Origin of the sequence: Leisingera sp. SS27, from assembly GCF_028368855.1 — a bacterium.
Lineage (GTDB): Bacteria > Pseudomonadota > Alphaproteobacteria > Rhodobacterales > Rhodobacteraceae > Leisingera.
Window position 1 is genome coordinate 57,534 of the sequence record NZ_JAQNCY010000011.1, and the last position, 55,215, is coordinate 112,748.

At 64.3% G+C, this 55,215-nt stretch carries 55 protein-coding genes (2 of these 55 running past the window's edge); 22 read left to right on the forward strand and 33 right to left on the reverse strand.

Going from position 1 to position 55,215, the window contains the following annotated elements:
• Positions 1–502: the 5' portion of a hypothetical protein gene (locus N6L27_RS18665; protein WP_271908871.1), read on the reverse strand. 191 nt of this gene lie to the left of the window's left edge; 502 of the gene's 693 nt are visible here — the first part of the coding sequence; it begins with the start codon at positions 500–502; its stop codon lies off the left edge, out of view.
• Between the two features lie 297 nt (positions 503–799).
• Here N6L27_RS18665 and N6L27_RS18670 point away from each other — a divergent pair, with 297 nt between their 5' ends.
• From N6L27_RS18670 to N6L27_RS18680, 3 genes are all read left to right on the forward strand, one after another.
• Positions 800–1,690, forward strand: coding sequence for a CPBP family intramembrane glutamic endopeptidase (locus N6L27_RS18670; protein WP_271908872.1), 891 nt, complete (start codon positions 800–802; stop codon positions 1,688–1,690).
• Positions 1,691–1,753: 63 nt separating this feature from the next.
• Complete coding sequence (gene accD / locus N6L27_RS18675; protein WP_271908873.1) at positions 1,754–2,704, forward strand: acetyl-CoA carboxylase, carboxyltransferase subunit beta; 951 nt, start codon at positions 1,754–1,756, stop codon at positions 2,702–2,704.
• Positions 2,705–2,857: 153 nt separating this feature from the next.
• Positions 2,858–4,126, forward strand: a complete 1,269-nt coding sequence (locus N6L27_RS18680; RefSeq protein ID WP_271908874.1) for a bifunctional folylpolyglutamate synthase/dihydrofolate synthase — start codon at positions 2,858–2,860, stop codon at positions 4,124–4,126.
• Between the two features lie 166 nt (positions 4,127–4,292).
• Here N6L27_RS18680 and N6L27_RS18685 read toward each other — a convergent pair whose 3' ends face one another.
• The 4 genes from N6L27_RS18685 to N6L27_RS18700 all read right to left on the reverse strand — a co-directional run bounded on the left by N6L27_RS18685 (position 4,293) and on the right by N6L27_RS18700 (position 7,734).
• Positions 4,293–5,198, reverse strand: a complete 906-nt coding sequence (locus N6L27_RS18685; RefSeq protein ID WP_271908875.1) for a bestrophin family protein — start codon at positions 5,196–5,198, stop codon at positions 4,293–4,295.
• Positions 5,195–6,271 (reverse strand): cell division protein ZapE, encoded by a 1,077-nt coding sequence (gene zapE / locus N6L27_RS18690; protein ID WP_271908877.1) that lies wholly within the window; start codon positions 6,269–6,271, stop codon positions 5,195–5,197. Before zapE ends, N6L27_RS18685 begins: the two co-directional genes overlap by 4 nt.
• 66 nt (positions 6,272–6,337) lie before the next feature.
• Complete coding sequence (locus tag N6L27_RS18695) at positions 6,338–6,931, reverse strand: hypothetical protein (RefSeq protein WP_271908879.1); 594 nt, start codon at positions 6,929–6,931, stop codon at positions 6,338–6,340.
• A gap of 239 nt (positions 6,932–7,170) precedes the next feature.
• Entirely contained in the window at positions 7,171–7,734 is a 564-nt protein-coding gene (locus N6L27_RS18700; protein ID WP_271908880.1) for a carboxymuconolactone decarboxylase family protein, read from the reverse strand.
• A gap of 158 nt (positions 7,735–7,892) precedes the next feature.
• Here N6L27_RS18700 and N6L27_RS18705 point away from each other — a divergent pair, with 158 nt between their 5' ends.
• Together N6L27_RS18705 and N6L27_RS18710 are read left to right on the forward strand one after the other, a co-directional pair.
• A complete protein-coding gene (locus N6L27_RS18705; protein WP_271908881.1) occupies positions 7,893–8,495 on the forward strand; it encodes a TetR/AcrR family transcriptional regulator in 603 nt (200 codons plus the stop codon).
• Between the two features lie 129 nt (positions 8,496–8,624).
• On the forward strand, positions 8,625–9,875 hold the full coding sequence (locus N6L27_RS18710) for an MFS transporter (RefSeq protein WP_271908883.1): 1,251 nt from the start codon (positions 8,625–8,627) through the stop codon (positions 9,873–9,875).
• An 84-nt stretch (positions 9,876–9,959) separates the two neighbouring features.
• Here the strand turns inward: N6L27_RS18710 and N6L27_RS18715 are convergent, their stop codons facing one another.
• The 4 genes from N6L27_RS18715 to N6L27_RS18730 are packed head-to-tail and all read right to left on the reverse strand — an operon-like array spanning position 9,960 to position 13,422.
• Positions 9,960–10,889 carry an alpha/beta fold hydrolase gene (locus N6L27_RS18715; protein WP_271908884.1) on the reverse strand — a complete coding sequence of 310 codons (930 nt, stop codon included), beginning with the start codon at positions 10,887–10,889 and terminating at the stop codon, positions 9,960–9,962.
• Positions 10,886–11,803: an ornithine cyclodeaminase family protein gene (locus N6L27_RS18720; RefSeq protein ID WP_271908886.1), complete on the reverse strand. Its 918-nt coding sequence runs from the start codon at positions 11,801–11,803 to the stop codon at positions 10,886–10,888. Before N6L27_RS18720 ends, N6L27_RS18715 begins: the two co-directional genes overlap by 4 nt.
• 30 nt (positions 11,804–11,833) lie before the next feature.
• On the reverse strand, positions 11,834–12,454 hold the full coding sequence (locus tag N6L27_RS18725; protein ID WP_271908887.1) for an HAD family hydrolase: 621 nt from the start codon (positions 12,452–12,454) through the stop codon (positions 11,834–11,836).
• 5 nt (positions 12,455–12,459) lie between these two features.
• Entirely contained in the window at positions 12,460–13,422 is a 963-nt protein-coding gene (locus N6L27_RS18730) for a DMT family transporter (RefSeq protein ID WP_271908888.1), read from the reverse strand.
• Between the two features lie 351 nt (positions 13,423–13,773).
• Between N6L27_RS18730 and N6L27_RS18735 the strand changes: the two genes are divergently transcribed.
• The gene (locus N6L27_RS18735) at positions 13,774–14,112 is read left to right on the forward strand and encodes an NIPSNAP family protein (RefSeq protein WP_271908889.1); all 339 of its coding nucleotides are present in this window, start codon (positions 13,774–13,776) and stop codon (positions 14,110–14,112) included.
• Here the strand turns inward: N6L27_RS18735 and N6L27_RS18740 are convergent.
• From N6L27_RS18740 to fghA, 3 genes are read right to left on the reverse strand one after another with little or no spacing between them, the layout of a single operon-like run.
• The gene (locus tag N6L27_RS18740; protein WP_271908890.1) at positions 14,109–14,567 is read right to left on the reverse strand and encodes a YaiI/YqxD family protein; all 459 of its coding nucleotides are present in this window, start codon (positions 14,565–14,567) and stop codon (positions 14,109–14,111) included. The genes N6L27_RS18735 and N6L27_RS18740 overlap by 4 nt on opposite strands.
• Entirely contained in the window at positions 14,564–16,060 is a 1,497-nt protein-coding gene (gene sthA, locus N6L27_RS18745) for a Si-specific NAD(P)(+) transhydrogenase (RefSeq protein WP_271908891.1), read from the reverse strand. Before sthA ends, N6L27_RS18740 begins: the two co-directional genes overlap by 4 nt.
• Before the next feature lie 17 nt (positions 16,061–16,077).
• A complete protein-coding gene (gene fghA / locus N6L27_RS18750) occupies positions 16,078–16,911 on the reverse strand; it encodes an S-formylglutathione hydrolase (RefSeq protein WP_271908892.1) in 834 nt (277 codons plus the stop codon).
• Positions 16,912–17,139: 228 nt separating this feature from the next.
• On the opposite strand from fghA, the gene N6L27_RS18755 reads away from it, so the two are divergent.
• A complete protein-coding gene (locus N6L27_RS18755) occupies positions 17,140–17,487 on the forward strand; it encodes a cupin domain-containing protein (RefSeq protein WP_271908894.1) in 348 nt (115 codons plus the stop codon).
• A gap of 9 nt (positions 17,488–17,496) precedes the next feature.
• Here N6L27_RS18755 and N6L27_RS18760 read toward each other — a convergent pair whose 3' ends face one another.
• Together N6L27_RS18760 and mbfA are read right to left on the reverse strand one after the other, a co-directional pair.
• Positions 17,497–18,432 (reverse strand): AEC family transporter, encoded by a 936-nt coding sequence (locus N6L27_RS18760; protein WP_271908896.1) that lies wholly within the window; start codon positions 18,430–18,432, stop codon positions 17,497–17,499.
• A gap of 274 nt (positions 18,433–18,706) precedes the next feature.
• A complete protein-coding gene (gene mbfA / locus N6L27_RS18765; RefSeq protein WP_271908897.1) occupies positions 18,707–19,681 on the reverse strand; it encodes an iron exporter MbfA in 975 nt (324 codons plus the stop codon).
• A gap of 137 nt (positions 19,682–19,818) precedes the next feature.
• On the opposite strand from mbfA, the gene N6L27_RS18770 reads away from it, so the two are divergent.
• The gene (locus tag N6L27_RS18770; protein ID WP_271908898.1) at positions 19,819–20,436 is read left to right on the forward strand and encodes a TetR/AcrR family transcriptional regulator; all 618 of its coding nucleotides are present in this window, start codon (positions 19,819–19,821) and stop codon (positions 20,434–20,436) included.
• A gap of 15 nt (positions 20,437–20,451) precedes the next feature.
• Here N6L27_RS18770 and N6L27_RS18775 read toward each other — a convergent pair whose 3' ends face one another.
• Positions 20,452–20,928, reverse strand: a complete 477-nt coding sequence (locus N6L27_RS18775; RefSeq protein WP_271908899.1) for a c-type cytochrome — start codon at positions 20,926–20,928, stop codon at positions 20,452–20,454.
• 112 nt (positions 20,929–21,040) lie between these two features.
• Here N6L27_RS18775 and N6L27_RS18780 point away from each other — a divergent pair, with 112 nt between their 5' ends.
• From N6L27_RS18780 to N6L27_RS18790, 3 genes are all read left to right on the forward strand, one after another.
• Positions 21,041–22,714 (forward strand): Y-family DNA polymerase, encoded by a 1,674-nt coding sequence (locus tag N6L27_RS18780; protein ID WP_271908900.1) that lies wholly within the window; start codon positions 21,041–21,043, stop codon positions 22,712–22,714.
• 77 nt (positions 22,715–22,791) lie between these two features.
• Positions 22,792–23,481, forward strand: coding sequence for an ArsR/SmtB family transcription factor (locus N6L27_RS18785; protein WP_271908901.1), 690 nt, complete (start codon positions 22,792–22,794; stop codon positions 23,479–23,481).
• Positions 23,482–23,596: 115 nt separating this feature from the next.
• Positions 23,597–23,941, forward strand: a complete 345-nt coding sequence (locus N6L27_RS18790; protein WP_039185371.1) for a DUF2794 domain-containing protein — start codon at positions 23,597–23,599, stop codon at positions 23,939–23,941.
• A gap of 95 nt (positions 23,942–24,036) precedes the next feature.
• Here N6L27_RS18790 and N6L27_RS18795 read toward each other — a convergent pair whose 3' ends face one another.
• The 3 genes from N6L27_RS18795 to N6L27_RS18805 all read right to left on the reverse strand — a co-directional run bounded on the left by N6L27_RS18795 (position 24,037) and on the right by N6L27_RS18805 (position 26,692).
• Positions 24,037–24,861 carry a C40 family peptidase gene (locus tag N6L27_RS18795; protein ID WP_271908902.1) on the reverse strand — a complete coding sequence of 275 codons (825 nt, stop codon included), beginning with the start codon at positions 24,859–24,861 and terminating at the stop codon, positions 24,037–24,039.
• Positions 24,862–24,865: 4 nt separating this feature from the next.
• A complete protein-coding gene (locus N6L27_RS18800) occupies positions 24,866–26,248 on the reverse strand; it encodes a leucyl aminopeptidase family protein (RefSeq protein ID WP_271908903.1) in 1,383 nt (460 codons plus the stop codon).
• Positions 26,249–26,332: 84 nt separating this feature from the next.
• Positions 26,333–26,692 carry a hypothetical protein gene (locus N6L27_RS18805; protein WP_271908958.1) on the reverse strand — a complete coding sequence of 120 codons (360 nt, stop codon included), beginning with the start codon at positions 26,690–26,692 and terminating at the stop codon, positions 26,333–26,335.
• Between the two features lie 176 nt (positions 26,693–26,868).
• Between N6L27_RS18805 and N6L27_RS18810 the strand changes: the two genes are divergently transcribed.
• Positions 26,869–27,519, forward strand: coding sequence for a carbonic anhydrase (locus N6L27_RS18810; protein WP_271908905.1), 651 nt, complete (start codon positions 26,869–26,871; stop codon positions 27,517–27,519).
• 2 nt (positions 27,520–27,521) lie between these two features.
• Here the strand turns inward: N6L27_RS18810 and N6L27_RS18815 are convergent, their stop codons facing one another.
• Positions 27,522–28,685, reverse strand: coding sequence for a DUF3095 domain-containing protein (locus N6L27_RS18815; RefSeq protein ID WP_271908906.1), 1,164 nt, complete (start codon positions 28,683–28,685; stop codon positions 27,522–27,524).
• A gap of 114 nt (positions 28,686–28,799) precedes the next feature.
• Between N6L27_RS18815 and N6L27_RS18820 the strand changes: the two genes are divergently transcribed.
• The 3 genes from N6L27_RS18820 to N6L27_RS18830 all read left to right on the forward strand — a co-directional run bounded on the left by N6L27_RS18820 (position 28,800) and on the right by N6L27_RS18830 (position 32,869).
• Positions 28,800–29,972, forward strand: a complete 1,173-nt coding sequence (locus N6L27_RS18820; RefSeq protein ID WP_271908907.1) for an MFS transporter — start codon at positions 28,800–28,802, stop codon at positions 29,970–29,972.
• Positions 29,973–30,054: 82 nt separating this feature from the next.
• A complete protein-coding gene (locus N6L27_RS18825) occupies positions 30,055–31,077 on the forward strand; it encodes an aspartate-semialdehyde dehydrogenase (protein ID WP_271908908.1) in 1,023 nt (340 codons plus the stop codon).
• 139 nt (positions 31,078–31,216) lie between these two features.
• Positions 31,217–32,869: a DUF4139 domain-containing protein gene (locus N6L27_RS18830; protein ID WP_271908909.1), complete on the forward strand. Its 1,653-nt coding sequence runs from the start codon at positions 31,217–31,219 to the stop codon at positions 32,867–32,869.
• Positions 32,870–33,065: 196 nt separating this feature from the next.
• Here N6L27_RS18830 and N6L27_RS18835 read toward each other — a convergent pair whose 3' ends face one another.
• From N6L27_RS18835 to N6L27_RS18870, 8 genes are read right to left on the reverse strand one after another with little or no spacing between them, the layout of a single operon-like run.
• Positions 33,066–33,836: an HpcH/HpaI aldolase/citrate lyase family protein gene (locus N6L27_RS18835; protein WP_271908910.1), complete on the reverse strand. Its 771-nt coding sequence runs from the start codon at positions 33,834–33,836 to the stop codon at positions 33,066–33,068.
• Between the two features lie 15 nt (positions 33,837–33,851).
• Entirely contained in the window at positions 33,852–34,652 is an 801-nt protein-coding gene (hpaH, locus tag N6L27_RS18840; RefSeq protein ID WP_271908912.1) for a 2-oxo-hept-4-ene-1,7-dioate hydratase, read from the reverse strand.
• Complete coding sequence (locus N6L27_RS18845; RefSeq protein WP_271908913.1) at positions 34,649–35,518, reverse strand: fumarylacetoacetate hydrolase family protein; 870 nt, start codon at positions 35,516–35,518, stop codon at positions 34,649–34,651. The genes hpaH and N6L27_RS18845 overlap by 4 nt, the downstream gene beginning before the upstream one ends.
• Positions 35,515–36,927, reverse strand: coding sequence for a pyridoxal phosphate-dependent decarboxylase family protein (locus N6L27_RS18850; protein ID WP_271908914.1), 1,413 nt, complete (start codon positions 36,925–36,927; stop codon positions 35,515–35,517). Before N6L27_RS18850 ends, N6L27_RS18845 begins: the two co-directional genes overlap by 4 nt.
• A gap of 60 nt (positions 36,928–36,987) precedes the next feature.
• Complete coding sequence (gene hpaD / locus N6L27_RS18855; RefSeq protein ID WP_271908915.1) at positions 36,988–37,968, reverse strand: 3,4-dihydroxyphenylacetate 2,3-dioxygenase; 981 nt, start codon at positions 37,966–37,968, stop codon at positions 36,988–36,990.
• 38 nt (positions 37,969–38,006) lie between these two features.
• Complete coding sequence (gene hpaD, locus N6L27_RS18860; protein WP_271908916.1) at positions 38,007–38,861, reverse strand: 3,4-dihydroxyphenylacetate 2,3-dioxygenase; 855 nt, start codon at positions 38,859–38,861, stop codon at positions 38,007–38,009.
• A gap of 39 nt (positions 38,862–38,900) precedes the next feature.
• Positions 38,901–40,412, reverse strand: a complete 1,512-nt coding sequence (gene hpaE, locus N6L27_RS18865; RefSeq protein WP_271908917.1) for a 5-carboxymethyl-2-hydroxymuconate semialdehyde dehydrogenase — start codon at positions 40,410–40,412, stop codon at positions 38,901–38,903.
• The gene (locus tag N6L27_RS18870) at positions 40,409–40,804 is read right to left on the reverse strand and encodes a 5-carboxymethyl-2-hydroxymuconate isomerase (RefSeq protein ID WP_271908918.1); all 396 of its coding nucleotides are present in this window, start codon (positions 40,802–40,804) and stop codon (positions 40,409–40,411) included. Before N6L27_RS18870 ends, hpaE begins: the two co-directional genes overlap by 4 nt.
• Before the next feature lie 114 nt (positions 40,805–40,918).
• On the opposite strand from N6L27_RS18870, the gene hpaR reads away from it, so the two are divergent.
• From hpaR to N6L27_RS18895, 5 genes are all read left to right on the forward strand, one after another.
• A complete protein-coding gene (gene hpaR / locus N6L27_RS18875; protein ID WP_271908919.1) occupies positions 40,919–41,359 on the forward strand; it encodes a homoprotocatechuate degradation operon regulator HpaR in 441 nt (146 codons plus the stop codon).
• Between the two features lie 273 nt (positions 41,360–41,632).
• A complete protein-coding gene (locus tag N6L27_RS18880; RefSeq protein ID WP_271908960.1) occupies positions 41,633–42,883 on the forward strand; it encodes a sarcosine oxidase subunit beta family protein in 1,251 nt (416 codons plus the stop codon).
• Positions 42,884–42,898: 15 nt separating this feature from the next.
• Positions 42,899–43,186, forward strand: coding sequence for a sarcosine oxidase subunit delta (locus N6L27_RS18885; RefSeq protein WP_271908920.1), 288 nt, complete (start codon positions 42,899–42,901; stop codon positions 43,184–43,186).
• Positions 43,183–46,209, forward strand: coding sequence for a sarcosine oxidase subunit alpha family protein (locus N6L27_RS18890; protein ID WP_271908921.1), 3,027 nt, complete (start codon positions 43,183–43,185; stop codon positions 46,207–46,209). Before N6L27_RS18885 ends, N6L27_RS18890 begins: the two co-directional genes overlap by 4 nt.
• A complete protein-coding gene (locus N6L27_RS18895) occupies positions 46,202–46,783 on the forward strand; it encodes a sarcosine oxidase subunit gamma (RefSeq protein ID WP_271908922.1) in 582 nt (193 codons plus the stop codon). Before N6L27_RS18890 ends, N6L27_RS18895 begins: the two co-directional genes overlap by 8 nt.
• A 48-nt stretch (positions 46,784–46,831) precedes the next feature.
• On the opposite strand, the gene N6L27_RS18900 is transcribed toward N6L27_RS18895, so the two are convergent.
• From N6L27_RS18900 to N6L27_RS18910, 3 genes are all read right to left on the reverse strand, one after another.
• On the reverse strand, positions 46,832–47,362 hold the full coding sequence (locus N6L27_RS18900; protein WP_271908923.1) for a hypothetical protein: 531 nt from the start codon (positions 47,360–47,362) through the stop codon (positions 46,832–46,834).
• Positions 47,363–47,460: 98 nt separating this feature from the next.
• Positions 47,461–48,465: a GlxA family transcriptional regulator gene (locus tag N6L27_RS18905; protein ID WP_271908924.1), complete on the reverse strand. Its 1,005-nt coding sequence runs from the start codon at positions 48,463–48,465 to the stop codon at positions 47,461–47,463.
• Between the two features lie 93 nt (positions 48,466–48,558).
• Entirely contained in the window at positions 48,559–49,905 is a 1,347-nt protein-coding gene (locus N6L27_RS18910) for an NAD(P)-binding domain-containing protein (RefSeq protein ID WP_271908926.1), read from the reverse strand.
• Between the two features lie 162 nt (positions 49,906–50,067).
• Here N6L27_RS18910 and N6L27_RS18915 point away from each other — a divergent pair, with 162 nt between their 5' ends.
• Positions 50,068–51,369 carry an ABC transporter substrate-binding protein gene (locus N6L27_RS18915; RefSeq protein ID WP_271908927.1) on the forward strand — a complete coding sequence of 434 codons (1,302 nt, stop codon included), beginning with the start codon at positions 50,068–50,070 and terminating at the stop codon, positions 51,367–51,369.
• A gap of 6 nt (positions 51,370–51,375) precedes the next feature.
• On the opposite strand, the gene N6L27_RS18920 is transcribed toward N6L27_RS18915, so the two are convergent.
• Complete coding sequence (locus N6L27_RS18920) at positions 51,376–52,104, reverse strand: FadR/GntR family transcriptional regulator (RefSeq protein ID WP_271908928.1); 729 nt, start codon at positions 52,102–52,104, stop codon at positions 51,376–51,378.
• A 587-nt stretch (positions 52,105–52,691) separates the two neighbouring features.
• On the opposite strand from N6L27_RS18920, the gene N6L27_RS18925 reads away from it, so the two are divergent.
• Positions 52,692–53,348, forward strand: coding sequence for a helix-turn-helix domain-containing protein (locus N6L27_RS18925; protein ID WP_271908929.1), 657 nt, complete (start codon positions 52,692–52,694; stop codon positions 53,346–53,348).
• Between the two features lie 308 nt (positions 53,349–53,656).
• On the opposite strand, the gene N6L27_RS18930 is transcribed toward N6L27_RS18925, so the two are convergent.
• Together N6L27_RS18930 and N6L27_RS18935 are read right to left on the reverse strand one after the other, a co-directional pair.
• Complete coding sequence (locus N6L27_RS18930; RefSeq protein WP_271908930.1) at positions 53,657–54,703, reverse strand: heme-dependent oxidative N-demethylase family protein; 1,047 nt, start codon at positions 54,701–54,703, stop codon at positions 53,657–53,659.
• 11 nt (positions 54,704–54,714) lie between these two features.
• Positions 54,715–55,215, reverse strand: the 3' portion of a protein-coding gene (locus N6L27_RS18935; RefSeq protein ID WP_271908931.1) for a PDR/VanB family oxidoreductase. 465 nt of this gene lie beyond the right edge of the window; the window shows 501 of its 966 coding nt (coding positions 466–966); its start codon lies beyond the right edge, outside the window — the gene reads right to left on this strand; it ends in the stop codon at positions 54,715–54,717.

Sequence of the window (55,215 nt, forward strand, 5' to 3'; positions counted from 1 at the left end):
TGCGGTGGGTCATCTCGTTCAGAAGGGCGGCACCGTGGCTGCCAAGCGCCCGGCTGCCCTCGGGCGCGTAAAGCGCCAGCGCAATCAGGTGGCGGTCGAGCACAAAGGCGCCGCGCCAGTGGACCGGGCTGGCGCTGTCGGCAACGGCGCCGGGGAACTCCAGCTTGACCAGCGGCAGCAGCTGGTCCTCGCGGGTTTCAAGCACCTTGGCGCCCGGGAACATGGCTGCGATGTCGGTGGCCTGCGGTGCGGCAACCGCGGTCTTTGCGGGACCGATCGAGGCGGTGAGCACCGCAGACTTGCGGGCGCCGAACCAGTTCTGGCGCCCCATGCGGCTGCAATGAGCCAGAAGCGCAAAGCCGCCGTTCTTGTCGGGCTGGCTGCTGCGCCGGTCAAAACAATAGGCGCCAGGTGCCGCCAGCAGCACATCGCCGCCGCCAAAGGACATCACCTGGACCCCGCTCTGCGGCGCCTGGCTGGCGGTGCGGGAGGCAAAGGGCATCCCTTGGGGCGCGGGGCTGCATCCCGCCGCTGCGAGGGCTGCGAGCACAATCGCCGCCGCCGCGCCGCGCCGCGTGGGCGTCTTTCCGCCGGGCGCGGCAAAAGGCACGGGTTTCCCGTTGCTTGTTCTGATCACTGCTGGTCCTGCCGGTCTTGTTTTTTACGGGAATCATTACGGAGCCGGGGGCGGGGCGGCAAGGCTGAACCGCCACCAGGCGTGCCTGGCTTGCCTTGGCGTTGCAGCAATGCATAACGTGGGCCGGATTGCAGCCGGATCGCGGAGCGGCGCGGAGGACCTATGCACGACAGGTACAGCTACAGGGCGCATGAGGCGCTGGTGCGCTACGCCCGGCACCAACCGGCGCTGTGGCGGCTGATGCTGGGGCTGGTGCTGGTGGCCTCGGTCAGCTTTGCCCTGACGGCGGCGCTGCAGGTGGTGGTGGCGGGGATGTTCCCGGGCGACTGGCTCTTGGGGCTGGCCGATGGCAGCACACCGGGTGCGATGCTGGTGCTCTTGGGCAGTTTTGCCTTTCTGTCGCTGGGGGTGGCGATGGCGGCGCGGCTGTTCCACCAGCGCGGCTTTGCCACCGTGACCGGCCATCTGCGCCCGCTGCTGCATCAGTTCGGGCGGGTCAGCCTGTATCTCTTGGGTCTCAGCCTGCTGCTGATGGCCTTGCCGCCCTATGACATGGGGCCGCCGATGACCCGGAACCTGCCGTTCTGGACCTGGTTCGGACTGCTGCCGCTGTCTATCGCCGCGGTGCTGGTGCAGACCGGATCGGAGGAGATCCTGTTCCGCGGTTATATCCAGCAGGCGCTGGCGGCGCGGTTCCGCCACCCTGCGGTCTGGCTGCTGGCGCCCTCGGCGCTGTTTGCACTGGGCCATTACCTGCCGACCGAGGCCGGGGACAACGCGCTGGTGATCACCGCCTGGGCCGGGCTGTTCGGGGTGCTGATGGCGGACCTGACGGCGCGGGCCGGCACGCTGGGGCCTGCGATGGCGGTGCATTTCTTCAACAACGTCACTGCTCTGTTGCTGTTCGGCTCCCCCACCAGCCTCAATGGGCTGGCGCTCTATCTGATCCCCTTTGATCTGGCCGACGTGCAGGCGCTGCGGCCGTGGATGGCGGTGGATTTTCTTCTGATGGGTGTCAGCTGGCTTTGCGCGCGGCTTGCCATACGCCGCTGATTGCAATTGCGGCAAATGCGCCTTATCTGGGGGGCAAACCGCGCCCCCGGAGAGGCAAGCAATATGAACTGGATCACCAACTACGTCCGGCCCAAGATCAACTCGATCTTTTCGCGCCGCGAAGTGCCCGAGAACCTTTGGCAGAAATGCGATGAATGCGGCACCATGCTGTTTCACCGCGAGCTGAGCGACAATCAGAACGTCTGCACCAGCTGCGGCCATCACATGAACATCACCCCGCGCGACCGGTTCACCGCGCTGTTCGACGGCGGTGTCTTCACCGAGATCGCGGTGCCGGAGCCGCTGACCGATCCCTTGAAGTTCAAGGATCAGAAGAAATACCCCGAGCGGATCAAGGCGGCGCAGAAGAAGACCGGCGAGAAAGACGCGATGCTTGTGGCTGCCGGTGAGATCGGCCGCACCCCGATTATCGCTGCTGCGCAGGACTTCACCTATATGGGCGGGTCCATGGGCATGTATGTGGGCAACGCCATCATCGCCGCGGCTGAGGAAGCGGTGAAGCTGGGCCGTCCGCTGGTCTTGTTCTCGGCGGCTGGCGGCGCCCGGATGCAGGAAGGCATCCTGTCGCTGATGCAGATGCCGCGCACCACCGTTGCGGTGGAGATGCTGAAAGAGGCGGGGCTGCCCTATATCGTGGTGCTGACCCATCCGACCACCGGCGGGGTGACAGCGTCTTATGCGATGCTGGGCGATGTGCATATCGCGGAGCCGAACGCGCTCATTTGCTTTGCCGGTCCCCGGGTGATCGAGCAGACCATCCGCGAGAAGCTGCCCGAGGGGTTCCAGCGCGCTGAATACCTCTTGGACCACGGCATGCTGGACCGGGTGACCCCGCGCACCGAGATGCGCGAAGAGCTGATCACCATCATCCGGATGCTGATGGGGCTGCCGCCGCAGGTGGCGGGCGATCTGCCCGCGCCGGAACAGGAAGAGGCCGCCAAGGCCGCAAATGCGCTGGCGGATGGCGCAGTCAGCGAAGAAGCTGCCGAGTAACTTCGATTATATACCATTGCCTGGCCGAAGGCCGGGCAGCGCCCGTCCCGCCCCCCACGGGGCGGGCGCTTCGCTTCCCACCCCGCCGGGACGGGCGCTGCCCTTTGCGTACAAGCAGCTCTTAGGATTGTCCGGCTGAACAGGACCAGGCTGATGACCCAGACCTCCGACGCGATCCTCGCCCGCATGATGGCGCTGCACCCCAAGATCATCGACCTGACGCTGGACCGGGTCTGGCGGCTCTTGGCGGCGCTGGATAATCCGCAGGAAAACCTGCCGCCGGTGATCCACCTGGCAGGCACCAATGGCAAGGGCTCGACCCAGGCGATGATCCGGGCGGGGCTTGAGGGGATGGGCAAGAGCGTGCACGCCTATACCTCGCCGCATCTGGCGCGCTTCCATGAGCGGATCCGGCTGGCGGGTGAGCTGATCTCGGAGGCACATCTGACGGAGGTGCTGGACGAGTGCTATGCCGCGAACAACGGCGATAACATCACCTATTTCGAGATTACCACGGTGGCGGGGCTGCTGGCGTTTTCGCGCACGCCTGCGGATTACACGCTGCTGGAGGTGGGACTGGGCGGGCGTCTGGACGCCACCAACGTGATCACGCCGGAGGTGTCGGTGATCACCCCCATTTCCATCGACCACGAGCAGTTCCTGGGCAACACGCTGGCCAAGATCGCGGGCGAAAAGGCGGGTATCATCAAGCGCGGCGTGCCGGTATTGGTTGGCCCGCAGCCTGAGGAGGCGATGGAGGTGATCGAAGCCACCGCCGCCCGCCTGGGTGCGCCGCTGATTGCCTATGGCCAGCACTGGCATGTCTGGGAAGAGCGCGGCCGGCTGGTGTTTCAGGATGAAAACGGCCTGCTGGATCTGCCGCTGCCCGCATTGCTGGGCGCGCATCAGATCCAGAACGCGGGCGCTGCGCTGGCAGCGCTGCGCCACTTGGGCGCCGGTGAGGCGGCCTGCGAGGCTGCCATGGCAAACGCCGAGTGGCCCGCGCGGATGCAGAAGCTGAAGGCCGGCCCGCTGATCGAGGCCGCGCCGGAGGCCGAACTGTGGCTGGACGGCGGCCACAACGCAGCTGCAGGCATTGCGCTGGCGGATGTGCTGGCGAAACTGCCGGCGCGTCCGACGCATCTGATCTGCGGCATGCTGAACACCAAGGACGTGAGCGGCTATATGGCCCCGCTGGCGCCGCATGCGGCCAGCCTGACCGCGATTTCGATCCCGGATGAGGTGAACACGCTGAGCGCCGAAGAGACCGAAGCCGCGGCCCGATCGGTGGGCATCGAGGCAGGCACGGCGGAGAGCACGATGGCGGCGCTGCAGGCGATCACCGCCAAGGACCCGCAGGCGCGGGTGCTGATCTGCGGCTCGCTCTACCTGGCGGGCCATATCCTGCGCGAAAACGGCTGAATTGCGTCGGGGCGGGGGAGGCTCTCCCGCCCGGCTTCGACCTGCCGGTCTCACCCCGTTGGGCCGGGCGCCGCTGACGCGGCGCCTCTCCTGTTCATCTGGCCGGAAATATCCCGGGGGTGAGGCCAAAGGCCGAGGGGGCAGCGCCCCCTGACCCGTTCAGCCGCTAGTCCAGAACGTGGTTCACCGGCTCCAGCCGGGGCGGCACCTCGCGTCCCAGCGCGTTGCAGACAGAGATTTCCATCACCCGGCACAGGGCGCTGAGCGGCACCGAGTTGGCCTGTTTGCGGAACGGGTGTTCCAGCTCATGGGTTACCCGGGCGAGGCCGAAGAAGACATAGGCTGCCACTGCCGCCACCAGCGGTTCGAACCAGCCGGCGCTTTCCAGCAGGGCAAAGGGCAGGAGCAGGCAGTAGAGGTAGGTCGTGCGCCAGACCAGCAGGGAATAGACGAAGGGCAGGGGGGTGGTCAGCAGCCGCTCGTTCCCGGCCTGGGCTGCGGGGAAGGCGGCCAGCCGTTCAGCCAGGGCGCGCTGGCCGAAGCCGTCGATGCGGCCGTCCTCTGCCATTTCTCGCAGCCGGGCAGCGATGTCGCGCAAGGCGGCGTTGGGGCTGTTTTCTGTTTGCATCAGCGCCTCTGCCGCCTCTGCCCCGACCCAGTGCTCCACCGTCTCCCGCACCTCATCGCCGCGCAGCTGGGCGCGGTGCAGGTGGTGAAAGGCAAGGATGCGGGTCAGGATGAAGTCCTCGTCCGGGCCGTGGCCCGCAAAGATCCTGAGTTCCTGCGCCAGGCTGCGCACGTCAGAGACCATGCGCCCCCAGATCTTGCGCGCCTCCCACCAGCGTTCATAGGCGGCATTGTTGCGGAAGCTGAGGAACAGCGACAGCGACAGGCCGAAGACGCCCATGGCGCCGATGGAAATCTGCGGCATCGCGATGACATAGCGGTCCAGCAGCAGCAAGAGCAGCGCCCAAAGCGCGGTGGCTGCAATGTCGGGCAGGATGCGCGGCACCACCGATCCGTTCAGGATCAGGAAGGTCTCCCACCGGCTGGGCGTATCACGGACAATCATGGCGTTTCGCTGCCCCAGTCCTTGTCCTGCATTTCGCGCAGGCGCGAGGCGGTGCGTTCGAATTCAAACGTGCCCTCGCCCTCGACATAGAGCATTTCGGGCTGCGCCGCGGCGGAGCAGATCAGCCGCACCCTGGCCTCGTACAAAGCGTCGATCAGGGTGACGAAGCGCTTGGCCTCGTTGAAGTTGTTGCGGCTGAGGCGGGGGATGTCCTCCAGCACCAGCACCTTCACCTCTTCGGCGATGGCGAGGTAGTCGCCCGGCCCCAGCATCTTGCCGCACAGGTCATAGAAAGTGGCGCGCGCCACCCCGTTGCGGAAGGCGGGCAGGGTGACCTCGCGGCCCTTCACCTCCAGCGTCAGCGGTTGCGCCGCGCCGCCGCCCGACAGATCCTGCCAGATCGCGCGGATCTGCGCGCGGGCCTCGCCGTCCACGGGGGCGAAATAGACCTGCGCGCCGGTCAGCCGGTGCTGGCGGTAGTCGGTTTTGCTGACCATTTCATGCACCGCCATATGCTCCTTGATCAGGCCGATGAAGGGCAGGAACAGCTGGCGGTTGAGGCCGTTTTTGTAGAGATCATCCGGCACCCGGTTGGAAGTGGTGATCACGGTGACACCTGCGGCAAAGAGCGCCTCGAACAGGCGGCCCACGATCATCGCATCGGTGATGTCGGTGATCTGCATCTCGTCAAAGGCCAAGAGCCGCACCGACTCCGCCACCTCGGCCGCCGCCGGGGCCAGCGCGTCCTCGACGCCGTCCTGGCGGGCCTGATGCATCCTGGTGTGGATTTCCTGCATGAAGGCGTGGAAATGCACCCGGCGCGAGGGGATGCCGTCCAGGCTGTCTACAAAGAGGTCCATCAGCATCGACTTGCCGCGCCCGACCCCGCCCCAGAGGTAGAGGCCCTGCACCGGTTCAAATTCCGCCTTGCGGAAGAAGCCGCGCTTCACCGGCGGTGCCATCAGCCCTGCGGCAATGCGGTCGAAATGGGGAAGCACGGCCTCCTGGGCCGGATCAGGCTTCAATTCGCCTGCGTCGATCTTCTGCCGGTACAGCGTGGTCAGATGGGTCATGGGGACAGGGATAGCGCGGGGCGCGGGGGATGGGAAGCACAGGATTGGGAGCGGCAGCCCGGCGGGTCAGCGGAACCTGTCCTGCGTCAAGGCGATGAAATTTTCGACCGTCTTCAGCCCGCGGTCTTCCTGCTCCTGCAGCAGCCCGTTGACCAAATGGCGGGTGGCTGCTGCGTGCTCCAGCTCAGCTGCGCTGGTGCCATAGGCAATGCCGTAGCGCCCCAGTTCGTGGTTTCGGGTCCATTCCGCGCGGCTGGCGTAGACCCCGGGGATCACCACGCTCTGGCAGCCGCAGATGGCGGCATACTGGGAATAGAAGGTGGCCTCGTCATAGGAATAGAAAGTGTCGCAGCGGTTGAAGATCTCCGCGATCTCCTCATGCGGAAGGCCGTCAACCGGAATGGCGTTTTCCGTCTCGGGGATGCGGTCCTTGTGCGCGCCCTTGCGGACGATGCAGCAGGCCCCGCTGCGGCCGGCACGGTTCTGGTTCCGGTAGGCCGGGTTGCGGCGCCACAGGAACAGTTCCGGCGCGCCGCCGGTGATATCCGGGATGTCGGACATTTTGCCTGCGCAGAAGAACATCTCCCCTTCGGTGAACTCAAAGGGGTCCTTGATGCCGGGCGTGTAAAGCAGCCAGCGGGAGGAAATGCCGTTGGTCACTGGCAAGTCATCCGCGCTGCGTCAGTAACGCAGGCCCGCGGGCGCCGAATACAGCGGCACATAGTGGAACGGGGTGATGATGCTTGCCTCGCTTTGGCAGGCGATGCGTGATCAGGCGAGGCGTTGAGGACGGACAGCCAAGGCGATGAATAAGGCCGGGCAGCAGAGGCCCGGCCAGGAGTTTTCGCATTGCTTCGGCGATTGGCGGCGCTGGCAGAAAGCCCGAACCGCCGCGCCGGTTATTCGGCGGCCTGGGCGGGTTGCCATGCAAAGGGCTGGAACATCTTGTCCACCGGAGTGTGGGCCAGGTGATTGGTGTAGTTCGACATCACTTTCTGGGCATAGCCAAGAATGACCCCCAGCATGTTGCGGGTGCTGAAGCCGGCCGCGAGAAAGGCCTGCATATCCTGTTCAGAGACATGGCCGCGCTCCCGCACCAGTGTCAGGGTAAAATCGCGCAGAGCCTCAAGACGTGCGGTAGGCAGCGGGGTCTGATCGCGCAGGGCTTTGCTGATGGCATCATCGACTTTCATGCTTTTGGCGAAGGCAGTGTGGGCCGGCACGCAGTAGCCGCAGCCGTTTTCAACGTTGATTGCCTGCCAGACAACGGTGAGCTCCTCGGCGGTAAAGCCTGAGTCCACGAATTGGGCATGAACCGCATGGTAGGATTTCAGAAGTTCCGGGGCCTCGGCCATGACGGCATAAAGGCCGGGAATGGCGCCATAGGCCTTCTTGGCATTTTCCAGAAGGTCCCGGCTGGCTTCGGGGGCGGTGGTTTCGTCGTGCATTGTGAAATTGGTCATCGTGGATCCTGTGGTTGGCAATGTTGCGTCTTGTCCGGGCAATATGGCGAGTTTGAGTGATTGCTCAATGGGGGAAGTTGAGCAATCACTCAAATGTGATGCTCAGGGCATTCATTAGCGGCAAGACAAAACGGGAAATCTGGCGTATTCATCGGGCTATGCCACGCGCGCAGCCATATGACCGTGATGCCGCATTGGACGCGGCGCTGACCCTTTTCTGGCGAAAAGGGTATTACGCGACGTCGTTGAAAGACATCGAAGCAGCGCTGAACATGAAGCCGGGCAGCATCTATGCTGCTTTCAACAACAAGGAAACGCTGTTTGGCCTGACGCTGGAGCGGTACTTCCGCAAACAGCATGCGGATTTTGTATCGACGCTCAAGGCGGCGGCGTCACCGCTGCAGGGGCTGGCGGACTATCTGCGCCGCTTTGCCCGGCTGCCGCTGGATGATCCGCAGCGCAGCAGCTGCATGCTGGTCAAGACGCTTCTTGGCGCAACCGAGCAGGACGCCAAGCTGGGGGAGCTTGCAGGGCAGTACATCGATCAGATGATTGCCGAAATGGCTGCAGCGTTTGAGCTGGCAAAGCAGCTTGGGGAGTTGCCCGGGGAGGCTGATGCAGCTCATTTGGCGCGCCGCTATCAGGCTGATCTGACTGCTTTGGGGTTTGAGGCCTCCCGGCGGATCAGCCGCGAGGAGCTGGCGGTCTCAGCCGAGGAGCTGGCGCAGAAAATCGAGGCTATGCGCGTGAGGCAGACCTAGGCTTCGTGGTATCGTGCAGGCCGTTCGCGGCGCCTCACATCAAATATTCTTAATGATGCGCTCAAAATTCCTGATTTGACCGTTTGGCAGATTTCCCTGACAGTTCACCGGCTTATCAGGAGAAAGCCGATGGACCGTTCCGCGCCACTGTTTACCCCCGTTCTGATCGTCGGCTGCATCATCATCATGGTGAGTTTTGCGGTGCGCGCCTCCTTTGGGGTCTTTCAGATCCCGATCGCCGAGGAGTTCGGCTGGCTGCGCTCGGAGTTCTCCTTGGCGATTGCCATCCAGAACCTGGCCTGGGGTATCGGGCAGCCAATCTTCGGCGCCATTGCCGAGAAGATCGGCGATCGCAAGGCGATCATCATGGGTGCCATCGTTTATGCCGCTGGTCTGGTGCTGAGCGCCTGGTCAACGACGCCGTTTGAGATGCAATCCTATGAATGGCTGGTGGGATTTGGCATTGCGGGCACCGGGTTCGGCGTGGTGCTGGCGGTGGTCGGGCGGGCCAGTTCCGACGAGAACCGGTCCATGTCGCTGGCGATTGTGACCGCTGCGGGGTCTGCCGGGCAGATCTTCGGCGCGCCGACGGCGGAGTGGCTGCTGGGTTTCCTGCCCTGGCAGACGATTTTCCTGCTGTTTGCCGGCGTGGTGCTGGCGCTGGTTGCGCTGCTGCCGCTGATGCGCGCGCCGGAGGCGGCCAGCAAGATGGAACTGGAAGAGAGCATGGGCGCGATCCTGAAGAAGGCGTTCAAGGATCCGTCTTACACCCTGATCTTTCTCGGCTTCTTCAGCTGCGGCTATCAGCTGGCCTTTGTCACCGCGCATTTCCCGGCCTTTGTCACTGAGATGTGCGGGCCGATCCTGCCGGGCGGGGCGCTGCATTCCATTGGCATCACCACCACCTCGGCGCTGGGCGCGGCGGCGATTTCGCTGATCGGCGCGGCCAATGTGGGCGGCACGCTGCTGGCGGGCTATCTGGGCAAGCGCTATTCCAAGAAATACCTGCTGGCGGCGATCTATACCGGGCGGACCATTGCGGCTGCGGCCTTCATCCTGTTCCCGATCACGCCGCTGAGCGTCATCATCTTCTCCGTTGCGATGGGGTCGCTGTGGCTGGCGACGGTGCCGCTGACCTCTGGGCTGGTCGCGCATATCTACGGCCTGCGTTATATGGGGACGCTCTATGGCATCGTGTTCTTCAGCCACCAGCTGGGCAGCTTCCTGGGCGTTTGGCTGGGCGGGCGGATGTATGATGCCTATGGCGACTACACCCTGGTCTGGTGGATCGGGGTCGGCGTCGGGGCGTTCAGCGCAATTGTGCACCTGCCGGTGAAGGAGCGGCCGCTGGCGCAGACGGCAGTCCCGGCGGCGGCGTAACGCGGCTGGCCCGCCGGGAGGCGGGCTGTGCGTTGCAGGTCGTATCGACCTGAAAGGCGCTGTCGCCGCGCCCTGCCACAGCTGTCAGAGCAACCCGCGGCGGTGGTTTGCCGCGATGATCTCCAGCACGTCCTCGGTGTGGGTATAGGGCAGGCCGTGGCCGGCGCCGGGGACCTCCTCCTGGCGGACAGAGCGGGCGCGCTCGGCCAGGCGGCCGGCGGCGGTCTGCGGGATCACCGCGTCGTCCTGCCCCCAGATCGCCAGTGCGGGCACGCCTTTCTGGTGCAGGCCGCGCAGTTCCGCGGTGAAATCCTCGTTCAGGATGCCGCGCAGCGAGGCGAGCACGGCAGGGATGAAGCCGCGGTACCGCAATTCCTGCTGCTGCAGGTCGACGATGCCGGGCACCGAGGAAGGGAGATTGCGCTCAGCCTCGGTGCCGCGGAGATGCAGGGACGGGTAGATCGCGTGGATCAGCCAGTCCCCGATCAGCGGAACATGGCGGATGATCTGCGTCACTCGGTCCGGGCTGCGCCCGAAACCGGCAGGTGCCAGCAGGATCAGCTCGCGCAGGCGTTCGGGATGGGCCGCGGCAAAGGCGGTGGCGATGGCGCCGCCCATGGAATAGCCGATCAGGGTAATATCATCGCCGGCCTCCTGATCCTCCAGCAGCTCCTCCAGCTGGCTGAGGAAGAAGGCGCGGTCCTGCAGGCCGGAGGGCCGGTCAGAGTAGCCGCGCCCGTAGAGGTCGTAGGTCAGCACCCGATAGCCCATGGCGCCCAGTCCCTTGGCGATGCCGTTCCAGGCAAAGGACGGCGTGGTAAGCCCGTGCACGCAAACTGCGACGGGACCGCGATGCGGGCCGGTCCAGCGGTAGTGGGTGCAGCCGCCGGGCAGCTGCGCCAGCGCGCCGGGGGCGGTCTGCCGGGCCTGGGCAGTCATCGGCTTACGCAGGTGCTCGCGCAGGAAGGGGGCCAGGGCGATGGCAAGGACGGCAAGGAGCAGCAGCCAGATCATGTGCGGGCCTTCCACTTTTGCAGGATGTGGTGGCTGGTCATCAGGTCGAGATGGGCGCCGCCGCCGTTCTTGAACAAGGTGATTTGCCCGGGGTCATAGGCGGGGAACCGGCTGAGGCTGTAGAAATCCGCCAGCACATCGCTGCGCTGGATGGTGCCTTCGGCCAGCGGGATCTTGAATTCGCCGATGTGGTCCAGCGTGGTGCCGAAGCTGTCGCAGTAGATCTGCGCGCGCTTCAGGGCAACGTCGTCGGCTTCGCGCATGTCGGGGCGGTAGGCGCCGATCAGGTTGAGGTGCTGGCCGGCGCGGAGCCATTCGCCCTTGATCACCGGATCCGAGGACATGGTGCAGGTGACGATGATGCCAGCGGCACGCACCGCCGGTTCCAGATCGGGGGCGTGCTTGGTGCCGGGGTACTGGGCACAGAGTTCCTGCGCCTTGGACGCGGTGCGGTTCCAGACCCGGATCTGCGCCTGCGGGAAACCGGCGGAGAAGGCCTCGATCAAGGAGCCGCCAACGGTGCCGGCGCCGACGATCAGCACTTCGCGGGCGTCCGGGTCGGCCAGCCGCAGCGCGCCCAGCAGGCTGTCGCCCGCGGTTTTCCACTTGGTCACCAGGTGGAAATCCACCAGCGCCTCCAGCGTGCCGTCGGCGTCGGAATAGAGGCACACCGAGCCGTTGATCATCGGCTTGTCGGCCTCCGGATTGCCGGGGAAGACATTGGCGGTTTTCACTGCCAGCCCCATGCCGTCGATCCAGGCGGATCGGCTGAGCAGCGTGTCGGATCCGCGGTAGAGGAAGGTGTCGCCGATCTCTGCCTCGGGCAGATCGTGGCTGGCGGCCAGCGCCTGTGTGAAGCTTTTCCAGCCGAGCAGTGCCTCGCCCTCGTCAAAGCCTATGATCGGGAAGGTCATGGGCGCCTTGTCCTCCTGTTGCGGGCCGTCTCAGGCGGCGTCTTGTCCGGATAGCAGGCCCGCCTGCACCAGCCGCGCCGCGAAAGGCGCGGGGGCGGTGAACAGATGGGTCTGCCAGCCGCGCGCATCGGCGGCGGCGATGTTTTCCGGGCGGTCGTCGGTGAACAGCAGCCGGTCCGGCGCCACCCCGGTTTCGCGTTCGAGAATGGCATAGATTTCCGGGTCCGGCTTGATGCATTTCAGATGCGCAGAGACAAATGTGCGGTCAAAGCTGCACAGGAACGGGTAAGCGGCGCAGGCGGTTTCGAAGGTTTCCGCGCCGAAGTTGCTGAGGGCGAAAACCGGCGTGCCCTTGGCCTGCAGTGCCTGCATCAGGCGGACGGAATGGGGGATCTCTCGAGGGACCATCTGCAGCCAGGAATCGTGCCACCAGCGGATTTCCTCAGTCCACTCCGGGTGCTGGTCCGCCAGGGCGTAGACGCTGCCGCGGAAGGGGTGGCCGCGGTCGACGTTCAGGTTCATCTCGTGCAACGGCACCTGGTCGAACAGCTGCTGGCGGCGGGCGGCGCCGATGCGGCTGTCGTAAAAGCGTTCCGGCTCCCACTCGATCAGCACACGGCCAATGTCGAAGACGACGGCGTCAATAGGCATCGCGTTCAGCCTTCTGCGCGCGGGCGGGGCCGCGGGGCGGGGCGGTTACGGCGGGTCTCGCGCCAGACGGAGACCAGGCCGGAGGCAATGATCAGGGCGCTGCCGGACCAGACCTGCAGGTCGGGCCATTCGTTGAAGATCAGCACGCCCCAGAGGACCGACATCGGCATCGCGATGTATTCAAAGGGTGCCGCAAGCGCCGCCTCGTTCATGCGGTAGGCCTGGCTGACCAGATAGCCGCCGGCGGAGCCTGCGATGCCGACGCCGATCAGATAGGGCCAGTCCTGTGGCGCGGGCCAGATCCAGGCGCGCAGGATGAAATCGAAGGCGGGGCTGTCGCCGGTGGCAAAACGCCCGTCGCCAAAGATCAGCCCGGCCAGCGCGCTGAGAAGCAGAAAGCCCAGCATCGGGTAGAAGGCGAGCGTCGCCCCGGCCTCGGACCCGCCTGCGCGGCGGGTCAGCACATGCAGGGTGGCATAGCCGCAGGCGCCAAGGAGCGGCAGGATCGCGGCAGGCTGGAAGGTGTCCGCGCCCGGGCGCATGATGATCAGCACGCCCAGGAACCCGGCCACCACCGCGCCCCAGCGCCAGGGGCCGGGGCGCTCGCCCAGAAACAGGGCTGACAGGGTGGTGACGATGAGGGGCGTGGCAAAGGCGATGGCCACCGCCTCGGCCAGCGGCAGCAGGGTGAGGCCGGTGAAGAAGCAGATGTTGGCAAAGAACACCACCAGGCAGCGCAACAGGTGCAGTTTCGGCTGGTGGGTGCGCAAGAGGTGATAGCCGCCCTCCAGCGGCATGATGATGGCGAGCATTACGGCGACGGCGATTACAGAGCGGAACAGCACCATTTCATAGAGCGGATAGTCGCCCGACAGGAACTTGAAGATCATGTCGATGATGGAGAAAGCGATGCCAGCACCGGCGGCGGCAAACAGGCCGGGGACGCTGACCTTCATCTCTGCGCTCATGCCGTTGCCCTCCCGTCTCCTGCCCTTGATCAGTGGCGGATTTGATCTGACCGGGCAATGGGCCGGGGCGGAAAAATGCAATTTTTCCGGGCAAAATTCCGGGCCGGAATTTTGGGCCGCGGAACGCTGGGGTTAGGTGATTGGGGAGGGGATGGATTTCCTGCTGAGAAGCGGTTCAGGTGCAGGCCTTCCCCTGAACGCGCCTGATCGAGTGTGGGGCGGCGCCTTGACCCGGGCGCAGGCCTGTGGGGGTGCACATTTGCGTTTGCGAACTGGGGGATCACGCAATGTCATTGGGCAAGGCGGGCGCGTGGCCCTAGGTTTGGCCGCGAACCAGCACATGAGGCGGCCATGATCACCTGTTACATCACTTATGAAATTCACCCGGACAAGGTTGAGGCCTTTGAAATCTACTCCAAGGCCTGGATCCCGCTGGTGGAGCGGTTCGGGGGCACCCATCACGGCTATTTCCTGCCGCATGAAAGCGCCAATGATCTGGCGGTGGCGCTGTTTTCCTTCCCGTCTCTGGCGGCCTATGAGGAGTATCGCGCCAAGAGCTTTGAGGATGCGGATTGCCTGGCGGCGTTCCAGTTCGCCCGGGAGAACGGCATTGTCCGGCGCTATGACCGGACCTTCCTGCGGCCTGTTCTGGAGGGCGATCTGGCGCCGCTGAAGGCTGCGATGGCTTAGCGGCCTGCCTTGGCCGCGCGCAGTTCGCGCTCCAGCGCATCCAGGAAGCGGGAGCGGTCGGCCTTGGTGAAGCCCTTGCCGCCGCCCTGCATGCCCAGCGGGTTGGCGGCGCGCAGGTCGGCCATCAGGTCGCGCATCGCCAGCTGCTGGCCGATGTTTCCTTCCGTAAACCGCTCGCCGTTGTGGCGCAGGACGCGGGCGCCGGCCTCGATGCATTTTGCAGCGAGCGGGATGTCGCCCGTCACCACCACATCGCCCGGCCCGCAGCGCTCTGCGATCCACATGTCGGCCACATCGGCGCCCTCGGCCACGATCACGGTTTCCACCAGCGGGTTCTGCGAGGGCCGCAGCCCGCCATTGGAGACCACGAACATGCGCAACCCGTGGCGGGTGGCGACCCGCTCGGCCTCCTGCTTCACAGGGCAGGCGTCGGCGTCGATGTAAAGCGCGGTCACTCTGCCGCCTTCTTCTCTGGGGAAGGGGCTTTCTCTGCCTTGGTCTCGGGTTTGGCCTTGGCCTTGCGGGCGGGTTTCTTCACCTTGAACTCTTCCGGGATCGGCATCCGGTTGAAGGCGTCGAGACCGGCGATCTTGTAGGCCTCGGCCAGGGTCGGGTAGTTGAAGGTGTTCTGCACGAAGTAGTCCACCGTGCCCTTGAGGTTCAGCACCGCCTGGGCAATGTGGATCAGTTCCGTCGCGCCTTCGCCGACGATCTGCACGCCCAGCACCCGGCGGGTTTTCAGCGAGAACAGCATTTTCAGCATGCCGTGCTCCAGCCCCATGATGTGGCCGCGGGAGGTTTCGCGGAAGCGGGCGACGCCGACCTCATAGGGAATACCGCGCTCTTTCAGCTCTTCCTCGGACATGCCGCAGGTGGACATTTCCGGTACCGAGTAGATGCCATAGGGGTACCAGGGGCTTTCCGGCAGGGTCGGGGTTTCCAGCGCGTGGCAGGCGGCAACGCGGCCCTGCTGCAGCGAGGTGGAGGCGAGCGACGGGTGGCCGATCACATCGCCGGCGGCATAGATATGCGGCACCGCGGTCTGGTAGGTCTTGCGGTCCACGCTGAGGCGGCCGCGGTGGTCGGTCTGGAGGCCGACGGCCTCGAGGTTCAGGGCGGAGGTGGCGCCCATCCGGCCGGCCGCAAACAGCAGCATTTCAGAACGCACATGGCGGCCGTTTTCGAGGGTGACTTCGACATGCTCGCCTGCGTCCTCGATGCTTTCGACCGCGGAGCCGAGCCGCAGGTCTACGCCGTTTTCGCGGATCTGGTGGGTGAAGTCCTGGATCAGGGTCTTGTCGATGAAGTCGAGGAAGGTCTCGCGCGGCTCGATCAGGGTGACGCGCACGTCCAGGGCGGAGAACATAGTGGCGTATTCCACCCCGATCACACCGGCGCCGATCACGGTGAGGGAGCGCGGGATCTCGGCCATCTCCAGGAACTCGTCGCCGTCCACAACGGTCCTGCCGTTGAAGGGCACATATTCCGGGCGGTAGGTCTTGGTGCCGGTGGAGATCAGGAATTTCTCTGCCGTCAGCCGGGTGGTCTCGCCTGCTTCGGTGGCGACCTCGACCTCATTCGAGCCGATGAATTTCGCCAGCCCCAGCAGGGTGTCCACATGGTTGCGGTTGAACTGGTGCTCCAGCACGTCGACCTCGTAATCGAGGGTCATGTGCAGGCGTGCCTTCAGGTCGTTGGCCTCGATCTGGTCCTTCACCCGGTAGGAGCGGCCGTAGAACGAGCGCTCGCGCCAGCCGGAGAGGTTCAGCACGGTTTCGCGCAGGGTCTTTGACGGGATGGTGCCGGTGTGCACCGACACGCCGCCCAGCCGGTCCTTGCGGTCGATCACCAGCACCCGGCGGTGCAGTTTGCCCGCCTGGATGGCGGCGGCGCGGCCCGAGGGGCCGGAGCCGATGATGATCAGGTCATAATCAAAGTCTTCACTCATGGCCGCGTCCTTTGGTCTTAGTTCTGGTACAGCGCGTCGGCGTGGAAGGAGACATGCTCCTCCATGAAGGTCGACACGAAGAAATAGCTGTGGTCATAGCCCGGCTGCATCCGCAGGGTGGCCTGCTGGCGGCGCTCGGCCACCGCATGGGCCAGCGCCTCGGGCTTCAGGAGGTCGATGAACTGGTCGGCGGTGCCGGTGTCGATCAGGACCGGGCCGTCGAAGCCCTTTTCGCGCATCATCAGGGTGGCGTCATGCTTGGCCCAGGCGGCTTCATCGTCGCCCAGATAGGCGCTCAGCTGCTTGCGGCCCCAGTCCGATGCGGTCGGGTTGGAGATCGGCGCAAAGGCGGAAACCGACTTGTAGCGGCCCGGCAGGTTCATCGCCAGCGTCAGCGCGCCGTGGCCGCCCATGGAATGGCCGGTGATCGCCTGGCGGTCCAGGTCGATGGCGAATTTCTCGCCCAAGAGCGCGGGCAGTTCCTCGGCGACATAGTCCCACATGCGGAAATGCGGCGCCCAGGGGTTTTGCGTGGCGTTCACGTAGAAGCCTGCGCCCTGGCCCAGGTCATAGGCGTCATCATCCGCCACGCCTTCGCCGCGGGGGCTGGTGTCGGGGAAGACGATGGCGATGCCCTGTTCGGCGCACCACGCCTGGGCACCCGCTTTGGTCATCGCGTTTTCATGGGTGCAGGTGAGGCCCGAGAGGTACCACAGCACCGGCACCGGGCCGTCCTTGGCTTCCTCCGGCAGGAACAGGCCAAAGGTCATGTCGCCGCCGGTGGCGGTGCTGGCGTGTTTGTAGACGCCCTGGGTGCCGCCAAAGGCGCGGTTCTCGGAAACGGTTTCCATGGGTGAGGCTCCTCAAAATCTGTTAGCCCTACCGCTACCTGCTGATGGCCTCAGGGTCCAGCGGATGGGCGGCAGCTATGCCGGTTTTTGCGGCACAAGGATTGCGAATTCGCAAACATCCGGGGCTTTGGCCGCCGGGCGGGTGCCGCATTTGCGCAAGGGAGTGCTGGACAGCCAGTGCGAAACCCGGGACAGTCCGCAGCCAAGGCAAGAGGGAGGCACAGGGCCATGAGCGATTTTCTGAGACTGACACCGGAGGCCGCGGACGCGGACGCGGAGGTGGAACGCCCGGCGGCGGAGAAGGTGCTGGCAGGGGATCCGGTCTTCACCACCTGGAACGCAGAGGAGCGGGACGGGCTTTACTGCGGCATCTGGCAGTCGACGCCGGGCAAGTGGCGGATTTCCTATGACGAGTGGGAATACTGCCGGATCCTGCAGGGGCGCTCGGTGATCACCAGCGACGACGGCAGTGAGTATGCGCTGGCAGCGGGCGACAGTTTCATCCTGCGGCCCGGCTTCAGCGGCACCTGGGAGGTGATTGAGACCACCCGCAAGGATTATGTGATCCGGCTCTGATCCGGAGGGTCAGGAGACCCAGGCGATCACGGCCGGCACGGTGACGATTGACACCACGGTGGAGATGAAGATTGCGGCGGAGGCCCGGTGCGGGGCCACGCCGTAGTGCTGCGCCAGCATGTAGACATTGCCCGCCACCGGCAGCGATGCAGCAGCGATGGCAACGGCGGCAGAGAACGGCGCCGCCGGGATCAGCCACAGCACGGCGACGGCAACGCAGACCGGGTGCAGCACCAGTTTGGCAAAGCTGAGCCAGCCGGAGATATGCACCCGCTCCGCCGACTTGGAGGCCAGCGAGGCGCCGATGGCAAACAGCGCGCCCGGCGTGGCGGCGCCGCCGAGGATGGTGAGGAAATCATTTGCCGGGCCCGGAATCGGCAGGGTGGAAGCCGACCAGGCGAGGCCTGCGACAATGGACAGGATCATAGGGTTTTTCAGGAGGCCCAGACCGACCAGTTTCAGGGTTGCCGGCCCCAGGTTCGATCCTTGGCCCTGGCCGCGGCCTGCGTTGATCAGAATGACGATCAGCGAGGAGAACACCACCAGATCAACGCTGAGCACCACCATCATCGGCGCCACCGAGGCCGGACCGAAAAGGATCGCCATCATTGGCAGGCCCAGGAAACCCACATTGCCGATCGCCGCGCATTGCGCTTCCACCGCTGCGGTGGGCACGTCCAGGCCGCGGGCCATGGCGACGGCTGTCACCAGTAAATAGACCGCCAGCGTGCCGGCCAGGTAGCCAAAGATCAGCGTTGGGTCGAAGACCTCGGCAAAGGACAGGTTGGCGGCAAAGCCGAAGATCATCGCCGACAGCGGGAAGTAGAAGACGAAGCGGGTGAGGTAGGCGGTGGCTTCCTCGGTGAAAAACCGGCTGCGCCCGGCCCAGTAGCCAAGGCCGATGATTGCGAAGAAGGGCAGGGTGCGGAAGAAGATCTCGGCCATGGGGATTGGTAACAAGAGCTGACCAATTGGCAAAGGCTGTTTTTTTGGCAGGTTTTGAACGGGCAGGGGGCTGCTCCCGCCTGTTCATGGGCAGTCCAGGGACTGCCCTTCACAGTTGGGCGTGGCCCTGTGCTGCGCACAGGGCAGGGAGAGGATTCTGCTGAGAATTCCGGTTCCATGACGTGCACCCGCAGCGCGCCAGCGCTGCCGGGCCCAACCGGGAGGGCAGCCTTTGGCTGTTCCGGAGCGGGCGGGAGAGCCTGCGCTGCGGAACTCAGCCGCTGCCGATCAGCATACCTGCACCCAGCACCAGCGCGCCGCCCAGAACCACCTGCATTGTGGCGCGCCAGAACGGGGTTTCCATGAACTTGTTCTGGATCCAGGCGATGGCCCAGAGCTCAACAAAGACGATCAGCAGTGCCAGCGTGGTTGCGGTCCAGAATTCCGGGATCAGATAGGGCAGGGCGTGGCCGAGGCCGCCGACTGTTGTCATGATGCCGGATGCGAGGCCGCGTTTGATCGGTGAGCCGCGGCCGGAAAGTTCGCCATCATCCGAGGCCGCTTCGGTGAAGCCCATCGAGATGCCGGCCCCGACCGAGGCCGCCATGCCGACCAGAAAAGTGGTCCAGGTGTCCTGGGTGGCAAAGGCGGTGGCGAAGATCGGCGCCAGGGTGGAGACAGAGCCGTCCATCAGCCCGGCCAGCCCCGGCTGCACCCAGGTCAGCACGAACTGGCGGTGGGCGGCGCGGTCCTCGTCTGCGCGGGTGCCGTCGTCCAGATGCGCCTCCTGCAACTCCCCGGCGCGGGTCTGGTGGCCCGCCTCGGCAGCGGCGAGGTCGCCCAGCAGTTTGCGCGTCGCGGCGTCCTGGGTGCGGGCGGCGGCGGCGGTGTAGAAATGCTCTGCGTCGCGCTCCATCGCGCTGGCCTCATCGCGGATGCGGTCGAGGCTCAGGTTCTCCATCAGCCAGACCGGACGGCGGGCATAGTAGCCCGCCACGTGCTCGCGCCGGATCAGCGGGATCGCCGGGCCGAACCGCGCCTCGTGCAGGGCAATGAGCTGGGCGCGGTGACCGTCCTCCTCTGCCGCCATGCCGTCGAACATCGCGGCAGAGGCGGGGTATTCACCGCGCAGCCGTTCGCCGTAACCGCGGTAGATGCGCGCATCGTCCTCTTCCGAGGAGATCGCAAGGGCGAGAATTTCCTGTTCTGATAGCTCCACAAAGTGCTTGCGCTGGGTGAAAAAACGCATCTGCCGCCCCTCAATTTAGAATAATTCTAAACATAACGGTTCCGCGAGGGAGCGCAAGGCGGTGCGGGTTCTGCTGTTGCAATGGAGCGGCGCAGGCTACATTAGGCGCAGACCCCTACGCAGCCAACGGAGCCCGCATGAACCAGCAAGCCAGCGTCCTGCGCACCGGCCGGAAATTCGATCAGGTCCTGGACGGCGCGCGCGAGGTGTTCCTGGCGGACGGGTTCGAGGGCGCCAGCGTCGACAAGATCGCCAAGGCGGCGGGGGTCTCCAAGGCGACGCTCTACAGCTATTTTCCCGACAAGCGGGTCTTGTTCATGGAAGTGGTGCGCTCTGCCTGCGTGCAGCAGGCGGATGCATCGCTGGAGCTGACACCGGGCAGCTGCGGGCCGCGGGATGTGCTGCGGGCGGCGGCGGAGCGGGTGCACGGAGTGCTGCTGGGTGGCTTCAGCCTGCAGCTGTTCCGCATCTTCGTGGCAGAGGCCGACCGGTTCCCGGAGCTGGGGCCGATGTTTTATGAAAGCGGCCCGATGGTGCTGCATGGCGAGATCCGCGATTATATCGAGGCCGCGGCGGCGCGCGGCGAGCTGAAGATCGCGGATGCCGATCTGGCCGCGGCGCAGTTCATCGAGCTGTGCAAGGCCGATGTGTTCCTGCGGTTCCTGTTCAAGATCGACACTGAATTCTCTGAGGCTGAGCGCGAGCGGGTGATCAGCGGCGCGATTGACACTTTCATGGCGCGGTTCGGGGCCTGAGCCGGTCTTTCCCGGTTAGTGCGTGGTGAAGCTGTTGGGGGTCCTGCGGTAGGTCTCGTGGCAGCTGAGGCAGCCCTGCATCAGCCCGGGCAGAGTGCGGCGCAGGGCGGGCAGGGAGCGGGCGCTGAGGGCTCTGGCCGCAATTTCGGCTGATTTGGCCCGGGCTTCGAAATCATCCCAGGATGTCCAGATCTGCGGCCGGGCGTGGCTGCGCGGGTCCATCCTGTGTTTGCGGAACTGCTTGCGGATGCTGCTGGTGGATTTGATCAGCTGCCGCCGGGCGATGCGCGCCTTGCCCTGATCGAAGACGGCGCGCCCGGCCATCATGGCAGTGAGCACATCCATTGCGGCCTTTTGCGTGGTCATCAGGGTGATGCGTCGGGTCACATGCTTGCTGGCGCCGTCACCGGCAGTGACCGGGGCAGAAGGCCCGGTGGCAAGGGCGGCGAGGAGCGCAAGGCAGGCAAGCGGTTTCAATAGGCGCAGGGTCATGCTGCGGCTCCGGACCGGATTGACCGAATCGAATGATTAGAACAAAATGGGAACATCTGCACTGAAACTCCTGTAACCTGCCGTCTGCCGGCCCCTGCTGCGTGATCTGCCCATGCCCCATCGCCGCATTCTGTCGCTGTGGTTTCCGCGCCTTGGCGCCGAACGCATTCTGCGGGCGGAGCGCGGCGGCATTGCCGGGCCGCTGGCCGTTGCCGAGGAAGTGTCCAACACCCAGGTTATTTCCGCGTTAAACCTTGCCGCCTCGGCAGAGGGGCTGCAGGCCGGCCAGCCGTTGCGCGATGCCCATGCGATGTGCGCGGGCCTGGTGGTGCGGCCGCGCAACCGGGCGGCGGAGGCGGCGTTTCTGGCGGCGCTGAGGCGCTGGGCGGGCAAGTTCAGCCCCTGGGTGGCGGAGGCCGGGGAGGACGGGCTGACCATCGACCTTACCGGTTGCGCGCATCTGTTCGGCAGCGAGGCGGCGCTGATGGAGACGGCGGGGCAGGACTGTGCGGAAATGGGCCTGAGCGTGCGGATGGGGCTGGCGGACACCCTGGGCGCGGCCTGGGCGCTGGCGCGCTATGCAGGCGAGGAGGCGGCGCCGGAGCGGTCAGGCGATGCCATCGACCAGGAGGCGCGCGCGACCCGTGCGCGGGCGCAGAAGCGCCAGAGCGTCAAGCGGCGCCACTGGACCCGGGGCGGCGCGGCGCCGCAGCTGCAGGCGGTGGTGCCGCAGCTGGGGCGGATTGCCGAAACCGGCCAGGCCTATGGCGCGCTCGCCCCCCTGCCGGTGGCGGCCTTGCGTCTGGACAGCGCCACGGTGGCGCAGCTGAACCGGCTGGGGCTCAGACGGATCGGCGACCTGCTGGGCCAGCCGCGGGCCAGCCTGGCGCGCCGGTTCGGGCAGGGGCTGGTGCTGCGGCTGGACCAGGCGATGGGCAGCGCGCCGGAGCCGGTTTCGCCCGCGCGCAGCCCGGACCATTTTGCGGTGCGGCTGACCCTGCCGGAGCCGATCGGGCTGATGGAGGATCTGCTGGCGGGCGTTGACCGGATGCTGCCGCGGCTCTGTGCCCGGCTGGAGGCGCGCGGCAAGGGCGCCCGCGTGCTGCGGCTGGAGGCGCACCGCTGCGATCAGGAGATGGAGGCGGTGACACTGGGCCTGGCCCGTGCCAGCCGCGATCCGGCCCGCATCCGGCCGCTCTTGGAGATGAAGCTGGAGCAGATCGATGCGGGCTACGGCATCGACATGCTGCGGCTGGAGGTCCTGCAGGCCGAAGCCATTCACGCCCGCACCCCGGCGGGCCATCTGCAGGCAAGTGCCGCGGCGCGGGCGCGGCAGGAGGATGGCACCGCGCTGGAGGATCTGATCGGCCGGCTGGGCGCGCGGCTGGGGATGGAGGCCATCACCCGCTATCACCCGGCGGAGAGCCATATCCCGGAGAAAACCTTCACCGTGCAGGCGGCGGCCTGGTCAGAGCCTGCCGCCGGCGACTGGCCGCGGCCGCCGCGCCCGCGGCCGTTGCTGTTGTGGCGGCCGGAGCTGGTCCACGCGCCGGATGTGCCGCAGGTGCCGGAGCAGTTCCGCTGGCGCGGCCGTGACTGGGCACTGGCAGAAGCGGAGGGGCCGGAGCGGATCGCGCCGGAGTGGTGGCTGGAAGACCCGGAATGGCGCAGCGGGGTGCGCGATTACTGGGTGGTGGTGACGGATTGCGGCACGCGGCTGTGGCTGTTCTTTGCCCATGGCGGGGCGCTGTCGCCGGGCTGGTTCTGCCACGGCTCGTTTGCGTGACCGGGCGCGCGGACAGTTCGGCGCGGGGCGAAGGGTTTTGCTTGGGTGTCCCTGCGCAAACCGCATAGAGTAGGGATATGATCACACCGCGTTTCGACATTCTTGGCCAGGCCATCAGCGACGCCAGCCGCACGCAGATGCTGTGCGAGCTGATGGAGGGCCGCGCCTATACCAACAAGGAGCTGGCGGCTGCTGCTGGGGTGACGCCGCAAACCGCCTCGGCGCATTTGCGCCTGCTGCAGGACGCAGGCTTGGTGGTGGCGGAAAAACGCGGCCGCTGCGTCTATCACCGGCTGGCCGGGGCAGAGGTGGCGCACGCGCTGGAGCAGCTGGCGGCGATTGCGCCTGCGGACAGCCTGCACCGGGCCCAGCAGCGCAAAGCCGGCGGACTGGCACAGCTGCGCAGCTGTTACGACCACCTGGCAGGCCCGCTGGCGGTCGCGATGACCCGCGCCTTCCTGGACCGCGGCATGCTGGTGGAAGAGCAGGGCGCGTTTCGCGCGGAGCCTGCCGGGGAATGGCTGAAACTGGGGGTGGTTTTGCCGGAGCGGCCGGGCCGCCAGCCCTTTGCCCGGCCCTGTCTGGACTGGACCGAGCGCAAGCTGCATGTGGCCGGGCCGATGGGACGGCAGATCCTGGATCACGCCCTGGGCAGCGGCTGGGTCAAGCGGCACCGGCACAAGCGCGGGCTGCTGCTGACCGCCCCCGGGCGGGTGGCGCTGGAGCAGATCCTGGGGGTGCAGTGCGGGGAGCTGGCGGCAGCCTGAGCGGCGGGAAAGCCGGGCGGAACAGGGCATTTGCACCTGTGCGTATCCTGCACCACACGAAAATTCGAAGGGGATAAACCTTGATTTGCCGGGGAAATGACGCAACCTGTTATCTATGAGCTTTGATCAGGTGCAGCCTTTTCCCGGATCTCCCATACCTCAGCAAGTCGCCTTTGACCGCCGGGAACTGTCGGTCATCATGACGTTGTACGGCCGCATGGTCGCGGCGGGAGAATGGCGTGATTACGGGATTTCCTCCTTGCGTGACCTGGCAGTTTTCTCCGTTTTCCGGCGCACGGCAGAGCATCCGCTTTACCGGATCGAGAAGCGCCCCAAGCTGCGGCAGCGGCAGGGGCAGTATTCGGTCGTCGGCATGGATGGGCATATCCTGAAGCGCGGGGCGGATCTTAAGACCGTGCTGAGGGTGCTGGAGCGTAAGCTGATCCGCTCCGTGGAGTAGCCGCAGGGCCTGCGGCGGAGCGGGACCGGAATTTTCACAAAATTCCGGCCAAAAATCTTTGTAAGATTTTTGCCGCCTGTGGCAGGCGCCGGGGTCTACGCCAGCCGTTTGTGTGCGGTGACCGGGCCATCGCCCTGGGCTGCGATCCGTTCGATTGCCGCGGCGATGGGCTCAATGGCAACTGCCATATCGTGGGCGTTGGCGTGGATCAGGGTTTCTGCGTCCCGCACCAGTGCAACATGGCCCTTCCAAAACAGAAGATCGCCGCGCTGGTAGTCTCCGGCGGGGGCGGGGTTGCCCAGCTCTGCCTCCTGCATATCGCTGTCGCCGGGACAAGCTGTGCCGCAGGACAGCAGGGCCGCCTGCACAAGGCCGGAGCAGTCAATGCCAAAGCGGCTGTTGCCGCCCCAAAGGTAGGGGGTGCCGAGGAACAGCTCTGCCACCTCCGCCGGATCGTCGGCATGGGCTCCCAATGGTGACAGATGGCGGGCCGGGATATAGCCGAGGTTGGTGTCCGCGAACCGGCCTTCACCGCCAAGGACCTGCACCCGGCTGCCGTGGCTGAGCGCAAGGGTCTCCGGTGATTTGAAATCATCTGCGGAATAGGCATGGGTGGCGGGGGCGCTGACCCAATGCGTGGCCTCGAACGGCGCGGCCAGGGCGGCACTGGGGACATAGCCCACATAGGAATCCTTGGCGGCCTGCAAAAACGCCCAGCCGTCGCGGTGGTCATAGACCGTGACCGGCTCGCCGTAGACCAGCTGGCGGTCGCGGGCGCCGTCAGGCGCGCGCAAGAGGTCCGCGACAGGGACGCCGATGCGGGCAGCGGTGTCCTCCACCCGTTCCAGCCCGCCGGGCGCGTCCTGCAGGTGCGCGGCAGCGATGCGGTCATTCATGGGCAAGCGGCGGGGGTCAGCCATAAGATCAGAGCTCCAGCATCTCTGGCAGCGCGGCAAACAGCGCGCGGGCGCCTTGCAGGGCGCCGCCCTTGGGCCGGGCGGGGGACGCGTTGGGGGTCCAGCCGTAGATGTCGAAATGCATGTAGCGGGTATCGCCGGCGAAGCGGCGCAGGAACAGGGCGGCGGTGATCGAGCCTGCGAACCCGCCCGAAGGCGCATTGTCCAGATCGGCGATGCCGGGTTCGATCATGCTCTCGTAAGGCTCGTGGAAGGGCATCCGCCAGACCGGGTCGGCGGTGCGCGCTGCGCTGACGGCAAGCGCTGCGGCGTCGCCCTCGTGACCGGTATAGAAAGGCGACAGGTCCGGGCCGACGGCAACGCGCGCCGCGCCGGTGAGAGTGGCCATGGAGACCAGCAGGTCCGGCGCGTCCTCTGCCGCCAAGGCCAGCGCGTCGGCCAGCACCAGCCGGCCCTCGGCGTCGGTGTTGTTGTTTTCAACCGTCAGCCCCTTGCGCGACATCAGCACATCACCGGGACGGAAGGCGGAGCCGGAGACGGCATTTTCCACCGCGGGAATCAGCACCCTGAGCTGCAGGTTCAGTCCGGCATCCATGATCATGCGGGCAAGGCCCAGCACGTTGGCAGCGCCGCCCATGTCCTTTTTCATCAGCGCCATGCTGTTTCCGGGCTTCAAGTTCAGCCCACCGGTGTCGAAACAGACGCCTTTGCCCACCAGGGTCAGCTTGGGGCCGGTGCTGCCCCAGCGCAGATCGATCAGCCGCGGTGCGCGGTCCGAGGCGCGGCCGACGGTGTGGATCAGCGGGAAGTTCTGTTCCAGCAGATCCTCGCCCAGGATAACGGAGGTTTTGGCGCCGAACTCCTGCGCAAGGGATTCGGCCGCGGTTTGCAGCTCTGCCGGGCCCATGTCGGAAGCTGGGGTGTTGATCAGGTCGCGGGTCAGGCATTCGGCAGCGGCCAGCGATTCCACGGCGGCGGCATCCAGGGCTTCGGGCGCCTGCAGGGCGGCGGTTTCGCCTTTGGCGTCCTTGTAGCGCCCGAAGCGGTAGGCGGTCAGCAGCCAGCCGAGGGCTTCGCTGGCGCCGTCCTCTGCCGGCAGGCCAGAGGCGATACGGTAGGTGCCTGCGGGCAATTTCTGCGCCGCTTCGGCCAGCACAAAGCGGCGGCGCGCGCGCTGGGCGGCGCTGCCGTAGCCCGCCAGGGCCATTTCAATCCGGCCTTCGGCATCCGGCACCGTCAGCGCCTGGCCGCAGGCGCCGGTGAAGCCCTGCGCCGATGCCCAGGCCTTAACGCGCTGCGGCTGGCCAGAGAGCCAGCTGTCGAGGGCATCGCTTGCAATAACATGCACAGGGCAGGCGTCAGGGCCGGGTGCGGCAAAGACTGGCGGCATCGAAAAACTCCGGTTGCAATCACTTCTGATGCGCCAGAGTAGCCGCCGCGGCGCGGCCTGCAAGCCCTGCGGGCTGCACAAATGTCAGATCGACATGTCCTGCTGGTCCCAGACCGCCGTCAGCGAGCGTTCACCCACCCGCATCAGCCGGAACAGGATGGCGGCGACGGCCGGCGCGTCCTCAGCATCAATTGCCACTGTCACGTCGCTGGCGATGCGGGCCAGTGCGGTCATGCCGATCTGTTCGGCCATGGCAATCAGCGACCGGGCGCTCTTGCGCAGGTTCATCATATCGTTCTGCCGCCACAGACGCTCGCAATGCGTCAGGCGGACTGCCATTTCTTCAATCGCGCGGCATACGACGTCTTCAGCGCCGGCTTCGCCGAGCTGTTCGTAAAGTTCGGAAAGTTTGTCAGGATCCAAGCGCACAGTCTCGGAGTGCATCACTGTCAGTATATTGGCCACCACATTCACCCAATTCTTCATGCCCCCACGGCACATCTGCCAATTTGGGTTCCATAAGTTTTCAAAAGGTTTCCGCGGGCAGATCAAATCCCTCGAATTTTGAGACAATGCAGGCTAATACGGCCGGCAACGCGAAATGAACCGAGGATTCGACAATGGATTTTGCCAAGCCTCTCCCGAGCTATTTGGTAACCCGATATCACGGCTGGAAGGCCACGTCATACGAGGAAAATCAGGGCTGGTACCGCCGCCTGGCGACCGAGGGCCAGCGCCCGCGGGCGATGGTGATTTCCTGCTGCGACAGCCGGGTGCATGTGACGTCGATCTTCGGCGCTGACCAGGGTGAGTTTTTCATTCACCGCAATATCGCCAACCTGGTGCCACCTTTTGCGCCTGACGGCGACCACCACGGCACCTCGGCGGCGGTGGAATATGCGGTCACTGCGCTGAAGGTCTCGCATCTGATCGTGCTGGGCCATTCGCAGTGCGGCGGCGTGCAGGGCTGCATCGATATGTGCAAGGGCCATGCGCCGCAACTGGAGGAAAAGACCAGCTTTGTCGGGCGCTGGATGGACATCCTGAAACCCAAGTTCAGCGGTGTTGAGGATATCGAGGACCCGGTTGAGCAGGCGCGCCAGTTCGAGCGCCAGGCGGTTGTCGCCTCGCTGGAGAACCTGATGACTTTCCCGTTCATCGACTCGGCGGTGAAGGCAGGCGAACTGAGCCTGCACGGGCTGTGGACCGACATCGGTGAGGGCGGTCTGGAATGCTATGACCCCAAGGCGGGCACCTTCGCGCCGGTCTGAGATCAGGCCGTTTCTTTGCGGATCCCGAATGCAGCCGCCAGATTGGCGGCTGCTTGCGTATAGCCCCCCGCGGCGCCGTCGACAAAGTGGATGTGATCCTCCTCCACCGGCGAAGGCACAATGCAGGTGACCATGGCGGCGTCCTGTTCGTGCAGGCCGAAATGAACAAGGCCCGCACCGGCCGCCTGTTGCAGATGCTGTCGGATGCGGTTGCGGATTTCGGGCGTGCAGTCCAGCGTCATCTTGAGCCCGTCATCGAATTTGCGGAAATCCGAATGCGCCCGCAGCATTGACAGGTAGTGCACAGGGTCGAAGCCGCCCACAGGGCGCCGGGTCAGAAAGATCAGCCCGGCCAGAGCGCTGTGAATAAACAGATGCAACTGCCGCAGAAGGACCGGCATCCGCCCGTGCGAAGCCTTTGCCTCAAGCGTCAGCCCGGCGGGCGGAAATTGCAGCTTGGGGCCGGTTTCGGGAACCGGGTGACCGTTGTCCTCAAGCTCTGCCGCCAGATCCAGCACTTCGGCGGCGAAGCGGGCAAAATCCTGCGGACTGGCGCCGGGGGCAGGCTGGGCGACCACCGAAAGGATGATGCCGTGGCGGGCGGGCGTGTTGCTCCAGCGGCAGGAAAGGCCTGCGAGGTCAGGCGGGTCTGCCTGCGGGTCAGGGGCAACCGCAAAGGCGCCGGCCTTCATCTGCGCCTCCGCCCAGGCCAGGCCGCCGCCGTTGAACATGGCGAAATCAGCGTGGTCCGACACCGCGTAGCGGGCAACCTGCACCTCCAGCCCCTCGGCCCGGATTGCAGAGACCGGCAGAACGGCGGCGCGCAGGGAGATGCCGTATTCATCCTCCGTCCAGCTGCGCAAGGCACCCAGCACGCGCTGTGCCGTCGCCTGATGGCGGGGCGGTACCGCAAAGGAGGCGCCGTCACCGCCGAAGACATAGGGAAAGGCCTCGCCCCCGAGCGCGTTGCGCATGGCGGCGATCACTGCGGCGCCGACCATGTTCACGGTCTTGTAGCGGCCCGCCTTCACCAGCCCGGTGGAATTCACGATATCGGTGCAGCAGAGCAGCCAGCCGCCGGGCAGCGGTGCAAAGACCGACGGGTCGGAGAGATTACTGAATTCGCGGACCCTGGGGAGGCTGGCGTAGAACGAATCCGGTGTCATGTCTTTCAGCTCCCTGACGCGCTCCCGCGGCCTGCCGTCTCCTTCTAAACAAATTGTGCGGCGGCGCCAAACATGCAAGCTGTGCGCTAGTAACAATAATGCAGGGGGCAGAACATGCAGGCAGGGTTGATCTTATTGTGCCTGGCATATGTGCTGAGCCAGTTCTTCCGCGCCTTTCTGGCGGTTCTTTCCGGGGTGCTGGGGCAGGATATCGGCGCGGCACCGGATGATCTGGCCTTTGCCTCCAGCCTTTGGTTTCTGTCCTTTGCCGCCATGCAGCTGCCGGTGGGCTGGGCGCTGGACCACGTAGGGCCCCGCAAGACGGCGTCGCTGCTGCTGCTCTTGGGCGGCGGCGGCGGTGCGGCGCTGTTTGCGGCGGCCACTGTTCCATGGCACGTGGGCGCGGCGATGTTCCTGATCGGCATCGGCTGTTCGCCGGTGCTGATGGCGTCCTACTACATCTTTGCACGCCAGTATTCGCCCGCACGGTTCGCAACGCTGGCGGCGGTAATGCTGGGGGTCGGGTCCGCGGGCAATCTGGTGGCCTCCTACCCGACGGCGCTGGCGGTGGATCTGTTCGGCTGGCGCGGCACGCTGGCCGGGCTGGCGGCGGTGTCGGTTGCGGTAGCGGCGGGGATTTTCCTGACCGTGAGCGATCCGGACAAGCCGGAAGGGGAACACAAGGGATCGGTGCTGGACCTGCTGAAGATGCCGGTGATGTGGGCAATCTTTCCATTGATGCTGGTGGCCTATGCGCCGTCCGGCGCGCTCAGGGGGCTGTGGATCGGGCCGTACCTGAGCGATGTTTACGGGCTCAGCACCCAGGCCGTCGGTCTGGCGACCCTGGTGATGGGGGCGGCGATGATTGCGGGCACCTTTGCCTACGGGCCGCTGGACCGGGTGCTGGGCACCCGCAAATGGCTGATCCTGGGCGGCAACCTGCTGGGGTGCGCGGCCCTGGGCGGGCTGATCCTGGCCACCGGCGCGCCGGTCTGGATGCCGGTTGCGATGATGGCCGCGGTGGGTTTCTTCGGCGCGTCCTTCCCGGTGATCATGGCGCATGGCCGTGCCTTTGTGCCGCCGCACTTGGCCGGGCGGGGGGTGACGCTGCTCAATCTCTATGGCATCGGCGGGGTGGGAATCATGCAGTTTGCCACTGGCCGCATTCACGCGGAAATGGCCGGTGCGGACCTTTCCTTGCCCTACATCGGCATTTTCAGCTTCTTTTTGGTGCTTCTGGGGCTCGGCTGCGCAATTTATCTGTTCAGCCGCGACAGCATGGACTGATCTGGGACTTTAAACTTGGTCGCGGAACCATTATCACTCCCGCGCCGGCCATGGGGCCGGGCAATACTGGAGAAACAGACAAATGGGTTACCGCATCGTCGTCGTTGGCGCCACTGGCAACGTGGGCCGCGAAATGCTGAACATCCTGGCCGAGCGCCAGTTTCCTGTGGATGAGATCGCTGCGCTGGCAAGCCGCCGGTCTCTCGGCACTGAAGTCAGCTTTGGCGATAAGACACTCACTACCAAGGATCTGGACACCTTTGATTTCACCGGCTGGGACATGGCGCTGTTTGCCGTGGGTTCCGAGGCGACCAAAGTCTACGCCCCCAAGGCTGCAGCCGCGGGCTGTGTGGTGATCGATAACTCCTCGCTCTACCGCTATGACCCGGAGATTCCGCTGATCGTGCCGGAGTGCAACCCGGAAGCGATCCACGGCTACAAGAACAAGAAAATCATCGCCAACCCCAACTGCTCCACCGCACAGATGGTGGTGGCGCTGAAGCCGCTGCATGACCGCGCCAGGATCAAGCGTGTTGTTGTCTCGACCTATCAGTCGGTGTCCGGTGCGGGCAAAGACGGCATGGATGAGCTGTGGGAGCAGACCAAGGCGGTTTACAACCCCACCACCGATGTGCCGCCGAACAAGTTCCAGAAGCAGATCGCCTTCAACGTGATTCCGCAGATCGACGTCTTCATGGAAGACGGCTCGACCAAGGAAGAGTGGAAGATGGTTGTCGAGACCAAGAAGATCGTCGACCCGTCGATCAAGGTCACCGCGACCTGCGTCCGCGTGCCGGTGTTCGTCGGCCACTCCGAAGCCGTGAACATCGAGTTCGAGGAGTTCCTGGACGAGGACGAGGCCCGCGACATCCTGCGCGAGGCACCGGGCATCATGGTAATCGACAAGCGTGAGCCGGGCGGCTACGTCTCGCCGGTGGAATGCGCAGGCGATTTTGCGACCTTCATCAGCCGCATCCGCCAGGATTCGACCATCGAGAACGGCCTGAACCTGTGGTGTGTCAGCGACAACCTGCGCAAGGGCGCGGCGCTGAACGCAGTGCAGATCGCCGAACTGCTGGGCCGCGAGGTCCTGAAGAAGGGCTGAGGTTTTTCGACCTTATGAGCAGGGGGCCGCTTCGCAAGAAGCGGCCCTTTTCTTTTGCGTGGCCTTGGGGCAGAGGCGCGGCTAGGCTTGGCATTGGGCGGGCAGATTTGCCCCGCGGATACTTTTTCGAGAGATGCCAATGCGATTTTCCTTGATGGCTTTTGCCTTTTCTTCATTTGCTGCAGCGGCGGCTGCGGACACCATCCCCGTCAGCAGCACGGTGTCGGAGGTAACCCTCTATTCCGGTCTGGCGGAAGTCACCCGCAGCGCCGCGCTGACGCTGCCGCAAGGCCGCCACCGGCTGATCCTTCAGAACGTGCCGAAAACCGCGCTGCTGGAAACGCTGCAGGTGGAGATCGCCGGCGCCCGCCGCGTCGCCACCCTGCTGCGCGAGAATTACGTGCCGCCGCGCGATGCGGATGACCCCGAGGTGGAAGCTGCCGAAGCCCGCGTGCGCGAGGTTGAGGCGCGGATTGCCGCGGTCCGGGACGAGGCCGCGCGGGCGCGGTCCGGGGTGCGGGCGGCGGAGGCCTCAATCGGGTTCCTGCAGCAGCTGGGTGCGAATGAGGGCTTGGCACAGGCGGATGCAACTGCGCTGAGTGAAATTGCCCGGATGATCTCCGCGGAAGCGGCGGGCGCCAGTCAGGCAGCAGTAGCGGCAGAGGCTGAGGCGCGCCGGATCGAACTGCAGCTGGAAGATCTGGAGGAGGAGCTGGCAGCAGCGCAGGCAGCGCTGGCGGCACTGACGCTGGAGGATGATGACCGGCTGTACATCGCGGTGGATATCGAGGCGGAGCAGGCGGGCGAAGGTGCCGTCAAGGTGAGCTATTACACCACGGGCGCGGGCAATATCGGCTGGCAGCCGTCTTATGAAATGCACCTGAATACCGTGACGGAGCAGCAGGTGATCCTGAAACGCGCGGTGATACTGGTGCAGGACACCGGCGAGAACTGGCAGGATGTGGCGCTGACCCTGTCAACGGCGGTGCCCGGTGAGCAAGGCAGCCCGTCTGTGCTGCACCCCTGGCTGCGCCGGATCGAGGAACCGCAGCCGCCGCGGGCGCTGAAGTCCTATAGCCAGGATGTGGCGGAAATGTCTGCGCTGGCAGAGCCGGTGGTCGAGGTACCTTTCATGATTGAAGAAGCACAGGGCGGCTGGGGTTCGGATCTGGGTGGTGCCGTAGCGACCTATCGCTTCGGGTTGCCAGTGTCGATTGCCTCTGGCGCCGATCTGCTGCGGCTGGAGATGGACAGCCTGACGGCGGAGGCAGATGTGCAGGCGGTGGCGGTGCCGTCGCGGGATGAGACCGCGTACCGGGTGGCCACTTTCACCAACAGCTTCGGCGAGCAGCTGCTGGCCTCGGACGAAGTGCCGCGGTTTGTTGATGGCAAGCTGGTGACGGTGGAGCCTTTCGCCGCGCTGGCGCCGGGAGCGGAAATGGACGCAGGGTTCGGTCCCATAGAGGGCCTGCAGCTGCGCCGCGATGTGCTGGGGCAGAGCGAAGGGGAGCAGGGACTGATTTCGCGCAGCAACGCGCAGGTTCAGAAGGTGGAGATCACGGTGGAGAACCTGACTGCGCAGGACTGGAACGTGCGGGTTCTGGACCAGGTGCCTTATTCCCAGCAGGACGATCTTGAAATCGAGTGGAGCGCAAAGCCCCAGCCCGCAGAGGAAAACGTTGAGAAACAGCGCGGCATTCTGGCTTGGGACCTGGAGCTGGATGCTGGCAGGAGCGAGACCATTCAGCTGGACACCACGCTCAGCTGGCCGGAGGGCATGGTGCTGCGCTGACGCTGGTTAGAACCTGGTGCGGTACTGGCGGCAGGGGGAGCTCCCGCCCGTCGTCAGGTATTGAAAATACCTTCCTCCCGTTGGGCGTGGCACCGCGCCATGCGCGGTGCCACGCCTAAGGCTGCTGCCGTTGCTCTGGCTTTGCCAGGGCGGCGGGCAGGCGCGGGAGGGCTTCCTTTGTGAGTGGAAAGGCTGGCTATTCAGCCTTCCACTTGGCGGCCAGGTCGCGGGCATTGCGGGCCAGCATCATGACGTCGATGCCAACCGCCAGGAACTGCGCGCCCATGTCTGCGTAGGCCTGGGTGGCCTCATCCGTGGTGCCGAGGATGCCGGGGGCGATGCCTGCCGCCTTGATGCGGGTGATGGCATCACCAATGGCTGCGCGCACCTCCGGATGGGCGGAGTTGCCCTGGTGGCCCATGTCGGTGGAGAGATCCGCGGGGCCTATGAAAACGCCGTCGATGCCTTCGACCTGCAGGATCTCATCGAGCGCGTCCATACCGGCGCGGTTTTCCACCTGCACCAGCAGGCAGACCTCCTGATCGGCGGTCTGGATGTATTCAGTGACTGTGCCGAACATGGTGGCGCGCGCCGCCGTGGCGCCGACCCCACGCACGCCTTTGGGCGGGTAGTGGCAGGCGCGGACCAGTTCGCGGGCCTGATCGGCGCTTTCGACAATCGGCACCAGCACGGTCTGTGCGCCCGCATCCAGCACCTGCTTGATCATCCAGGTTTCCCCTACTGGCACCCGCACCACCGGGTGGCTGGGTGAGGCCGCCAGCGCGATCAGCTGGTCGCGGATCGAGCGGATATCGTTGGGCGCGTGCTCGCCGTCGATTACCAGCCAGTCGAAACCGCAGGTGCCCATGATCTCGGCAATCTGGCCGTCGGCAAAGCTCATCCAGCAGCCGATCTGGCGTTTGCCTTGTGACAGAGCCTGTTTGAAGGGGTTCTTAGGCGCGGGCATGGGCGGGGTCTCCTGTCAGGCGAAATTGATGGACACACAACCGAAGTCGCCGAAATCTGCGGTGATTTCCGTGCCCGGCGGGCATTCGATGGGGCGGATGAAAGAGCCTGAGAGCACGATATCCCCGGCCTCGATCTGTTGTCCATATTCGGCCATCCGCCGGGCCAGCCACAGGACCGAAGTGACGGGATCGTTCAAGACGCCTGCGCCGAAGCCGGTTTCCTCCACCGTGCCGCCCCGGGCCACGATAGCGCCGGTCCAACGAAGGTCGTGTGCGTCAACAGCGTGGCGCTCTGCTCCCAGCACCAGGCCGGCATTGGCGGCGTTGTCGCTGATGGTGTCGGTGATTATGCGGGCCTGGCCGGTTGCCGGGTCTGCGCGCAGGATGCGGGTGTCGAGGATTTCCAGCGAGGGCGCCACATAGTCCGTGGCAGCCAGCACATCTTCGCGGGTGCACTCGGCGCCCGCGAGGGGGGATTTCATGATGAACGCAATCTCCGCCTCCACCCGCGGCTGGATGAAGCGGCCAGCGGGGACGGTGGCGCCGTTCTCAAATGCCATGTCGTCCAAGAGCACGCCGCTGTCGGGGGTGGTGATGTTCAGCGCCTGCTGCATGGCGCGGCTGGTGAGGCCGATCTTCCAGCCGATCTTCTTGCGGCCAGAGGCCAGTTTTTGCCTTATCAGAGCCTGTTGCACCGCATAGGCATCGTCCAGCGTCATGCCGGCATAGGCCAAGGAGAGCAGGCCGCATTGCTGGCCGGTTTGCTCGGCCTTGAACAGCCGGTCAGCGGCCTCCTGGTGCTGCTCCGGGGTCATGCCTCTCCCCCGCTGAACTCATCCTCAACCGTGTTGCGCAGGGTGCCGATGCCCTCCACCTCAACCTCGACCACATCACCGGGGACCAGATATTTCGGCGGGTCGAAGCGGGCGCCGGCGCCTGTGGGGGTGCCGGTGATGATCACGTCACCCGGCTGCAGGGTGGTGAAGGTGGAAATATAGGCGATCTCCTCGCGGATCGGGAACATCATCCGGTTGAGAGTGTCATCCTGGCGGATCTCTCCGTTCACGCGCGTGACAATACGGGCGCCGTCCAGCTGGGCAGCGTTGGTAAAAGGCACCAGCCAGGGGCCGATGGAACCTGAATTCTCCCAGTTCTTGCCTTGGGTCACGTTGAACTTCGCGTGGCGGACCCAGTCGCGGATGGTGCCCTCATTCGCCAGTGTTAGAGCCGCGATGTGATCGTAGGCGTCCTCCGGCTTGATGCGGCGGCCCGGCTTGCCGATCACCACTGCAACCTCGCCTTCGTAATCCAGCGTGTGGTTTTCCGGCGGGCGGATCAGCGGGCGCCCGGCGCCGGTGAAGGAGCGCGGGAAGCGGGGGAACAGGGACATGTGTTTGGGCTGCGCGGAGCCATCCTTGTATTCCGCGTTGCGGTCCGGAAAGTTGACGCCGACGCAGAGGATCTTTTCCGGATTGGGGATGGGGATGTCATAGGTGAAATCCGTGTGGGTGACGGATTTGCCTGCGGCGGCCTGAGCCAGTGCAGGCAGGCCATCCGCCGCGATCACGTCGCGCAGGGTGGGCCACTCAGGGAACTGCGGCGACAGGGCGATCATGCCGGTATCTGTCGCCGCGCCATAGAAAGTCTCTCCATTGGCGGAGTAGGTGGCAAAGCGCGTCATTGCAGGCTCCTTGAGATTTCGGTGATGACATCGAAGGCCATCATCACGTCGGCTTCGGTGGTCTCGAACTGGCCCGCCTGAAAGCGGATCACCAGCTGGCCGTCGACGCGGGTCTGGGTCAGATAGATGCGGCCGTCGTCGTTGATGGCATTCACGAGCGCGAGGTTCAGGTCGTCCAGATCCGTGGCGCCTTCGGGGGCGTAGCGGAAGGACCACAGCGACCACATCGGCGGGGTCACGATTTCAAAATCAGGCTCTGACTTCAGCTTTTCGTGCAACTGAGTGGACCAGTTTACGTGGTTCCGCAGGCGCTGGCGCAGGCCTTCGAGGCCATAGGTGCGGATCAGGAACCAGATTTTCAGCGCACGGAAGCGGCGGCCCAGGGGGACTGACCATTCGGAATAGTTGATGATGCCGTCATGACCGTGGGTCTTGAGGTATTCCGGGCTGATCGCGAGGGTCTGCACCAGATCATCCGGGTTCTTCAGGAAATGGGCGGAGCAGTCAAATTGCACGCCCAGCCACTTGTGCGGGTTGAAGACGATGCTGTCGGCGCGCTCCACCCCCGGCCAGTAGTGGCGGTATTCGGGGCAGATCATGGCGGAGCCGGCCCAGGCGGCATCCACATGGGTGTAAAGGCTGTATTTTTTGGCGACGTCCAGCACGCGGTCCACAGGGTCGGTGGCGCCAACGCCGGTGCCGCCAACGCAGAGGATCACACCCGCAGGCTGGTGGCCTGCGGCCAGGTCGGCCTGGATGGCGGCCTCCAGCGCGCCGGGGTCCATGCCGCGCCAATCGCCCTTGATCGGCACACGGATCAGGTTCTGCTGGCCGATGCCCGCGACCCAGATGGCGCGGTCGATGGAGGTGTGGACCTCTGAAGAACAGTAAATCCGGAGCGCCTTTTGCCCGAACAGCCCCTGCTGGTTGCCCTGCCAGTTCAGTGCTTTCTCCCGCATTGTCAGAACTGCGGCGAGGGTGGCCGAAGAGGCGCTGTCCTGAATGACGCCCTGGAACTGGCCCGGCAAGTCCAGCGCCTGGCGCAGCCAGTCCATCATCCGGGTTTCCATTTCGGTCGCTGCGGGCGAGGTCTGCCACAGCATGCACTGCGGCGCGATGGCGGCGGTCAGGAATTCGGCCAGCACCGAAGGCGCGGCGGCGTTGGAAGTGAAATAGGCAAAGAAACGCGGGTGCTGCCAATGGGTGATGCCGGGCATCACGATGTCTTCGAAATCGCGGAAGATGGTCTCCATCCCCTCGCCGTCTTCGGGCGGCGTTTGGGGCAGGGCATTCAGCACCGCACCGGGTTCGGTTTTGGCCCGCACCGGGCGGTCGCCGACGGTCAGGTGGTAATCCTGCGTCCAGTCCGCGACCCGGCGGCCCCATTCGGAGAAGTCATCCCACTGCATTTTACTACCTTGTTCCTGCGGGATTGCGCCCGGCCGGGGGGGCGGGCGCAATCCTGAACATCAGGGTGCAATAATCGGCTGCGCTTTCAAAGCGCTTGGTTTCGCAGCAGCACCTTCGAAGGCCGATCCTTCCTCAAACCAGCTGCGCGGCGCCGGGGCGCCCCAGAGGGTCTGGCGCTGCGGATCGGTGAGCGACCATTTGATCGGCTCCAGATCCGGGTCGACGGTCTGGTAGTCGGAGCAGTAGATCTCGATCCGGTGGCCGTCGGGGTCGCGCACATAGAGGAAGAAGGCGTTTGAGATGCCGTGGCGGCCGGGGCCGCGTTCGATGTTTTCGACATAGCCGGTGGTGGACATCAGGTCCAGGAGGTCGATGATGTTCAGCGGTGTCGGCACCCAGAAAGCGGTGTGGTGCAGCCGGGGGCCGAGGCCGTTGGTGAAGGCCACGTCATGAACCCCGCCCTTGCGGTGCATCCAGGCGGCCCAGACCTTGCCGCTGTCGTCATCCTCGGTGAACTCGGTAACGCGGAAGCCCATCTCGCCATAGAAGGCGACGGCACCGTCCACATCGGCGCTGAACATGTTGAAATGGTCGATGCGGAGCGGTTTTACCCCGTTATAGAGACTGTATTTCTGGTGAATGGGCGCCAGCCGGTCCATCTTGACGTAGAACTCCAGCGGGATGCCCCAGGGGTCGCGGGTGCGCAGTGTGCGGCCCATGCGGGGGCGCTCCACCCATTCCACCGGCAGGTCCTTGGAGGCGAAGAACTCGGCTGCCTTGTCCAGGTCGGGCTCATCATAGAGCTTGAAGCCCAGGACGCCGACCGAGGCCTCATCCGCCTGAACCAGCACGATGCAGTGGTGGCCGCGTTCCTCCATTGCGCGCAAGTAAATGCGCTCGGGGTCTTCATGCGTCACCTGCAGGCCGAGGGTGTCCACATAGAAGGCGCGGGAGGCGGCGAGGTCGGTCACGGCGTATTCGACGTGGCTTAGCCGCACGATGTTGAAAGGCGGATAGAGGTCCGGGGCGGGGACGGGCATTGGGGGGTCTCCTATTACTGAACCGGGAAGATCACGTTTTACTGAACCGGGAAGATCACGTTGGTCTGGCCGGTGCCGGAACTGGGGAAATACTCGGTGATCACTTCGCATGGGGCGGTGTAGCTGTCCCAGCCAAGTGCGCCGTAGAGCATGGCGGTGTCGTGCATGGAACCTTCGCCGCAGCAGAACTCTGCGTATTCGCCCAGCATTTTGAGGAAGGTGGCGTGGTCGCCCTTCAGCCATAGCTCCAGCACCCGCAGGTCCATCTGGCGGTTGAACTCGGAACTGATGGTGAAGGTGCCATTGTTGGCGGCATAATCCTTGTTCGCCCAGATTTTGTGGCTGAGCGAGCCGGAGGCGACCAGCAGGACCTTGCTGTCCGAGGCCTCGACCGCCGCGCGGATGGCTTCACCGATCACCCGGCTTTCGCCGTGGTCATGAACAGTGCACCAGGCGGCGATGGAGACCACCTTGAAATCGCCCTCGCGGCTCATGAAGCGCATCGGGACCAGGGTGCCGTACTCCAGTTCCAGCGAGTCGAGCTGGTGCGACAGGGTATAGACGCCCTTGTCCGAGGCCTTGGCGGCGATGGCATCGCCGAGGGCCGGGTTGCCTTCGTACTCATAAGGCAGGTTCTGGATGAACTGCGGGAATTCGTTGGAGGTGAACAACCCCTTGAACCGGCGGTTGGCGTTGATGTGGAAACCTGCGTTGATCACCCAATGGGTGTCGCAGATCACGATGGTGTCGGCGCCGAGCGCCTTGGCGCGGCGGGCGATTTCCCGGTGGCCGTCGATTGCGGGTTTGCGGGCGCCCTCCAGCCGGCCGGGCTGTTCCGACATCAGCATGGTGGGCACATGGGTGCATTTGGCGGCGAGAACGATTTCTCCCATGGTCTTCTCCTCAAAGACGGGTTGCGCGTTTCCTTGAGGTCAGGCGCCGAGGCGCGGGATCTTGTGGTGGCCCAGGGCAAAGCCGATGTGTTTCTGTTCCATGTAGAACTCGAAGCTCCAGTCGCCGCCGTCGCGGCCGATGCCGCTGGCCTTGACCCCGCCAAAGGGGGTGGGCAGGTGGCGGACGTTTTCCGAGTTCACCCAGATCATCCCGGCCTCCAGCGCGTTTGTGAAGCGCAGGGCGCGGGTGAGGTCGTTGGTCCAGACATAGCCGGTGAGCCCGTATTGGGTTTCATTGGCCAGTGTCAGAGCCTCATCCTCGTCCTTGAAACGGATGGCGGTGAGGACCGGGCCGAAGATTTCCTCCTGCGCGATAGTCATACCGTTGGTGGCATTTGTGAACAGCGTAGGGCGGACGAACCAGCCCTGATCGCCGACGCGGGTGCCGCCTGCGGCGATGGTGGCACCGTCATGCTTGGCTGTCTCGAAGTAAGAGGTGACCTTGTCGAAATGCACCTTGTGAATGAGCGGGCCGACCTCGGTGGCCGGATCCAGCGGGTGGCCGACCTTGATGTTGTTGACGCGCTCGATCAGCTTGGCCTCAAACGCGTCTGCGATACTCTCCTGCACCAAGAGGCGCGAGGAAGAGGTGCAGCGTTCGCCGTTCAGCGAGTAGATCATGAAGATCGCGGCATCCAGCGCACGGTCGAGGTCGGCGTCGTCAAAGACCACCACCGGGTTTTTGCCGCCGAGTTCGAAATGCACCCGTTTCAGGGTATCGGCGCCCTGTTTCATGATCATCGAGCCGGTCTTGCTCTCGCCGACAAAGGCGATGGCCTTGATGTCGGGGTGTTCGGTCAGCGCGCGCCCTGCGTCCTCGCCAAAGCCGTTGACCAGGTTCCAGACGCCCGGCGGAAGGCCGGCCTCATGGGCGATCTCGGCCAGAATGCGGGCGGTGAGGGGGGAGAACTCGGCCGGTTTGTGGACCACGGTGCAGCCGGCCGCCAGCGCCGGGGCGATCTTCCAGGTGGACAGCATGAAGGGCGTGTTCCATGGGGTGATCACGCCCACCGGGCCGATCGGCACCCGGGTGGTCACATTCATCAGCGTCGGCGACTGCAGCTGCTGGCCGTCGCGGGCAGCGGTGGCCTTGTCCGCGAAGAAGCGGAAGTTTTCGGCGCCGCGCAGGGCGGCCTTGGACATGAAGCGCAGGGCCTGGCCGGTGTCCCAGCATTCGCACAGCGCGATTTCCTCGGCGCGTTCGACGATCAGGTCGGCGATGCGGTTGAGGATTTTCTTGCGCTCCAAGGCGGGCATGTCGCGCCAGGCGGGGAAGGCGGCCTTGGCAGCTGCGGCAGCGGCGTCAATGTCTGCTGCTTCACCCTTGGAAACTGGGCAGATCACGCTTTCGTCTACGGGTGAGGATGTTTCGAACGTGGCGCCGGAGGCAGCGGGGCGGCTTTCGCCGCCGATCAGGTTCAAAATGCCGGTTTCGCGGAAGCGCGTCAGGTGGCTGTTCAGCGTTTCGATGTTTGTGGCCAGATCGCTCATGACGGGTCCGCCTTTTGTATGTGGTCGCGGATGGTGCCGCATTTCGGGGAAAGCTCGGGGTCGATGTCGCGCATCTCCAGCGAGAGCGCGATGGAGTGCTGCTGCAGTGCCGGTTCAAGGAAGGTTTGCGCCGCGTCGAACACAGCCTGGGCGGCGCGTTTGCGGGTGTCCATGTCACGGCCCGCGCGCAGCCGGATGGAGATGTCGAGGTAGCCGTGCTGTTCATCGCCATCGGCAATGGAGGCGTGATTGGCCGCAAAGGCGCGCACCCGGATGCCCGCCAGGGGAAAGGTGCCGGTCGCCGCTGCGGCCTGCCGCAGGTGGCGGCACAGCGCTGCGATGTCGGTGCGGCCTTCCATGTTGGCTGAGTAGTCCAGCGTGATGTGCGGCATCTGCGGTACCTCTCCTGAATTACTTAACATGTTTAGCAATTGCACTGCTGCGAGTCAAGCAGAAGAAACCCAAGCGGCAATTGCGTTTAGCCGGAAGCAGGGTGATAATCACATATGACCAGGATGATGCCCTCCACCGACCGTTCGCTGCCGATTGCCCTTTTGCGGGCGCGGGAGCGTGTGATGGGGCCGATCCGGGCGCTGCTGAGCGGTGCAGGATTGACCGAACAGCAATGGCGCGTCCTGCGGGTGGTGCAGGAGAGCGGGCCGATTGATCCGACGCAGATTGCGGATAAGGCCTGTTTGCTGCTGCCCAGCCTGACACGCATTCTGCAGAAGCTGGAGGAGAAGCAGCTGATCAGCCGGGAGCGCGACACAGAAGACCGCCGCCGTCAGGTTGTGCAGATTGCGCCTGCAGGGGAGAAGATCATAGCTGACAATCTGGAGGCCAGCCTGGAATTGATGGAGCAGACACGCCTGAAAATGGGGGTTGAGCGCTATGAGGCTCTGCTGGATCTGCTGAACGAGCTGGATCGGATCGACCTGCCGGAGTGAGTCGGTTTTGCCGCATTTGGCGCGGATGGCCGGGTGCGTGACGCAAATGGGTCTGATCACACGCTTTGGCGAAATGCTGGGTGTGTGAATTGCTTTGTGTTTAAAATCAATATTTTGGCTTCTAAATCTGTCCGCTGGGTTGTGAAGGTCAATGCTGCGTCTGCATTGGTGATTTCCTGTATGTGACGCAAATGGCGCGACTGACGTCCGAAATCCCCCTGTGAAATGACGCATTTCTCAACAATTCTGCCGGAGACAGTTGATGAGGACATCATGCGGTACTCCGGCCTGAAAGTGATCAAGGAGGCCCTGACGGGCCACAAGGGATGGCGCCCCACCTGGCGTGATCCGGAACCCAAGAAAAGCTACGATGTGGTGATCATCGGCGGCGGCGGGCATGGGCTGGCAACAGCCTATTACCTGGCCAAGAACCATGGCATCACCAATGTCGCGGTGATCGAGAAGGGCTGGATCGGCGGCGGCAACGTGGGCCGCAACACAACTATCATCCGCTCCAACTATCTGCTGGACGGCAACGAGCCGTTCTATGAGCTGTCGCTGAAGCTGTGGGAAGGGCTGGAGCAGGACTTCAACTACAACGCCATGGTCAGCCAGCGCGGCATTCTGAATCTGGTGCACACCGACGCGCAGCGCGATGCAGCGCGGCGCCGGGGCAACGCGATGATCCTGAACGGCTCGGACGCGGAGCTTCTGGACACCGACGGCGTCCGCGCAATGTATCCGTTCCTGAACTTCAACAATGCGCGTTTCCCGATCAAGGGCGGGCTGCTGCACCGCCGCGGCGGCACCGTACGCCACGATGCGGTGGCCTGGGGCTATGCCCGCGGCGCCGACCTTCGCGGCGTGGACATTATTCAGAATTGCGAAGTCACCGGCTTCAAGATCGAGAACGGCAAATGCCTGGGTGTGGAAACCACCAAGGGCTTCATCGGCGCCAACAAGGTGGCGAGCTGCGTTGCCGGGTCGTCGAGCCGGGTGATGGAAAAGGCGGGCATGCGCCTGCCGATCGAAAGCCATGTGCTGCAGGCCTTTGTCTCTGAAGGGCTGAAGCCGGTTCTGGACGGGGTGATCACCTTTGGCGCAGGCCACTTCTATTGCAGCCAGTCGGACAAGGGCGGGCTGGTCTTTGGCGGCGACTTGGACATGTACAACTCCTATGCGCAGCGCGGCAATCTGCCGGTGGTCGAGGACGTGATGGAAGGCGGCATGGCGTTGATCCCGGCGCTGGGCCGGGTGCGGATGCTGCGCAGCTGGGGCGGCATCATGGACATGTCGATGGACGGCTCCCCCTTCATCGACAAGACCCATGTGGACGGACTCTATTTCAACGGCGGCTGGTGCTACGGCGGGTTCAAGGCAACCCCGGCGTCAGGCTGGTGTTATGCGCATCTGCTGGCGACCGATACCCCGCACAAGGTGGCAACGGCCTACCGGCTCGACCGGTTCCGCCGCGGCTGCATGATCGACGAAAAGGGCCAGGGCGCCCAGCCGAACCTGCACTGAGGAAGGACAGCAGCGATGATTATCAACCATCCGATCCTCGGGCCGCGGGACAGCCAGGAGTTCACCTATCTGGGGGACGCCAGCCTGATCGACCGGCCGGACTGGCAGGCCGACAATGCAGCGGATCAGTTCTGCGACTACCTGTATCTGCGCGACAACCCGGCGGGCGCGCACCGCGAGCTGTGGTTCCATGAGCAGGGCGACCGGTCCTGGCTGGTGGTGACCCGCAACACCGTGACCCATGAAATCCTGAATGTCGAACTGGCCCGAGATGTGGCCCGGGCAAGGGGACGCAGCAAATGAGCGATGTAATGGTAAATGCCGGTTCGGTTGCCTTTCAGGCTGACGGCAGCACCGGTGCCCGCAAGGGCGTTCAGGTCAACCGACTGGACGGCGGGCTAATCAAGGGCGGCAAGCCTCTGTCCTTCACCTTTGACGGCAAACGCTTCAAGGGGTTCGAGGGCGACACGCTGGCCTCGGCCCTGCTGGCAAACGGCGTGCGGCTGATGGGCCGGTCGTTCAAATACCACCGTCCGCGCGGGCCGCTGACCTCCGGCTCGGAAGAGCCGAACGCGCTGGTCGAGCTGCGCAGCGGCGGGCGGCAGGAGCCGAATACCCGTGCCACCGTGGCAGAGCTGTATGATGGGCTGGAAGCAAACTCGCAGAACTGCTGGCCGTCTTTGCAGCACGATTTCATGGCGATCAATGACCGGTTCTCGAACTTCCTGACAGCCGGTTTCTACTACAAGACCTTCATGTGGCCTGCGGCGTTCTGGGAGAAGCTGTACGAACCCATTATCCGCAAGGCAGCAGGTCTGGGCAGCATCAGTTTCGCGGCGGACCCGGATGCCTATGACAAGGGCTTCCTGCATTGCGACCTGCTGGTCATCGGGGCCGGTCCGACCGGCCTGATGGCGGCACTGACGGCTGGCCGGGCCGGGGCGCAGGTGATCATTGCCGACGAAGACTTCCTGCTGGGCGGGCGCCTGAATGCGGAAACCTTCGGAATCGGCGATCTGACTGGTGCGGCTTGGGTTGAACAGGCGCAGGCCGAGCTGGCGTCGATGCCGAACGTGCGGGTGATGCCGCGCACCACCATCATCGGCGCCTTTGACCACGGTATCTATGGTGCGGTGGAGCGCACTGCCGACCATGTTCTGGCGCCGGAGGCGGGCAAGCCGCGGCAGATCCTGTGGCGGATCTATTCCAAGCGGGCGATGCTGGCGGCGGGTGCAACGGAACGGCCCATCGCCTTTGAAAACAACGACCGTCCCGGCGTGATGCTGGCCGGTGCCGTGCGTGCCTATGCCAACCGCTGGGCGGTGACACCGGATCAGACGGTTGCGGTCTTTACCAACAATGACGACGGCCATCGCACCGCGGCGGACCTGATTGCCAAGGGGGTGAAGGTGACCGCGGTAATCGACACCCGCGCCGATGCGCCTGCGGTCGAAGGGGCAGAACTGTTTGCCGGTGCGCAGGTGATCGACACCAGGGGCCGTCTGGGTCTGGAATCCGTCCGCCTGCGTCTGGCCAGCGGTATCACCCGCGATGTGCCTTGCGGTGCGCTGGCGGTGTCCGGCGGCTGGAACCCGAACGTGCATCTGACCTGCCACCAGCGCGGCCGCCCCGCCTGGCGCGAAGACATCGCTGCCTTTGTGCCCGCGGGCGAGCTGCCGCAGAACATGGCCGTGGCCGGTGCCGCCAATGGCGATTTCTCCACCGCTGCCGCATTGCGCGCAGGTGCCGACGGGGCCGTGGCCGCTCTGTCCGAGCTGGGCATTGAAGCTAAAGCTGGTGAGCTGCCTGAGGCCGAAGACGCGCCCATCAACGTGACCCCCTTCTGGTATGTGAAGGAAGGTAAGGGCCGCGCCTGGCTGGACCAGCAGAACGACGTTACCGTCAAGGACGTGAAACTGGCGCACCAGGAGAACTTCCGCTCGGTCGAGCACCTGAAGCGCTACACCACCCTTGGCATGGCGACCGATCAGGGCAAGACCTCCAACATGGGCGGTCTGGCGATCATGGCCGAACTGGCGGGCAAGCAGATCCCCGAGGTCGGCACCACCATGTTCCGCCCGCCCTACACGCCGGTGTCCTTCGGTGTGATGGCAGGCCGCTCGGTGGGCGAGGAATTCCGCCCCACCCGTAAAACTCCCAGCCACAAATGGGCCGAGGAGCAGGGTGCGGTGTTTGTCGAAGTGGGCCAGTGGCTGCGGGCGCAGTGGTTCCCCAAGGCTGGCGAAACCCATTGGCGCCAGTCGGTGGACCGCGAGGTGCTTCAGACCCGCAACTCCGTTGGCATCTGCGACGTGACCACGCTGGGCAAGATCGATGTGCAGGGCAAGGATGCAGCCGAGTTCCTGAACAAGATGTATGCCAATGCCTTTGCCAAGCTGCCGGTGGGCAAGGTCCGCTATGGCCTGATGCTGCGCGAGGATGGCATTGCCTATGACGACGGTACCGCGGCGCGGTTTGCCGAGGATCATTTTGTGGTGACCACCACCACCGCCAACGCAGTTCTGGTTTACCGCAACATGGAGTTTGCGCGCCAGTGCCTGTTCCCTGACATGGATGTGCAGCTGATCTCGACCACCGAGGCCTGGGCGCAGTTCGCGGTGGCGGGTCCCAATGCCCGCAAGCTGCTGCAAAAGGTCGTGGACCCTGAGTTCGACATCTCGAACGAGGCGTTCCCGTTCATGGGCTGCGGTGAGATTACCGTGGCGGGCGGCTGCCGGGCGCGGCTGTTCCGGATCTCCTTCTCGGGCGAACTGGCCTATGAGATCGCGGTGCCGACCCGCTATGGCGATGCGATGATCCGCAAGCTGATGGAAGCGGGCGAGGAGTTCGGCGCGGTGCCTTACGGCACCGAGGCGCTGGGTGTCATGCGGATCGAGAAGGGCCATGCGGCGGGTAATGAGCTGAACGGCACCACCTCGGCGCTGAACCTTGGCATGGGCCGGATGGTCAGCAAGAAGAAGGATTGCATCGGCAATACCTTGAGCGAACGCGAAGGCATGAACCAGGAAGACGCGCTGAAGCTGGTTGGTTTCAAACCGGTAAATGCCGCCGATCCGGTACAGGCCGGGGCGCATCTGATGAACGCCAATGGCGAGGTCAGCGCGGCTACCGATCAGGGCTATATCACCTCCGCCGCCTATTCGCCGGTTCTGGGCTGCTCAATCGGGATTGGTTTCCTGAAGCGCGGCGACAGCCGCAAGGGGGAAGTGATCCGCGCGGTCAACCCGCTGGAGGGCAAGGAAATCCAGGTCGAAGTTGTCAGCGCGCATTTTGTGGATCCGGAAGGGGAGCGTCTCCGTGGGTAAGTTTGATAATCATGGGCTCAAAGCCATCTCTCCGCTGGGCGGGCATGAGCCGCGCGAAGATGCCTTTGCCGGGCTGCTGATCCGGGAAGTCACCGACCGGGCGCTTGCTTCATTGGCAGCGCGCCAGGGGCGGCTGGAGGCGGTTCATTCCGCAGCTGAAAGTTTCCTTGGCGGGGCCTTGCCGGAGCCCGTACGCTGGAGAGCGGCCGGGGAGTTTGCGGCCTGGTGGATGGGGCCTGATCTGTGGATGGTCTCTGCCCCGCATGACAGTCATGAGCTGTTGGCGGGCGAGCTGAAACAGGCGCTGGGCGAGGCGGGCTCCGTGGTGGAGCAAACCGATGGCTGGTGCTGTTTCGGCATGGAAGGCGCACGCTGTTTTGACGTGCTGGAACGGTTGTGCAATGCAAATGTCCGTGCGGGCAAAGCGGGTGATGCCACCCGTACGTCAATGGAGCATCTGGGTGTGTTTCTGCTCTGCCATGAGCCGGGGCAGAGGTACTCGGTCATCGGCCCGCGGTCTTCCGCCGGGTCACTGCATCACGCGCTGGTTTCGGCGGCGAAGTCGGTGATCTGATCTTTCCAAGGAAGATGGCACGCCGCGCATAATCAGCGCGGCGTTTTCCTATTGGTTTGCGGAGAGGCGCCGCATAACGGACAGATCGCAGGCTGTTGCATGGCCCATGGCGCGTTTGATGCCTGGCAGCATCGCTGCCCCGTTCATGGCAAATGACAGCTCAATCAGACCGGCATCACCGTAAAGGCCGGTAACAACGCTTCGGGCTTCAACGTCGTCTTCGCGCCGCGAGGTGACCGCGTCGGCCAGCCGGACAACGGGGGCCAATTCTGTCGGCAAGGCCTGGGAATCTGCCTGTAGAATCGCGTTGATCAGTTGCTCACCCAAGCCGCTGGCCCGCGCCAGATTGATCTCTGCCTCAACGCAGATGCCGCAATCGGCGGCCAGTGCCCCGCGCAGGCGGGCAGCGTGGTAGGCGGCTGCCGGCACCTGGCGGTTAGGGTCCAGAAAGCCGAAAATCTTGTTGTAACGCGACAGCAGGGAGAGCTCCGTCCGCGCGATGTAGCGGACGTAATCCAGGCTAACGCCAATCCGCCGTTCTGCGCGGCGGATGAAAAATGTGGCAACTGCAGTCAGCATCGCCGTGTCCTCTCAAAACAGGTTGCACCCATAGGGAGAGTTTAGCAGCCGTCAGCGGCCGTGGTACGGGGACTTGCGGCGAAACTGCCCCGAATGCGTCAGGCGGAAGGGATCGGCCGGTTGTCCTGAACCCGGAACAGGTTCACCTTACGGCGTTCCTCCTGCGGGGTTACGCCGAAGCTTTCCCGGTAGTGCTGCGATAGGGTGGAGGAGGTGGCGTAGCCCACCGCATTCGCGATCGAGGTGATCGAGTCGCGGGAGTACATCACCAGCTGGCGGGCGGCGTTCATCCGCAAAGTGCGGTAATAGATCGCCGGGCTTTGGCCGGTGGCGGATTTGAAGCTGCGTTCCAGCTGGCGCGGCGAGACGCCGATTTCGCTGGCCGCGTCGCGGATCGAAACCGGATGCTCCAGGTTGTCGGCAAACAGTTCAACCGCCTTGGCGACCGGTGGCGGCAGGCTGTCGGCGGTGCTGTCGGTCTTGAAGGCGGGGATTTTCTGGCGGACGCCTTCAGCCCGGACCATCGGGTGCTGGAACCAGCAGGCGACCTCTGTCATCACGGCGTCGCCCATGGCGCGCTCGATCAGTTTGAGCGACAGGTCGAACATCGCGGCGGCGCCGCTGGCGGTGAACCGGCGGCGGTCCAGCACGATCACGTCATCGACGGTGGCGAGGGACGGAAATTCGGCGGTGAAGGCTGCTTTGTAGCACCAGTGGACCGAGCAGCTGTGGCCGTCGAGCAGGCCGGAGCGGGCCAGCGGGAACACCCCGCCAGAGACCGCGCCCATGGTGGTGCCGTGACGGGCCAGATGGCGCAGCTTGCCGTTGGAGGCCTTTGGGTCCTCAAACTTGCCTTGCGGGCTGGACAGGAGAAACAGGGTGTCGACGCTGTCGGCCTCGTCCAGGGCACAGTCGGGCTGGAACGCCACATTGGCGGAGGCGTTCACGCTGCTGCCGGTTTCGGACACCAGTTTCCATCGGAAAGTCTCAGAGCCGGCAATTTCATTTGCCGCGCGCAGGGGTTCGATGGCCGAGGTCAGGCAGGCCATTGGAAAGCCGGGAAAAATCAGAAAGCCGAGTGTCATGGTGTTATCGCGCTGCATGAGGTGGATTATAGCTTGCGAAGTAAGATTCGCACAGCGGCGAAGAGGTGCCTGCGCCGTACAGGAAGGGGAAAACGGCGCAGGCGTATCTGCCTAGTTCTGCAGATATGCGTCCAGCGAGTCGTCCAGGGCGTCCTTCCACGGAGTGTGGTGCACGGGGGCCATGGTGCCGGTGATCACTGATTTGTAGGAGTTGTTGCGGAAGGCCATGATGTCCTGGGCCTTGTGCCCTTTCCATTCATAGAAGGCCTGGCAGGCGCCAGCCACGTCGAAGGTCGGGTAGTCCGTCTCCTCGATCAGTTCCAGCACATAGTCGCCCTGGTATTTGATCGCATATTTGACGTCGTCCGAAGCTTCCTCGCGCGCTTCCCGCTCTTTCACGTCGGCCAGCAGGGTTGCCTTGTCCGAAGGGATTTCGATCTTGCCCATGATCGCGTCGCGGACCCACCAGGCCTGGGCGTCGAACATGTTGAAGGTGAACCACTGATCCTGCATGCCCAGATAGAACATCTTGGGATTATGAGCATAGACCACGCCCTTATACAGGTCGGCGGTGGCCAGGCGGTTGGCGGTTTTCAGGCGCAGATCGTCCGGCAGGAAGTTGAAGAAGTGCTTGTAGCCGGTGCAGAGGATGATCGCGTCGACCTCTTTCTGGGTGCCGTCAGCGAAGGTGGCAGTGTTGCCGGAAACAGATTCCAGCGCCGGAACCTCGTCCCAGTTGTCCGGCCATTTGAAGCCCATCGGTGCCGAGCGGTAGGAGGTGGTGATCGACTTGGCGCCGTATTTCCAGCATTGGGAGCCGATGTCTTCGGCGGAGTAGGAGGCGCCGAGGATCAGGATGTCCTTGCCTGCGAATTCGCGGGCATCGCGGAAGTCATGGGCGTGCAGCACGCGGCCGTTGAAGGTGTCGAAACCGGGGTAGAACGGCACGTTCGGGGTCGAGAAGTGGCCCGAGGCGCAGATCACGTGGTCGAAGTCTTCCTTGTAGGTGCTGTCTTTTCTGTGGTCATGCACCGTGACAGTGAAGCTGCCCTTGTCCTCGTTGTATTCAACCCAGCGGATCGGGGAGCTGAAGCGGATCCACTTGCGTACGTCCGCCTTCTTCACCCGGCCCTCGATATAGTCGAACAGAACGGCGCGTGGCGGGTAGGAGGCGATCTGCTTGCCGAAGTGTTCCTCGAACGAATAGTCGGCAAATTCCAGACCTTCTTTTGGACCGTTCGACCACAGGTAGCGGTACATCGAGCAGTGCACCGGTTCGCCGTTCTCGTCCAGGCCGGTGCGCCAAGTGTAGTTCCACAGGCCGCCCCAGTCGTCCTGCTTTTCAAAGCAGACAATTTCCGGGATTTCCTCGCCCTTTTGGGCTGCGGACTGGAAGGCGCGCAGCTGGGCCAGGCCTGATGGGCCGGCGCCGATGATGGCAATACGTTTCTTGGTCATCTGGTTCTCCCGTTGGTTCGGACCAATATTCTAATTTGGATCATTTGGTCTGGTCCAATTAGGTCCAAACTTGCACCAATAAGTCAACATTTTTTCACATGCGGAATGTTTTTGGGCGCAATTGGACTGGAAACACGTTGTTTTATTGGTAGGATTTCAAACATGACGACGAATAGTTTTGTGCACCAGCTGACCGCCCGCGCGGCCCTGCCGCGGCTGTCTGTGGGGATGGCAGAATCAGTGAATATTGGTTTCCTTGGTCCGCTTTCGGGGCCGGTGGAGAGCTGGGGTCTGCCTGGATTGAACGGCTGCCGAATCTGGGAGGACGGCCTTAATAAGGCTGGCGGGGTGCTGATTGGAGGGCGCCGGTATCCGATCCGGATCCACTCCTACGATTGCGGCTACGATCCCGAACGCGCGCTGGAAGGTGCGGTAGAACTGGTCCAGAGTCACAACGTCAAGCTGATGCTGATGCTGGGCGGTGACACCTTCGCGCCGGTGCGCGATTTCCTGATGCGCAACAAGGTGCTGACCTCCACCCTGCTGCCCAGCGATCTGTCACCCGACACGCCATATCTGATTGCGCCAAGCGAGGCGCATCCGATCCAGAACGTGACCGGCGTGGCATGGCTCGCGGAGAACAGGCCGGAGCTGAAGACGGTTGCGCTGTGCAGTCAGGCCGATCTGCTGGGGCTGCCGGCGCAGGCGGTCTACCGGGCGGCGTTCAAGGCCGAAGGCCTGCAGATCCTGCGGGAGATACAGTATGATCCCAGCGCCAGTGATCCGGTGCCTGTGGTGGATCCGATGCTGGAGAGCGGCGCTGATATCCTGTGCTGGTGCTCATCTTATGCGCCGATGGTGCATGCGATGACCGAATATGCCCATGCCAAGGGATTCAGGGGGCAGATCATCAGCTGCACCATGGATGGCTATGACCGGCTGGTGGCGCGGACATCGCCGGACTTCATGGAAGGTGTGGTGTTCCAGTTCCCGGATTTCGACGACCCGATGCTGCGGGAGAAGGCGTTTTTCTTCAACCGGCCGCATGTGTTCTATGAGGAATACAACCGGCGTTTCCCGGGCAGCTGGTCTGCGGTGAGCTGGGAATATGTGGCGATCCTGGATATCTGGCACAGCGCGGTGGAGAAGGCGGGATCGGTCGCGCCGCCATCTGTGCTGGCGGCAATGAAGCAGTTGGGTCATGTCACCCATGCCTTTGGTCATGCGGAATGGTGGGGTGAAGAAATATTTGGTATTTCCAACGCCTTGGTGGGCGATTGGCCGGTGGTGACAATCCAGGAGGGTAAGGCGCGGATTGCAGATTTCAAGTCGATCCCCGCCTGGCTGTCGCAGCATTCCACCCTGCTGAAAGCGGAGATGGAGAGGCTGGGGCAGCTGTGGCATCAGCGGCTGGAAAGCGATGCGCCGGGCAGCGAAGTCAGCTCGCGCGCGGTCGAGACTTAAGCGGGTTCAGGCCTCCTGCAGCAGCAGCTTCTGCTCGTCGATCAGGTGCAGCTTGATGAACTCCACCGCCGATTCCACATCGCGTGAGGCGATGGCATTGAAAAGCGTGTTGTAGCGTTTCTGATAGTCCTGAATCCGCTGCGGCGTCAGGTGGCGGCGGCGCAGTGCGGTGCGGTAGGACAAGCGGCAGGCCTCGATCGTCAGCTCATAACAGGAATGCAGCAGCGGGTTGCCGGTGCCCTCAGCGATCTTGCGGTAGAGATCCTCCTCCGCATCGATGAATTCTCCGGGATCGGTGCGCACGGCCTCAACCCGGGACAGGATCTGATCCAGCTCCTCGATCTGGCGCGGGGTCATGTTGATCACAGCAAGGCGCACCATCTCCGGTTCCAGAATGCCGCGCACCACCAGGTGGTCGAGCGGTGAGACTTCGTTTGCCAGAGAGCTGTAGGAAGTCGCTTCGGGCTTGGGGTCGGAGCGGAATTTCACAAAACTGCCGGAACCTGCACGGCGGTGGATGACGTTCTGGGTGGCCAGAACGTCCAAAGCCTCTCGCACGGTATTGCGGGCGACGCCCAGTTCGGACGCAAGCGTGCGTTCCGACGGCAGCCGCGTATCCACCGGGTAGGTGCCGGATTTGATCCGGGCAAACAGCGTGTCGATCACCACCTGCACGGTGGCGCCAACGGAGTGGGTGGTCAGGATCTGCGAGGTGGTGTCTTCCGCTGAGCTCATGATGTGTCTTTGTTCCGGGCTGTCTGAGCGGGAATCCCTGCTCCTGAGTGCTGTGCACACGCTGCGTATGCCGGAGCGGGTGGCGGTTTTGCAGGTGTTTTTCACAGCGGTGATTGGTGTTCAGATTAGCGGTTCCAATGCAGGTCAGCAAGGATGCTCAGGCGAATTGGTTCTGTGCTGCGGTGTTGTCACGGGTTGTCAAAAGGAGTCTTAGCTTGCTGTTTTTACGCCATTTTGGATTCTCATGCCGGTGCATTGCGTTGGTAAGCCGCAGAATTGGTGCCTTTTTGGTTCACGAGCCGCAACGACCAGCCAGGGCGGGGTTCCCTTGGGGGTGGCGATGTGTGCCTGCCCGTCTGAGTTGCGCAGAATTCCGGCGCGGGAAATGGGCCGCTATACGGGGCGCTGGACTTCAGATGGCAGACGCAGCGCAGCGGCAACAATTTTCTTTCCTGTGGCGGTAGGGGGTTGGGAAAAATGAGTAACCGCAGTAAAATAATTTTCGCAGCATTCCTTGCGCTGGGGAAAGTTTTTACATATCGGCTGCTGCGCGCTTGTCAGACGCCATCCATAAGGAAGATAACACAGTGGCTAAACTCAAAGACGATAGTGACGCAGTGGCAAATAACCTTTCCCAAGATCCGCACCGGGTCCGCGATGGTGCAGAAAAAGTTCTGGAAGTGGCAATCGGCCGCGAAGTTCGGTCGTTCCGGCGGCAGCAGGGGATTACGGTGGCGGAGCTGGCCAACCTGACCGGGCTGTCGATCGGGATGCTGTCGAAGATCGAAAACGGCAATACCTCGCCGTCGCTGACCACTTTGCAGCTGCTGGCCAACGCGCTGAGCGTGCCGATCACGTCATTTTTCCGGCGTTTCGAGGAGAGCCGCGAGGCGGTGCACACCAAATCCGGTGAAGGCGCGGAGACCGAGCGCGCAGGCACACGGGCGGGCCACCAGTACCAGCTGCTTGGTCATCTGGGCGCCAATGCCTCTGGCGTGATGGTGGAGCCTTACATGATCACCCTGACCGAGGAGTCGGATGTGTTCCCGACCTTCCAGCATGACGGAGTGGAAATGCTCTATATGCTGGAGGGTGAGGTGGATTACCGGCACGGCGACAAGGTGTTTCCGCTGAAGCCTGGGGACACGCTGTTCTTTGACGCGGATGCGCCGCACGGGCCCGAGGAGCTGGTCAAGCTGCCGGCGCGCTATCTGTCGATCATTTCCTACCCGCAATCGAGCTGACGCACGGCGGCGGTGCTCCCGCCGGTTCCGCGGCATCAGAAGATGCCCCTCACCGTTGGGCGTGGCGCCGCGCGATGCGCGGCGCGGTTGCGTTCTGCGGCTGCCTTGCCGGCTGCCGCCTGCAGCGCGCCTTGCGCGCTGCCCGGCCCAACGCCGCGCGGGCGGCAGGCGCAGCCTGCGGCCTGATGCTAGGGCGGGAGAGCCTGTTTCAGTTCGGCAAAAAGAAACTGCCGGAGCCAGAGGCAACGGCAGTCAGTATAGCGGGCCTAAGTGACAGGGGTAGGGACGGCCCGCAAGTCCGCTCGGGATCAGTCGTCGTCGGGCCAGATGCCGTCCGAGGTCGGGCTGCCGTCGTCAAACTGCGACAGGTACTCGACCATCAGCGGCCGATTGTCGATGAAGCCCTTGTAGGTTGCCAGCTCCTCCGGCAGGTCGCGGATCACCCGGTGCAGGCGGCGCGCCCATTTCGGAACCGTTACAAGATCTTCAAACCGGATCAGGTAGCAGCGGATAGGGAACACCAGCGCGTTTGAGCGCGGCAGGCGGAAGAAGGTCTGCAACTCGACCCGCAGGTGCTGCTTCTCGCCGATGTTTTCCATCGTCAGCCCCTGCTTCATCACGCCCCACTTGTGGTAGTTCTCGGGGCTGGTGTCCAGGAGCGGGTTCACCGTCATTGTCCAGTTCAGGCGGCGGGCGGGCTGGCCCTGCTGGATGTTCAGAAGGAACTTCAGCGCCCGCACGAAGATGCCCATCTCATGCGCCTTGGGCACTGGAGCGTGCCATTCGAAGAAGTTCATGCCGATGTCGAAATCCAGCGACCAATCGGCCTGGGTGGTGACCATGCCGGCATCCATCCACAGGTTGTCGTCGCGCTGGTCAAGCACCGCAAAGTCGCCCTGGGTCTGGCGGGTGATGTATTCCATCGGGCCGTAGGGCAGGGTGCTTTCATCGAGGAAGGTGAAGGTGTCGTCGATGCCCAGCGGCTTGTTGATCCAGCGCCAGCGGTTGCCGTCCTTGTGCAGTTCGAACAGGTCCGGATACTCGCGCGCCTTGGCTTCCATGATCAGCTCGACCAGGTCCCAGCCCGCGAGGGTCATATGCGGCAGCGACTGGCAGCGCAGCGGGTCGTTTGCCAGCACCCGGGCGCGGTCCTTCATTTCGGAGACATAGTGCTCATCCACGTCGAAGGTGCGTTCAAACACCGAGCCGGGCCGGTAGGAGGTGTGCGGCTCCATGTTCACCGAATACATGTAGCTGTCTTCGTGGAACGGGAAGGGGAAGCGTTTGATCGCCCAGTCCGAGTTCTTGAAGGTGAAGTCGCCGTGGAAGGTTTCGTCGTTGAATTGAATGGTCATATCTGTCTCCCTCAGCGGTCCAGGACCAGGGTTTTGCCTTCAAAGCGTGAAACGCAGGGCATGATGTGTTTGCCGCCTGCCTTTTGCTCGTCGGTCAGCCAATGGTCATAGTGCAGGAACTTGCCGTCGTAGCCGATGACATTGGTTTCGCACTGGCCGCAGGCGCCGCCGCGGCAGAGGTAGGGGGCGTCGATGCCGGCCGCTTCCAGCGCTTCGAGCAGCGATTGATGCTCGCCGACCTGAACGATCTTGTTGGAGACCGCGCATTTGACCTCGAACGGTTTGCCTGAGGCAGGTGCCAGGAATTCCTCGGAATGCACCGCCTCGCGCGGCCAGCCCATCTCCCCGGCGGTGGAATGAACCCAGTTGATCATGCCCTTGGGGCCGCAGACGTAGACATGGGTGCCCAGCGGCTGGTTGGCGAGCAGGGTCTTGAGGTCGATCGCCTCTTTCTGGTCGTCATGGTAGATGTGCACCTTGCCCGGGTAGCGCTCTGCCAGCTCCTTGGCGTA

Coding starts and splice junctions, on each gene's coding strand:
- N6L27_RS18670 (WP_271908872.1), top strand. CDS start 800: ATGCACGACAGGTACAGCTACAGGGCGCATGAGGCGCTGGTGCGCTAC.
- accD (WP_271908873.1), top strand. CDS start 1,754: ATGAACTGGATCACCAACTACGTCCGGCCCAAGATCAACTCGATCTTT.
- N6L27_RS18680 (WP_271908874.1), top strand. CDS start 2,858: ATGACCCAGACCTCCGACGCGATCCTCGCCCGCATGATGGCGCTGCAC.
- N6L27_RS18685 (WP_271908875.1), bottom strand. CDS start 5,198: ATGATTGTCCGTGATACGCCCAGCCGGTGGGAGACCTTCCTGATCCTG.
- zapE (WP_271908877.1), bottom strand. CDS start 6,271: ATGACCCATCTGACCACGCTGTACCGGCAGAAGATCGACGCAGGCGAA.
- N6L27_RS18700 (WP_271908880.1), bottom strand. CDS start 7,734: ATGACCAATTTCACAATGCACGACGAAACCACCGCCCCCGAAGCCAGC.
- N6L27_RS18705 (WP_271908881.1), top strand. CDS start 7,893: ATGCCACGCGCGCAGCCATATGACCGTGATGCCGCATTGGACGCGGCG.
- N6L27_RS18710 (WP_271908883.1), top strand. CDS start 8,625: ATGGACCGTTCCGCGCCACTGTTTACCCCCGTTCTGATCGTCGGCTGC.
- N6L27_RS18715 (WP_271908884.1), bottom strand. CDS start 10,889: ATGATCTGGCTGCTGCTCCTTGCCGTCCTTGCCATCGCCCTGGCCCCC.
- N6L27_RS18720 (WP_271908886.1), bottom strand. CDS start 11,803: ATGACCTTCCCGATCATAGGCTTTGACGAGGGCGAGGCACTGCTCGGC.
- N6L27_RS18725 (WP_271908887.1), bottom strand. CDS start 12,454: ATGCCTATTGACGCCGTCGTCTTCGACATTGGCCGTGTGCTGATCGAG.
- N6L27_RS18730 (WP_271908888.1), bottom strand. CDS start 13,422: ATGAGCGCAGAGATGAAGGTCAGCGTCCCCGGCCTGTTTGCCGCCGCC.
- N6L27_RS18735 (WP_271908889.1), top strand. CDS start 13,774: ATGATCACCTGTTACATCACTTATGAAATTCACCCGGACAAGGTTGAG.
- sthA (WP_271908891.1), bottom strand. CDS start 16,060: ATGAGTGAAGACTTTGATTATGACCTGATCATCATCGGCTCCGGCCCC.
- fghA (WP_271908892.1), bottom strand. CDS start 16,911: ATGGAAACCGTTTCCGAGAACCGCGCCTTTGGCGGCACCCAGGGCGTC.
- N6L27_RS18755 (WP_271908894.1), top strand. CDS start 17,140: ATGAGCGATTTTCTGAGACTGACACCGGAGGCCGCGGACGCGGACGCG.
- N6L27_RS18760 (WP_271908896.1), bottom strand. CDS start 18,432: ATGGCCGAGATCTTCTTCCGCACCCTGCCCTTCTTCGCAATCATCGGC.
- mbfA (WP_271908897.1), bottom strand. CDS start 19,681: ATGCGTTTTTTCACCCAGCGCAAGCACTTTGTGGAGCTATCAGAACAG.
- N6L27_RS18770 (WP_271908898.1), top strand. CDS start 19,819: ATGAACCAGCAAGCCAGCGTCCTGCGCACCGGCCGGAAATTCGATCAG.
- N6L27_RS18775 (WP_271908899.1), bottom strand. CDS start 20,928: ATGACCCTGCGCCTATTGAAACCGCTTGCCTGCCTTGCGCTCCTCGCC.
- N6L27_RS18780 (WP_271908900.1), top strand. CDS start 21,041: ATGCCCCATCGCCGCATTCTGTCGCTGTGGTTTCCGCGCCTTGGCGCC.
- N6L27_RS18785 (WP_271908901.1), top strand. CDS start 22,792: ATGATCACACCGCGTTTCGACATTCTTGGCCAGGCCATCAGCGACGCC.
- N6L27_RS18790 (WP_039185371.1), top strand. CDS start 23,597: ATGAGCTTTGATCAGGTGCAGCCTTTTCCCGGATCTCCCATACCTCAG.
- N6L27_RS18795 (WP_271908902.1), bottom strand. CDS start 24,861: ATGGCTGACCCCCGCCGCTTGCCCATGAATGACCGCATCGCTGCCGCG.
- N6L27_RS18800 (WP_271908903.1), bottom strand. CDS start 26,248: ATGCCGCCAGTCTTTGCCGCACCCGGCCCTGACGCCTGCCCTGTGCAT.
- N6L27_RS18805 (WP_271908958.1), bottom strand. CDS start 26,692: ATGCACTCCGAGACTGTGCGCTTGGATCCTGACAAACTTTCCGAACTT.
- N6L27_RS18810 (WP_271908905.1), top strand. CDS start 26,869: ATGGATTTTGCCAAGCCTCTCCCGAGCTATTTGGTAACCCGATATCAC.
- N6L27_RS18815 (WP_271908906.1), bottom strand. CDS start 28,685: ATGACACCGGATTCGTTCTACGCCAGCCTCCCCAGGGTCCGCGAATTC.
- N6L27_RS18820 (WP_271908907.1), top strand. CDS start 28,800: ATGCAGGCAGGGTTGATCTTATTGTGCCTGGCATATGTGCTGAGCCAG.
- N6L27_RS18825 (WP_271908908.1), top strand. CDS start 30,055: ATGGGTTACCGCATCGTCGTCGTTGGCGCCACTGGCAACGTGGGCCGC.
- N6L27_RS18830 (WP_271908909.1), top strand. CDS start 31,217: ATGCGATTTTCCTTGATGGCTTTTGCCTTTTCTTCATTTGCTGCAGCG.
- N6L27_RS18835 (WP_271908910.1), bottom strand. CDS start 33,836: ATGCCCGCGCCTAAGAACCCCTTCAAACAGGCTCTGTCACAAGGCAAA.
- hpaH (WP_271908912.1), bottom strand. CDS start 34,652: ATGACCCCGGAGCAGCACCAGGAGGCCGCTGACCGGCTGTTCAAGGCC.
- N6L27_RS18845 (WP_271908913.1), bottom strand. CDS start 35,518: ATGACGCGCTTTGCCACCTACTCCGCCAATGGAGAGACTTTCTATGGC.
- N6L27_RS18850 (WP_271908914.1), bottom strand. CDS start 36,927: ATGCAGTGGGATGACTTCTCCGAATGGGGCCGCCGGGTCGCGGACTGG.
- hpaD (WP_271908915.1), bottom strand. CDS start 37,968: ATGCCCGTCCCCGCCCCGGACCTCTATCCGCCTTTCAACATCGTGCGG.
- hpaD (WP_271908916.1), bottom strand. CDS start 38,861: ATGGGAGAAATCGTTCTCGCCGCCAAATGCACCCATGTGCCCACCATG.
- hpaE (WP_271908917.1), bottom strand. CDS start 40,412: ATGAGCGATCTGGCCACAAACATCGAAACGCTGAACAGCCACCTGACG.
- N6L27_RS18870 (WP_271908918.1), bottom strand. CDS start 40,804: ATGCCGCACATCACGCTGGACTACTCAGCCAACATGGAAGGCCGCACC.
- hpaR (WP_271908919.1), top strand. CDS start 40,919: ATGACCAGGATGATGCCCTCCACCGACCGTTCGCTGCCGATTGCCCTT.
- N6L27_RS18880 (WP_271908960.1), top strand. CDS start 41,633: ATGCGGTACTCCGGCCTGAAAGTGATCAAGGAGGCCCTGACGGGCCAC.
- N6L27_RS18885 (WP_271908920.1), top strand. CDS start 42,899: ATGATTATCAACCATCCGATCCTCGGGCCGCGGGACAGCCAGGAGTTC.
- N6L27_RS18890 (WP_271908921.1), top strand. CDS start 43,183: ATGAGCGATGTAATGGTAAATGCCGGTTCGGTTGCCTTTCAGGCTGAC.
- N6L27_RS18900 (WP_271908923.1), bottom strand. CDS start 47,362: ATGCTGACTGCAGTTGCCACATTTTTCATCCGCCGCGCAGAACGGCGG.
- N6L27_RS18905 (WP_271908924.1), bottom strand. CDS start 48,465: ATGCAGCGCGATAACACCATGACACTCGGCTTTCTGATTTTTCCCGGC.
- N6L27_RS18910 (WP_271908926.1), bottom strand. CDS start 49,905: ATGACCAAGAAACGTATTGCCATCATCGGCGCCGGCCCATCAGGCCTG.
- N6L27_RS18915 (WP_271908927.1), top strand. CDS start 50,068: ATGACGACGAATAGTTTTGTGCACCAGCTGACCGCCCGCGCGGCCCTG.
- N6L27_RS18920 (WP_271908928.1), bottom strand. CDS start 52,104: ATGAGCTCAGCGGAAGACACCACCTCGCAGATCCTGACCACCCACTCC.
- N6L27_RS18930 (WP_271908930.1), bottom strand. CDS start 54,703: ATGACCATTCAATTCAACGACGAAACCTTCCACGGCGACTTCACCTTC.